Source organism: Gordonibacter faecis, from assembly GCF_030077735.1.
Lineage (GTDB): Bacteria > Actinomycetota > Coriobacteriia > Coriobacteriales > Eggerthellaceae > Gordonibacter > Gordonibacter faecis.
In genome coordinates this window covers 1-57,060 of record NZ_JASJEU010000006.1, presented here as the reverse complement: position 1 = coordinate 57,060, position 57,060 = coordinate 1, and the positions used below count along the sequence as shown (strand labels likewise).

The following is a 57,060-nucleotide window of genomic DNA, read 5'->3' as shown; positions in this document are numbered from 1 at the left end:
GTCGCCGCCGTACGCCCCGGAAAATCCAACAACGTAAGCTTCTGCAACCCCGCTAATTTCATGTGATGCTTCCTCACAGACGAATGGGAGCCCGACTTGAACCGGGCTCCCATTCATCATAGTTCGGATGCTGTGTTATCGCAAACAATCCCGCTAGACCACTTCTTCTATGGTGTAAAGCACGGGGCGGTCGGGAGCAGCTGTGCCTTCACCGTCAAAACGTGTGTCAAGGTAGGCGCGATACGCTGTTTCGAAATCGTCCACAGGGGCAATGCGATACGTCTTTGTCTGCGTGGTGCCGTCGGAGAAGGTTGCAGTGAGGACAAGCCTCGCGTTTGCCATGATTTCGGCATCATGCTGGGCGAGCGCCAGGTCAAGCCTATCGGACGCTTCTCGAATAGGCGCGAGTTCGGCTTCACTCAGGGAATCTCGGGGAGTCTTGTTCTGTGGGTGGGCTGCATTCAGCTTATCCCAAAGTGCTTTCTGGGCGTCGTCGAGCAGATAGTTCAGGTAAATCTCATGGTGCACGGCTTCAGCGGTGTCGATGTCCTGTTCGGAGTAGTCAACGGTGAACGAATTGTTGTTGTCGCCCTTTGCTCCTGTGATAGTTGGGCCGTCGGAAGTTGCGCCACTGCCCTCGTAAGTAAGCTCCCAGTTGAAGAACTTCACACCCTCGCCTTGCAACTCGTATGTCATCGACGTCACGTTGTCGCCGGTGCACGTAAGGTCAAGGTTGTAGGAGCGCGACGCTTTCGCCTGGTTCAAATCGGTTTCGCCCGTATCGGAATGGAAGACGTATCCCACGCTTGAGCGCATGATTAAGAAGTCTTCGGCGGAAAGTGTAACCGGGCCGTTTGTCTGATCAGTCCCTTCGTCGGCAAAAGCGGTCATCTGGAAAAAGTTATCTGTAGGAGCGCTCACAATTCCGCCTCCTTGGCCAAGTGCGGCGCTTATCGGTCCTGCAGCCAGCAGTCCAACGCCTATCAGGAGAGCAGCGCAAGCGGCTACGGCAAGCTTGCGGTACCGGAAACGCTTGACAGAAAAGGTGGGCGCGTTGGTGGATGTATCTGTAGAAGTTACAGGGGTGGCCGTCTGTTGGTTGCGGGCTTGTTCAAGAACCTTATCGGGAAGATGAGCAGGCGCTTTGACGTCCTTCATCATCTCGCCGAAGCGGTTCAGGGGGTCGTTGGTCATGGTCAGCCTCCTCTCTGAAGGGGATAATAGGGCAGGGTTGGTGTGTGGTGCTGCTCGGCGATGGCCGAGGTCTGGTTGCGGCAGTCGGGCTGGGTTTGGCGTTTCCGCGTTCGCCCAGCAACTCTCTTACGCGGGCTCGGGCTCGGTGGAGCCAGGTGCGGGCGGTGGCGGGCTGGCAACCGAGAAGTTCGGCCACCTCGTCGGTTGAGTATCCCTCCACGTAATGCAGGTGCACGGCAAAGCGTTGGCTGTCGGGCAGCTGGCCTACGGCATCCCACACGTCCGCATCTTCGGCGTTGTGCGCTGGAACCGCCGGCGAGTCGCGCTCGGGGTCCAGCTCCACGGTGCGCTGCTTCCACCCAGATTTTGCCAGGTCATGACACCTATTCACCGTCACCCGCAAAAGCCACGCCTTCACGTGCTCGGCGCTTTCAAACACCGTCGCATCGTTGTATAGACGCAGAAACACGTCCTGATACACGTCCTCGGCATCGGCGCGCGACCGCGTGTGGCTCAGCGCCAGCCGATACACCGCGTCACCCCAATCAGCCATGGCCTGCGTGAGAAACGCCTCGGTGCGGGGCCCCGCACCCTGTTGGTTAGGCATGTTCTCACCTCCTCGACCAAGCATACGATCAAGCAACCCCAATTGTTTCAGAGGATAGCGAAATGGCCGAAAAGAAGCGCCGCGCCACCGTCAAGCGCGTCACACTATACTGAAGCCCCGGCCGAGTGGGTCGACCGGGGCCAAGTGCACATCGCGGTAATTACTGAAGCGCACCCACTTGGATGGCTTTTCCCTCGGGTTCGCCGGCCAGGCCAGCATAGACGAAAACGAGGCTCGGGTTGTTTAGCGTTTCGTTCGGTACCACGTTGAGAACGGAGAACTGGTGTGTTTCGCCAGGAGCCATGGTATGGAAGTAGTAGTCTGACCTCCATGTTTCTCCAACGTGGTCGCTGCGCCAAAGGGGGCCGTGCATGTTGATATGGTTGGCGCGGTAGCCATCCCCCTCTTTCTCAAGCGTCGCGAAAACGCCGTTGCCCAGGAATTTCCCACTTTCTTCACCGCTCGTATTTGTAAGCGTCATGGTAAATAACACGTATGAATAGCCATCCGAAAGCTTGCCGTCTGAAGCGATGGTGTAGCCGTCAGATACAACGATGGTATTCGTATCGGCATCGTATTGTCCGCCGCTTCCCTCATAGTACACAATGAGGTCGGCTATCCCCATGCCTTCGGGCAATGTTTCCAAGCGCTCAACGCTATCGAACGTGGTCACAGTGCCGTTGCCATCGTCATAGCTTGTGCCGAACTCGGACAAGTTTTCACGCGGGATGAACGGCCCCGGTGGCAGAGAGGACGCTGCTGCTCGCTGCTCGTTGGTGGGTTCTGGCGGCGGATCAAGTTGGCGCGGCTGCGTGAGCGGTGTGTCCAAGTAGGGATACGACGCCTCACCACAGGGGAAGGGCTCTTCGTTCGTTTCGTTCACCAGGCCATACAGTGTGTGAATGGAGGCAAAGCCGTTGTTGCGGTCTTCTATGACCTGATTTAGGGTTCGTTCAGGAACCTCAATAATCTCAGGCACCAGTTCTTCCACGTGGTTAATGCCATCGGCTGTGGTAATGATGTTTGCCTTAAAGTCGGCTGCGTGCAAGTCAATCACCTGCGTGGCGCACGTGCCGTCCGCAAACGTCACCGTGACGGTGAGCTGTGCGCCGTCAAGCGTGTCAAGCGCCCGATTGATATTAGCATCAGGATAATAATTGTCAGGATTATCGGGATCGTAGGCCATCATGTCGAACGGCTCGTTCGTCCACAAACCAAAGGCATAGTTGCTCATGTCCGTTTCGGGTTCGCTCACAACGTCGGTATCGATAGTTGCACCCAAGCGTTGGTAAAGGTTCACCTTGCTTGTGCGGCTGGGGTCGTTGCGGTCTTTCCCCACGTTCTCTTCGCCTTCATGAATAGTGCCATAATAGGGCACGCCCGCCACATAGTCATATTTTTTCAGGTAGTCACCCTGGCCAATCTTGTACCATTTCCACCCGTTTGCTTCTCGCGCAAATTCGGGGTCGCTTTCGCGGCTGAATACCTTGCTGGTCACGCGGTAAAGCTCACCCTTCGACACATTCGCCTGAATGCGTGTGATTTCCTTCTCGGAACTTTCCACGCTGAATACGCAGCCCGAGTAGAAGCCCTCGTTAGCGTATTCGTCGGCTTGGACGGGAATCATGCGCTGCGTTTCGGTTTCGCAGTTGAAGAAGAGCGCCCCTTGGGAGCCCGAGGGCAACAGCGTGTCATCCATTGCCCCATAGGCCTGCACGGCGAAGGGGGAGGTGCCTCCCTTTCCTACAAAGGTAGAGTTCGGGCCGGAAAGTACTGGCATCGCAAGGGAGATGCCCACGATGCCGACTAACAGCACGAGACAAGCAGCAAGAGCGAACTTGAACGAGGGGGATCGTTTGGCGCGCGGCTGGTTGAAGCCGCGGCTGGACGCGCTTTCTGGCTCTGTGTCATTTGCGGTGGGGTGATGTATGTCGTCTTCGTCGGCGGCCGCCCGTTCATCGTCGGCTTGTTGCAGCACGGCGTCAAGCAATTGGTTGGACGCTTTCACCTCCCTCATCTTCGAAGCGTAGAGAGTTAGAGGATCGATGCTCATAGTGGGCCTCCTTTCCAAAAGGCGACGGTTGGGCTGTTGAAATGGAAGATTCCAGATGATCCAGGGTTTCTCGCAAGCAGGCGCGGGCACGATGGAGGCGCGTGCGCACCGTGCTGGGGTTAGCGTTGGTTATGCGGGCAATTTCGTCGGTGGTGTAACCTTCAACGTAGAACAGGTGCACGACCGTACGCAGGTCAAAGGGCAACTCACCCACGGCCGCCCACACGTCGGTTTTCATGAGGTCAACGGGTTCTGCAATAAGCGAGTGACGTTCTTCAAGCGGTACATTGCGTTTCTTCCATCCTGTGCGTCCCAGGTCAAGGCACCGGTTGATGGTGACGCGGAGCAGCCATGCCTTCAAATGCTCATCGTCGTTGAATACGGTGTCGTTCTTGAGCAGTCGTAAAAACACATCTTGGAACACATCTTCAGCATCGCTGACGCTGCGCGTATGACTCAAGGCCAGCCGCAACACCGTATCGCCCCAACGTCGCATAGCGTTTTCAATAAACTCGTTCGAGCGTATATGTTCAGACACAAATTTTCACCTCCCTGACCATAACACGGATAGGGCAAGGCAATTGTTCGCGGGAAAGTTGAAGGGGTGATAAAAGGGGGCGCTGTCTTGGTGTGGGGCGTGAGGGCGAACGTGCGGTCGCCCCGCGCTTCGTCCTTTTGCCGGTGGCGGGGAGGGGGTGGGCGCGTGGGGGTGTTCGTCGTGACAGCGGCGGTGGATTGTGGGACAATGGAAGGCGACACAAACACTTCTCGCATGTTAGGTATGAGTATCCATGTCTGCCCAGTTCAACATTAAAGCGGCCGATCCGGCCGCCGTCGCGCGCATCCAACAGGGGCTGGGGCTTCCGCGCTTTGTGGCCGCCACCTTGGTGGCGCGCGGCATCAGCGAACCCGCCGACGTGCGGCGCTTCCTGGAACCCTCGCTCGATCGCGATTGGCTTGACCCCTACACCATCCCCGGGCTGTCGGAGGTGGCCGACGCGCTGGAGGCCGTCATGCGCGCGGACGGCCGCATTCTCGTGTTCGGCGACTTCGACCTCGACGGCATCTCCGCCACTTCCGTGCTCACGCGCGGGTTGCGGGCGCTGGGCGCACATGCTACGCCGTTTATTCCCCGGCGCTTCGAGGAAGGCTACGGCTTGACCGAGGCCGCGTTCAAGCGCGCGCGTGAGCAGCGGCCGGACTTCATTGTGACCGTGGACTGCGGCATCGCTTGCAAGGTGGAGGCTGCGGCCATTGTGGAAGCGGGCGTGGGGCTGGCCATCACCGACCACCACGAGCCCGTCGACCTCGTACCCGAGGGCGTGCCCGTGGCCGATCCCAAGTGCGACGCCACCTGCGAAAGTTCCATCTTGGCCGGTGTGGGCGTGGCGCTGAAACTGGTGCAGGTGCTGGGCGGGCGCTTCGGCTATCCGCATTTGTGGCGCAGCTACACCGACCTGGCCACGCTGGGAACGGTGGCCGACCTTATGCCCATGCGCGGCGAAAACCGCGCGCTCGTGGCCGACGGCATCTGCCGCATGAACGACGGCCCGCGCCCCTGTATCGCGGCGCTTCTGGGTTCGAGCGGCGCGGGCGACAAGCCGGTCAGTGCCACGAACCTCAGCTTCTCGCTCATTCCGCGCTTGAACGCCGCCGGTCGTATGGGCGACGCGCAGCTGGCGCTCGACCTGCTGATGACCGACGACTTCGACGAAGCGTGCCGCTTGGCCTCGCAACTGGAAGCGGTGAACGACCAGCGTCGCACCATAGAAGCCGAGCTGTCCGAGATCGCGAAAGCCCAGGCTGCGGACATCTACCACGGCCAGCGAGCGCTCGTGGTGTCGGGCGAAGGCTGGCATGAAGGCGTGAAGGGCATTGTGGCCAGCCGCCTGGTGAATACCTACGGCGTGCCCAGCATGCTGTTCACTATTGATGGTGACGAAGCGCGCGGGTCGGGCCGCAGCGTGGGTCAGGTGAACCTGTTCAAGGCGGTGGAAAACGCTTCTGATCTGCTCACACGCTTTGGCGGACACGACGCTGCCGTAGGCGTAACGCTGCCGGCCGACAAGCTGCCCGAGTTCTCGCAACGCCTGTGCGCCTACATGGACGAGCTGCCCGAAGGCGCCTTCCACCCGCTCATTGAAATTGACACGTGCGTGGCGCTGGACGAACTCTCCCTGGAAAACGTGGAGAAACTGGACGCGCTTGCGCCGTTTGGCCAGGAAAACCCCGTGCCGTGCTTCCTCGCGCGCGACGTGACGCTGACGAACTGCCGCGCCGTGGGTGCCGAGAAGAACCACTTCTCGTGCGCGCTGTCCGACGGAAGCGCCACGGTGGCGGGCATCATGTTTCATTGCACGGACATTGAGGCGCTTATGTGCACCGACAGCGTGGTGAACGCCGCGTTCGAGGTGCAGATTGATGAATGGCGTGGCCGCCGCACGGTGAAGGCTATGCTGCAATCGCTCGCGCCCGCGCGCACGTGCGGTGCGCTGGAGGCGTGCCTGAACCCGGAGAACCTTTCCTTTGTGGCCGATCTCTACGCTACGAGCGATGCCGAACTGTGCGCCGACGCCGTGCACTGCCCCGAAGACGTGGAGGCCTACGAGGCCGCCCTTGCCGCCAACCGTTCGGCGTGGGAGCGCAAGGCGCAGGATGACCCGGCGGGCCTTGAGGCCGATGTGGTGCGCGCCATCATCGGGGACGGCGCTTTGCATGAGTCGCAGCGCGTCGTGCTTGATCATTTGGACGCCGGCCGCTCGGTGCTGGCCGTTATGGCTACGGGTCGCGGCAAGTCGCTCACGTTCCAGGTGCACGCCGCGTGCCGCGCCCTGCGCGACGGCGCGGCCAGCCTCTTTATCTACCCGCTGCGCGCGCTGATTGCTGACCAGGCATTTCACCTAAATGAGGCGCTGCATTCGTTCGGCATTGCCGTGGCGGTGCTCACGGGCGAAAGTGCGCCGGAGGAACGCCGCCAAACGTTTGCGGGTCTGGCCGACGGCTCGGTGGATATCGTGCTTACCACGCCGGAGTTTCTGGGCTTCCATGCCAGTGAGTTTGCCGCATCCGGGCGCATCGGGTTTGTGGTGGTGGACGAGGCGCACCACATTGGCCTGGCGAAAGCGGGTCAGCGCCCGGCGTATTCTGCCATCGGCCGCTCCATCGCGCAGCTGGGCAGCCCCACGGTGCTGGCGCTTACCGCCACGGCCGACGACAACATCGCGCGCGACATTCGCGCCGCCCTGCCCATCGACGAGCTGGTGCTGGACGAAACCGTGCGCGCCAACCTGGGGCTGGACGACCGCCGTAACCTCAAGAACCGCGACGACTACCTGGCGAATCTCATCGCCTCGGGCGAAAAAACCGTCGTGTACGTGAACTCGCGCGAACAGTCGGTGTCGGTGGCGCGTGCGCTGCGCAAGCGCGTGCCGCAAATGGCGCCGCTCATCGGCTTCTACAACGCCGGCCTCACGCGCGCTGAACGCACACGTGTGGAAGAGTTGTTCCGCACCGACGCGCTGAAGGTGCTCATAGCCACCTCGGCCTTCGGCGAAGGCGTGAACATCCCAAACATTCGGCATGTGGTGCTGTACCATTTGCCGTACAACGAGGTGGAGTTTAACCAGATGAGTGGCCGTGCGGGCCGCGACGGCAGCCCAGCGCAGATTCACCTGCTGTTCGGCCGCAATGATGCGGGCATCAACGAACAGGTGCTGCGCGACATGACACCCGACCACGATTGCCTGGCACAGGTGTATCGTCGCCTGCGCGCCGTTCAGCGCCAGCATGGCAACGAGTTTTTCTGTCTGAGCAACGCCGATTTGGCGCAGCTGGCCAGCGAGGGCGGCCACGTGGTGAGCGCCGCATCTGCCGCGTGTGGCGTGGCCGTGTTTCGCGAACTGGGGCTGGTGGAAACGCACACGGCCTACGCATCCGGCGAGGTCACACGCTCAATTCGCGTGGTTGATACCAACAGCAAGGTGGAGCTCACCGACAGCGTGCGCTACCGCGAGGGCCTGGGCGAGCGCGCCACGTTCGACGCGTTCCGCGACTGGGCGATGGGCACCGACACGGCAAGCCTGCACGTGCGCGTGTCGCGGCCCATTTTGCCAGGCTGCTAGGGAAAAGAAAGGAGGCGCACGCTATGGGCAAGGCCGACCGCAAACGCGAAGAACTGCTGGGAGAGCCACTTGAGCAGTCGTCGCGCCGTCAAACGGTGGAAGACGAGCTGCTGGGCCGTCCGCATGTGGCCGAGAAGGCGTTCGCTTCCGAAGCGCGCACCGATGGTTCGGCACGGCGCACCAACACGCCGGAAGAGCGGTTCCTGGAACTGCAAAAGCTCACGTCAGCGTATCTTTCTGAGCCCGATCAGGCACTGCTTGCGAAGGCGTTCCAGTTCGCCAGCGAGGCGCACGAGGGCCAGTGTCGCAAGAGTGGCGAGCCCTTTGTGGCGCACCCCGTTGAGGTGGCGCTCATTCTGGCCGACCTCCGCATGGACGTGGAAACGCTCTGCGCGGCGCTTTTGCACGACACCGTGGAGGACACTGCTACCACCACCGACGAGGTAGCAGCCCAGTTCAATGAGCAGGTAGCGCAGCTGGTGGAAGGCGTTACGAAAATCACGCGCATCGAGGTGGAAAGCCTCTCCGACGAGCAGGCCGCCACCATTCGCAAAATGTTCGTGGCCATGAGCAAGGACATTCGCGTCATTGTTATCAAGCTGGCCGACCGCCTGCACAACATGCGCACGCTGGCCGCCCTGCGCGAGGATCGTCGCATCTTCAAAGCGCGCGAAACGCTGGAAATCTACGCGCCCATCGCGCACCGCCTGGGCATCAACAACATCAAGTGGGAACTGGAAGACCTGTCGTTTTACTACCTTGAACCGAACAAGTACAAGCAGGTCAGCCGCATGGTTACGGAAAGCCGCTCCGAGCGCGAGGGCTACCTGGACCAAATCATCAACATCCTGCACGACGAGATGGAAAAGGTAAGCATCACCGCCCAAATCATGGGCCGCCCGAAGCACCTCTATTCCATCTACCAAAAAATGACGAAAAAGGGCAAAGGTTTCTCCGAAATCTACGACCTCATTGCGGTGCGCATCATTGTGAAGTCGGTGAAGGACTGCTACTCGGCACTCGGCGCGGTGCACACGCTCTGGCACCCGATGCCCGGCCGCTTCAAAGACTACATTGCCATGCCGAAGTTCAACATGTATCAGAGCTTGCACACCACGGTCATCGGCCCGGCTGGGCGGCCGCTTGAAGTGCAGATTCGCACCGAGGACATGCACCGCCAAAGCGAGTACGGCGTGGCGGCGCACTGGCGCTACAAGGAGAAGGGCGGCAAGGGCGGCGACGCGCTTGACCAGCAGCTGGCGTGGCTGCGCCAGATGGTGGACTGGCAGGATGAAACGCAGGATTCGCGCGAGTTTCTGAAGGACCTCAAGGTGGATCTCGCGCCCACCGAGGTGTTCGTGTTTACGCCAAAAGGCGAGGCCATGAGCCTGCGCGCTGGCTCCACGCCGGTGGACTTCGCCTACGCCATCCACACCGAGGTGGGCAACCACTGCGTGGGTGCGAAGGTGAACGGCGCCATTGTGCCTTTGACCTACGAGCTGCAGCTGGGCGACCGCGTGGAGGTGCTCACGCAGAAGAGCGCCACGCCGTCGCGCGACTGGCTGAGTATCGTGAAAACGCCGAGCGCGCGCAGCAAGATTCGCTCGTACTTTAGCCGGGTCAGCCGCAGCGACGACTTGCAGAACGGCCGCGACAAACTCACGCGTGAAATGCGCAAACACGGCCTGGGCATCTCCAGCGCCCAGTCGATGCGCGCCATCAAAACGGTGGCCGAGCACCTGGGCTACAAGGACGCCGACGACATGCTGGTGAACATCGGCACGGGCAAAGAAAGCTCGCAGCACGTGGCGAACCGCCTGTTGAAGATCCTGGTGGACAAGGGTAACGAGGCTGACGAGTCCCCCGGTTTCGGCGCGTCGGACATGTCCACGGGCAAGTTGCCCCCCATGCTCACCAGCGTCAAGCGTCCGAAGAAGCACGAGACGCACAGCTCCAACGGCGTGGTGGTGAAGGGTATCGACGACGTGCTCGTGCGCCTGTCGCGCTGTTGCAACCCCGTGCCGGGAGACCAAATTCTCGGCTTCGTGACGCGCGGCCGCGGCGTGTCGGTGCACCGCGCCGACTGTCCGAATGCGCAAGACCTCATGACCGAGCCCGAGCGCATCATAGAGGTGTCGTGGGAAAACGAGCCGTCGAAGAGCACGTCGTACCAGGTGGAAGTGTTCATTGAGGCGCTCGACCGCATGAACTTGTTGCGCGACGTGGCCATCCTGCTGTCCGAAATTGGAGCGAACGTGCTGTCATCGTCCACCACCTCGCACCGCGACGGCATGGTGGAGATGCGCTTCTTGTTCCAGGTGTCGGATGTTGGCCACATCGATCTCGTGCTGAACAAACTCCGCGGCATAGAAGGAGTCTTTGATGCCCGCCGCATGCTCCCCGGCGAGAGCGCCAAAAAGAAGAAATGATTGTTCCGCTGGCTTGTCAGCCAGCGGAACGGGCCGACGCTGCGGCTTTTCGTGGCACCCGATCTTGGCGCTTTTTCGCTTACCCTCTCGTGCGAAGCACGCTCGGCCGCGAAACACGCCAATATCGGGCACCACGAAAACCCTCGCTGACGTTGGTGGACCAGTACTTCGATTTTTAACTGAAAGGAACTTTATGTCTCATACTATTCCTGGAACGTGCGTGTCTGTTGAGTACTTGGTGCTTGGCATGCTGGAGAACAATGTGTATATCATTTCCGACGGGTCGTCCGTTTTTGTGGTGGATCCGTCGTGCGAGCCTGATCGTATCATGAAGGCGCTCAACGGGCGCGTGCCCGAGGCTATCGTGCTGACGCATCGTCATTTCGATCACGTGGGTGCTGCGGAAGCGTTGCGCGAGCGCACGGGCGCTCCGGTGGTTGCCTCTGTGGTGGACGCACCGATGATCTGCGGCGACGAGCCCACGCCGCTGTCCGACCGCCCCTTCACCCCCTGTCCGGTTGACCGGGTGCTGAAAGACGGCGAGACGTTCCAGGTAGGCAGCATGCCCTGGAAGGTCATTGCCACGCCCGGACACACCCCCGGCGGCATGTGCCTGTACCTTGACGCGCGCGATGGCTCCAACCCGAAAGGTGCGCCCGTGCTTGTGTCGGGCGACACCCTGTTCGCCGGCTCCATCGGCCGCACCGACTTCGCCGGCGGCAGCCTGAAGCAGATGCGCGCCTCCCTGAAACGCCTCGCCACCCTGCCCAACAACACGAAAGTCCTCCCCGGTCACGGCCCCACCACCACGATAGGAGCCGAACGAGGCCCCGTCTTCGCCCGCTTTGCGTAGAAAAGTGTGTGCCAGAAGTAAGGTGGCCTAAGCGATAGGTTTTGTCAGAATTTCCCAGAAGTAAGTAGGCTCGGGCGATAGGTTGGGCGAGATTTCGCGAAGTGTTCTCGCACAGCCTATCGCCCGAGCCTGTCGCAGGTTGAACTCAGGTTGAACTCAGGTTGATCAGCTCAAACTACTCGCCAGACAGGTTCTTCCTTCTCATCACCAGCGCTCCCACCAAGCACACCAGAGACAGCAGTCCAAATCCCGCAAGCCCCACCACATTCGATCCAAAAGCCGCCATAGATGCCGCCAGCACGAGAGGCGGGAAGAAGCCGCCCAGCCCTCCCCACATGGACACGAGACCGTTGGCCGGCCCCGCCTGTTCCATAAAGTAGGTGGGCACCAGCTTAAACACCACGCCGTTGCCGATGCCGCAGGCCACGCTCACCAGGTAGATGCCCGCCAGATACACCGGCAGCCCCGGTGCCACCGCCAAAACCACGGCTCCCGCCGCCAGCGTACCAAACACAAAGGCTAGCAGCCGCAGGCAGTCCATGCGGTCGGCCAGCCATCCGCCAAGGATGCGCACCGATGCTGCCGCCACAATAAACACGCTGGTCAGCATGCCGGCCGTCACGCCATCAAGCCCGTAGTGCGAGGTTAAGAAGTTCGGCAAATACACCGTCAGCGCCACAAACGCACCAAACGTCACAAAGTAAAACAAGGAAAGCAGCCACAGCCGCGCATCTTTTGCCACGGTGCGCATCTGCTGCAGCAAAGGTGTTTTCACGCGCGGTTCGTCGCGGTCGCCCAGCGCAAGGTTCACCACAAATGCGCAGGCTAAAAGCACGATATACAGCTTCACTGCTACGCGCCAGTCCCACGCGACGGCCGCCAGCGGCGCCAGCCAGGTGGTGAGTGCCGTACCCATGTTGCCGAACCCGTACACGCCGTTCACAAACCCATGCCGCTCGCGCGGATAGTACTTCGGCAGCGAAGTCACACCCACGGAAAACACGGCTCCGCCCACGCCAAGTAGCACACCGCCCGCGATAAGTTCCTGCCAGCTGGTCGCTTCACTGATAAGCCACACGGGAACTAAGAGCACGGCAAAGCTGGCCAAGAACACCGTTCGCGCGCCCACAAGGTTCGTCAGATACCCCAGCGGCACGCGCAACACCGAACCCAAAATCACCGGCACCGCGGTAACCAGCGCCACCTGATCTGTGGGAATGGCAATATCCTGCTTGATGAACGGCAGCAGCGACGACAGAATAACCCACACCATGAAGCCAACAATAAGATCGGCCGTCTGCAACGGCAACTGAATGCGCTTCTTCATGCGTGGCCTTTCCCCCTCATCTCGCCCAACGCTGATTTTCCGATGCCCGCATCGCTCGCCCGGTAATCCTACCGGCATCCTCAAGTTTTAGCAACCCGCAATCTGAACCCAGGTTCGGAAAGGTGGCTTTACCGGAATTTTACCTAATGGTGTGTCCGTCGACGTAAAAAGCGGGTGACGTCCCCTCCTCCGTGTCAGATTTACGTTAAACTGATGCCCGCTGGGCTTTTTTGCGGTTTTGTCGAAAGAGGAACCTGTGACCATCGAGTGGGCTACGTTTATCGCCGAGCTGGCCTCCAATCCCATGCTGGTGGCGGTGACCTTGCTCAATATCGGCGTTATCGTCGTCAACGGCGCAACCGATGCGCCGAACGCCATCGCTACGGTGGTCTCTACGCGGGCCATGAAGCCCAAGTGGGCTATCGTGATGGCCGCCATCTGCAACTTTGCAGGTCTGCTTTTGGTGTCCCTGGTAACATCTGCAGTTGCGCACACCATCTTTAGTATGGTCGATTTCGGCGGGGATGCGCAGCAATCCCTTATTGCCCTGACGGCGGCCATGATTGCCATCATCGTGTGGGGTGTGGCTGCGTGGTACTTCGGCATTCCCACGTCGCAGAGCCATTCGCTCATTGCCGGCCTCACGGGCGCAGCCATTGCGCTACAGGGTGGCTTCGGTGCCATCAACGGCGCGGAGTGGATGAAAGTGGTGTACGGCATTCTGCTGTCCACGCTGCTGGGATTCTTTTTGGGCTGGCTCAACTACAAAATACTCGGGCGCGTCTGCCGCGACATGAACCGTCGCAGCACGGCGCGCTTTTTCCGTTGGGCGCAGGTGGCCTCCGGTGCCGGTGTGGCGTTCATGCACGGCGCGCAGGACGGCCAGAAGTTCATGAGCATTTTCGTGCTTGCTATCACGCTGGCCACGGGCGTGGGTCAGGCCGATCAAATGGTGCTTCCTATCTGGCTGATGTTCCTGTGTGCGCTGAACATGGGCCTCGGCACGGCGGTGGGCGGCGAGCGCATCATCAAAAGTGTCGGCGTCAACATGGTGAAGCTGGAGCCGTTCCAAGGGTTTGCGGCCAGCTTCTCCACGTTTTTCTGCCTGATGTTGTCCACGTTTGCGGGTTTGCCCGTGTCCACCACACATACGAACACGACGGCCATCATGGGTGTCGGCGCTGCTAAAAACGCGAAGTCGGTCAAGTGGGGCATTGCGGTTGACATGGTGAAGACGTGGGTTTTGACGTTTCCCGGGTGCGGCCTTTTGGGGTTCGCGTTCGCCCATCTGTTCTTATTCTTCGTATAGGAGGTTCAACGAACAATGAGCAAAAAGGTAAAGTTTGATTACTTCGACGCATTTGAGAAGCAGACCGAGGTGGCGGTTAAAGAAGCCGAGCTGCTGATCAAAGCCATCGAAGGCTTCACGACGGCCGAGAACACACTCGACGTCATGAGGCGCGCGCACGCGCTGGAGCACGAGGGTGACGAGATCAACCATGCCATCTTCAAAACGGTGGCCACCGATTTCATCACGCCCATCGATCGCGAGGACATCATTGAGCTCGCGCAGTTTTTGGACAACATCATCGACTACGTGGAAGACGTCATGCAGCGCTTCTACATGTACGACGTCCACTTCATGCACAAAGACGCGCACGAGTTTGCCCTGCTCATCAAGAAGAGTTGCGAGGCCCTGCACCGCGCCATGGAGGACTTCCGCAACTTCAAGAAGTCGAAGAAGTTCAAGCAGCTCATCATTGACGTGAACACCTATGAGGAAGAGGCCGACGAGCTGTTCCTCCACGTCATCCGTAGCCTGCACACCGAGGACTGCGACAACCCCATGCGCGTGCTCGTGTGGACGCAGATCTTCGACCGCATGGAAAAATGCTGCGACGCCTGCGAACACACCGCCGACATCATGAATACTATTCTCTTGAAAAACGTTTAGTGTTGGGGCGGTAACAAAGGCTACGTTCCTGCCAGGTTGATCGTAGGGCAAGGGCTCTGCCCTTGCCGTCAACTACGTTTGACCTGGCAGGTTTTGTCTTTGCTGAGCGGCAAGGGTAGAACCCTTGCCCTACGATCAACCTGTTACGCCAACCGGTGACATTTAAGAACGTGGCTCGAAGGGGTCGCGGGGCTTTTCTTCTTCGGGGGTGCCCAGCAGGCGGTGCAACTCTTCTCGGTCGATGACTATGCGGTCGCTGGGGTCGCTGGCCTGGGGTTCAGTGTCTTGTGCGGGCGCCTCGGGTGGCACTTCAGCGGTGCGGCGTTTGCGCGGGGGAGGAATCTCGCCGTTCATACGCTTCCAGAAGTAGGACAGTTTCGCGTAGGCCTTGCTGCGTTCCTTGTCGCGCTGCACCTTGCCTTTCGGCGGGCGCACGCGGCGGGCGACTGACTTCACGGGGCGCGCCACGGCGTTGGTTACCACATCGGAGTAGTCCTTCGGCGGCTTGGTGCTCCAGCCAAAGAAGAGCGAAGCGTAGCGAAGCCCCAGTACAATGGCCACACACGCGAACGGCGCGTAGCTGTCGAGGATGTGGTTTTGCTTCATGAGTGCATACACCGTGGAGCCGATGAGTGCGGCCGAACCGTACAGCGCGCCGGCCTGGAATGCCTCGGGCTCGCGGTTCATGAACACGTCGCGCAAAATGCCGCCGCCCACAGCGGTGACCGTGCCCAAAATGATGGACGGCACAATGTCCAACTGGGCCGAAAGTCCCTTGCCCACGCTGATCACGGCCCAGAGCGCTACCGAAAGGTTGTCCAGCAGCGCCACCACGGGGTCGAGGTAGGTGGCCAGCTTGCCAAAGTAGAACACCACCACACCCGCCGCCGCGCACGCCAGCAGCAATTCGGGCTTCTGAAAGGCGTAAATGCCGTAGTTCTGCATGAGCAGGTCGCGCATGATGCCGCCGGCGAGACCGGCGGTCAGCGCGATGCATACCACGCCGAAAATGTCGTAGCGCGCCCGCACCGCGCTCATGGCACCGGACAAACCGCCGGTCAGCGCAGCGGCCAGCTCCAGCCAAAACGGGACGGCGAGGACAACTTCCAGCATTGGTTAGGCGCCGGTCGAAGGTCCGGGGACCGCCGCGCCCGGTTGCGCATCCTGCGCGTCCTGCGCAGCGGCGCTAACACCGCCGCCCGCAGCCGCGCCAGCCGCCGCGCCGTCCACCACCGACACAATGGAAGCCGTCACTGGCTGCCCGGAAAAGTCCTTGTCGTCCGTAATACGACGGGCTGCCGCCTCGTCAAAGTCCTCCGCGTCGAACGCGGCGAGGTTCGCCTCCGCCTTCTCCAGCGCCTCCTCGAACAAATCCCAGAACGATGCCGTGCTCACCTCGCCCGTAAAGGGGTTCTCCCACTTCTCGTGCGTGCGGTTGTCGAACACGCTTTCCTCCAGCTCAACAGGCCGATGGCTCATGGAACGCACGAACGAGTGGGGCCGCACCAATTCCTCAATGCGTCCCAGCGCCGCACGCTTAAGACCGGTGGGGGAGTGGAATATCTTTTGCGCACGCCGGAAACTGCGCACCGACTGGGCAAACATCCGAGGCGGCACAATGCGCCCGTACACGGTCAGCGCCACGTACGCGTACATTTTCGACACGGTATCCAGCACAAAGTCGCTCGCCTGCAGAATCTCGCGCCACGGCTCAAATGTGGCCACCGTTTCGCCGCGCTTCGCCGTGAGCACCAACTCGTCCAGTTCGCTCTCAATAACCGCGTGCACCTCGGTGCCGTCGTCGCGCGTGAGACCAGGCTCGCCGGCATCACACAGCTGGTACTCGTGGAAAAACACGAACGGATGCATGGTGGAATCCAGCGTGTAGTGGCAGAGGAACCCCAGTGCATAGGCCCGCCCAACAGGGAATTCTTCCTCATTCAAAATGCCGAGCGAGTCCTTGAACGCGCGCACAAGCTCCGTCGGCTTCTCGTTGTGCATGACGTTGCCCAGGCGGTTGTGTTCGCGCAGGCGCGGGTTCAACACGGAGTAGAACAGGGCGTCAGGCCCCTGGTTGCCCAACAGGAAAGCCTCCGCCTCGTCGCGGGTTCCCCCGATGGTGCGGAAGAGGCGGTCGTAGACGTCCTGGCCGAAGAAGTCGTGCGTGATGAGAGCCGGCATGGAAGTGCACTCCGTTTCTGACGTTAATTTTACCGATGACGCTTGGCGCTATCATATACAATGAGGCCGGAGTTGTTAACCGAAGGTTGCCCAGATGTGAAGATGAGCGGCGCTTCGGCGGCCGCAAGCAGAAGGGGGCGCCGCATGAAACTGACCAAGCAAGAGAAGAGCTGGGTGCTCTACGACGTGGGCAACTCGGCCTTCATTATGCTGGCCACGGCGCTGATACCCGTGTACTTCAAGTCGCTGGCCGAGCCAGGCTCGTCGGTGGTGGTGGCGTGGGGCTACGCTGAAACGGTGGCGTCGCTTCTGTTGGCCCTGCTCATGCCCGTGCTGGGAAGTCTTGCCGACCTTAAAGGCAACAAGAAGAAGTTCTTCATCGGCACTGTGGGCACGGGTGCCATTGCGCTTGCGGCGCTTGGCATTCCGTCAGCGGCGCTGGCGTTTCTCGTGGTGTACGTGATTGCGTCCATCATGCTGAACGGCTCCATCGTGTTCTACGACGCATTTTTGGTGGATGCCACCGAAGAGAGCCGCTACGACGAAGTGTCCTCGCAGGGCTATGCGTGGGGCTACATTGGCTCGTGCATCCCGTTCATTCTTAGCCTGATTGTGGTGTTGGGTGGGCCCTCGGTGGGCATTCCCATGGATGTGGGCATGAAGGTGGCGTTCCTCATCACGGCCGTGTGGTGGGTATTGTTTAGCATTCCGCTTATCAAAAACGTGCACCAGACACACTACAAGGAGCGCGCCGAGCACCTGCTGCGCGACACGTTCGCGGGCTTGTGGCGCACGCTCAAGCGCATCTGGAAGGACAAGCGGCTGCGCCTGTTTATGCTGGCGTTCTTTTGCTACATCGACGGCGTGCACACTATTATAAAGATGTCCACCAGCTATGGCACCGACCTGGGTATCGATTCGACGCAGCTGGTGTTGGCGCTGCTCATGACCCAGTTTGTGGCGTTTCCGTCGGCCATCGCCTACGGGCGGCTGTCGTCGAAGTTTGGCACGAAGCGCATGCTGCTGGTGGCTGTGTTCGCGTACTTCTGCATTACGCTGTTCGCGGCGTTCTTCCTGCGGGAAGCCTTGGAATTCTGGATTCTCGCGTTTTTCGTGGGGCTCTTCCAGGGCGGCATCCAGGCGCTTTCGCGCAGCGAGTTCGGCAAGCTCATTCCCAAGGAACACGCGAACGAGTACTACGGCTTCTTCGACATCTTTGGCAAGTATGCCGCGGTCATGGGCACGTTTTTGGTAAGCGTGTTCACGCAGCTTACGGGCAATTCGTCCATTGGCGTGCTGTCCATTGCCACGCTGTTCATCATCGGATTTGTGCTGTTGTGGAAGATGCCCGAGAAGGCGTAAGGCCCCGCGCTGCCGAATTCCCCGTGGAAAAGCGCCTGTTGGCGGGCTTTCTGTCGGCGGTGTGGTAGGCGTTTTGGTATAGTGATTACCCATTGGGTAACTCCTGAGACGAGAAAGAACGCCATGTCGCTAATCGTATGCAAGTTCGGGGGCACGTCCGTCGCTTCCCCCGAGCGCATCCAGATGGTCGCGAAGAAACTTATCGCGAAAAAGCAGCAGGGCCATGACGTGGTGGCCGTTGTGTCTGCCATGGGTAAAACCACCGATGAACTGGTGGGATTGGCCGCTTCGCTGAACGATAATCCACCGGCGCGTGAGATGGATCGCCTGCTGTCTACGGGCGAGCAGGTGTCCATGACGCTGCTGGCTATGGCCATTGAGGCGCGCGGCTACAAGGCCATGAGCTTCACGGGTCGTCAAGCTGGCATTGAAACGGACGGCTCGCACGCCAAGGCCAAAATTGTGAAGGTGCACAACGAGCGCATCATGGAAGCGTTGCACTCGGGCGCAATTCCGGTGGTGGCGGGCTTCCAGGGCATCGACGCGAACGGCGACATAACCACGCTTGGTCGCGGCGGCTCCGACACCACGGCCGTGGCCGTGGCCTGGGGTATTGGTGCCGATGTGTGCGAAATTTACTCGGACGTGGACGGCGTATACACGGCCGACCCGCGCGTGTGCCCGCGCGCCAAGAAACTGGACGCCGTGTCCTACGACGACATGCTGGAGCTGTCCGGCTCCGGAGCAGGCGTTCTGCAGATGCGCGCCGTGGAATTCGCGCGCAAATACGACGTGGTCATCCATTCGCGCTCGGCGTTTTCCGACGCCGAGGGCACCTACATCAAGGAGGAAACCGACATGATGGAGGAAGCCGTCATCACCGGCATCGCTCACGATACGTCCGAGGTGAAGGTCACCATTCGCGGCGTTCCCGACATGACGGGCGTAGCGGCGAAGGTGTTCTCCGCGCTGGCCGGCCGCAACGTGCGTGTGGACATGATCATCCAGAACATCTCCGAGGACGGGTTCACCGACATCAGCTTCACGTGTGCCGGGGCCGACCTGTCCATGGCGCGCGAAACCATCGAGCGCATCCTGCCCGACATCAACGCGCGCGAGTTCGACGTGGACGAGGACATTGCGAAGGTGAGCCTTGTGGGTACCGGCATGAAGTCGTCGCCCGGCGTGGCCGCGCGCGCCTTCACCACGCTTGGCGAGAACCAGATCAACATCCTAGCTATTTCCACGTCGCCCATTCGCCTGTCGGTGGTGGTGGACGGCTCTCAAGCCGCCGAGGCCGTACGCTGCCTGCACACCGCGTTCGACCTGGACAGCGACAGCGTATTCGAAGAAACCCAACTCTCGGCGGAAGAGATTGCCGCCAAGATGAATAAGGGCCGTTGACGTTCCGCCGGTCTGCCGACCGGCGGAACTGCTCGACGCTGCGAGGGGCTGGTGCACACCGCCTTCGCGCGATCCCAGAGGCTCGCGTACCGAAGTACGCTTCGCCTCTTGGATCCCACGAATTCGGCGCACCCCAGCCCCTCTCGCTGACTGACTACGCCAACCTATTGGGATGAGGAGAACGATCATGACGTGGACGAAGACGATTCCGGCGCATCCGGTGGTGGCTATTGCGGGGGCGACCGGTGCTGTGGGTACGGAGTTTCTGCAGGTGCTGCACGACCTTGACTTCCCGGCGAGCGAGGTGCGGGCGCTCGCATCGGCGCGCTCGGCGGGCAAGAAGGTGCCGTTCGCGGGCTGCGGGCAGGTGCCGGCGGGCGAGCTCACGGTGCAGGAAATGACACCGGAGTCCTTCGCGGGCGTGGACATTGCGCTGTTTAGCTGCGGTGCCAGCGTGTCGAAGGAGATGCGCCAGGCCGTGGTTGATGCCGGTGCGGTCATGATTGACAACTCGAGCGCATTTCGCATGGATGCGGACGTGCCGCTGGTGGTGCCCGAGGTGAACCCGGGCGACGTGGCGTGGCATGAAGGTGTCATTGCGAACCCGAACTGCTCTACCATCCAGATGGTGGTGGCCTTGAAGCCGCTCTACGATCTGTCGCCCATCACGCGCGTGGTGGTGTCCACCTACCAGGCAGCCAGTGGCGGTGGCGCGCCAGCCATGGCCGAACTCTACGACCAGACGCGCGCGTTCCTGAGCGGCACGCCGGAAGACGAACTCACCGTTGAGGTGTTTCAACATCGCATCGCGTTCAACTGCATCCCGCACATCGACAAGTTCCTTGAGGACGATTCCACTAAAGAAGAGTGGAAGATGGTTGTCGAAACGAAGAAGATCATGGGTGATGAAGGCATCAAGGTGGCTGCCACCTGCGTGCGTGTGCCCGTGCTGCGCTGCCACGCCGAGGCCGTGTACGTGGAATTCCAAGACGAGGTCAGCGTGGAGGCCGCGCGCGCCGCGATGGAAGCGTTCCCGGGTATTACGGTGATGGACGATGTTGCGAACAACACCTACCCCATGCCGGGTTTGCTTGCGGGTACGAACGACACCTACGTTGGCCGCCTGCGCAAGGACGATACGGTGGATCACGGGCTGGCGTTCTGGGTGGTGGCCGATCAGATTCGCAAGGGTGCCGCGCTCAATGCCGTGCAAATTGCCCAGCTGCTGCTGCCGTAAAACGGCGCGCATACCGGCTTCTTCAAACGCCCGCCGCTCACCCGGTGGGCGTTTTTTCGTTGAGAGGAAAAGTCCAGGTTAAAGCATGGGTTTAATCGTTGGTAAAGCCTGTGAATCACTCGATCCTCCGTGCGCTCATTGCCCGATTGCGCTATTATGTGGACGGTTATCGGAGGTCTGGCGCGCTTTGGGGCATAGCCGCACGTGAGCCGCCGACAGAGGGTGGGAAACATGGCAGACGCACAGCATCGCGCGAAGCGCGTTCACACGGTCCGGGCATGCGGACTGCGCCCTGCCACGCCTTGTGAGGGGTGGCCCGCGCTTACACGCCGCAGCTTCTTGGCGGCTTCGGCCGTTGGTGCGGCATCGTTGTTCGGCGTGCTGGCCTTGCCAGGGTGTTCGCCCAGCCGCAATATCGTGGTGGAAGCGCCGCCCGACGAGGCCACCATCGATACAAAACTCACGTTCTTCGGGTTCAAGTATGAGCCCCTCAACGTCACCGCCATTGAGACTATCTTGCGCACGTACATGGACGAGCATCCGAACGTCTCCATTTCTTACGAGGGCATCAAAAGCCGCCCGTATTATGCAGCGCTCGACAAGCGTCTGAGCACGGGGAATGGCGATGACGTCTTCATGGTCGATCACGACACGTCGCTGGTGTACGCCGAAAAGGGCTACCTGTCCGACCTATCCGACCTGCCCACCATCAGCACGTTTGGCGAACTGGCGCTCAGTCAGATGAGGGCAAGCGGCGCGGTGAGGTATGTGCCCACCTCCATCTCGGCGTTCGGATTGTACTGCAATCTGGCGCTGCTGAAGGAGCGCGGCTTGACGGTGCCGCGAACGCTGTCTGAGTTCGAACGTGCCTGCGATGTGTTCGTCGAAGAGGGCATCGTGCCCGTGGTGGCGAACAACGATATCTCGCTGAAAACGCTGGTCATTGCCCGGGGTATGGCGCCGATATATCAGGCGGAAGATATCGGCGAGGCCGTGCACCCGTTCGTGGACGATCCCGCTGCGCTGGCCACTCAACTGAGGCCCGGCCTGGACGTGGTGGAGCGCCTTATTGCGCGTGGTTACGTGGATGCTGCCGAAGCCCTTCAAACCGAAAAGACCGCCGACGATTTGGATTTGTTCGCGGCGGGGGATCGCCCGTTCATGCTCACCGGTGCGTGGGCTGCAGTGCGCGTGCGTGACATGGCGCCTGACCTGGACTTCGAGGTGCATCCCTACCCAATACTTGACGAAGGCCCCCTGCTGGTGGTGAACGTGGACACCCGCGTCAGCGTGAATGCGAATGGCCCGGATGTTGCGGCGGCGAAGGAGTTTGTGGCCGCGTTCACGCGTCCTGAGGCCATTGAGTTGTTCGCGAACAGCCAGTGCTCGTTCAGTCCGCTGGCTGCCAGCTTCCAGCCCGAAGAGCAGTCGGTTGCACCTTTGGCCGACGCTTTTAAGGAGCGCGCCGTCATCGGCTCTGACGACAACATTAACCTTCCCGTGTGGGGTGCCACGCGCGCAAGTGTGGTGGCGCTTCTTGAGGGCGCGACGGCTGAGGAGGCTGAAGCGCAGCTGTTCAAGCACCTGTCCGGTGAAGAAGATGGTGCCTAATGAAGGCTAAGAAACTTGTTCCGGTGCTGGTGCTGCTGGTGGCCGTGGCCGTGGTTGCGGGCTCGGGGCTCTTCTCGCGCTTCGTGCAAGAGTCGCTGTGGGAGAAATCGGTCACGGACGTGTTGGAGGTGACCACGCAAGGCGAGCACGCCCTTGAGACGTACCTCGAAAAAGATGCTGAAGCGCTTGAGTTGTTCGTGGGCGAACTTGCGATGCAGGACGCAGACGACTTCGCGCGCTTGGACGAGAAGTTCGCGCTCTTTGACCGCGACGATGAGGGCGCCACGTACGTGTGCGTTAACCTGGACGAACGGCTTGCGTATCGCATGGGCACCGATGAGGCGGTTGCGGTGTCCGAAGAGCAGCTGGCCCCGCTTGCCACGAAGCCCGAGCGCGGCATCATGAAGCCGTTTCTGGATGAAAAGACCGGCACGAACATGCTGGGTGTGTACGAGCGTTTTGAGTTCGCGGATGGCACCAAGGGTATTGCACGCAAGGCGCGCCCGCTTGAGGATGTGGCCGAACGCTTCTCGCTGTCGTTTTACAACAACAGCGGCTTTTCTTACGTGGTTGACGATACGGGCAACGTGATCATTCGCTCGCCGCACCCCAACAGCAACCGCACGTTCACCAACCTGCATGACATCGTGGGGTTTGAGGGCAATGACCCCGCAGCGGTTGACGCGTTCCGCGCGGCGCTGGAGGGGGATCGCCGCGGGGTGGCGCTGTTCACCTACCTGGGCGAAGAGTACGTGTTCTGCTATACGCCGCTTGCGGGGACCGAAGGCTGGGATGTGGTGTCCATCATCCCGAACTCCGTGGTCATGGAGCAGGCGAACGCCATTATTCAAGCCACGCTTTTGCTGTGTGCACTCATTGTGGTTGGGCTGGGGCTGGTGCTTCTGGTGTACTGGCGTGGCAGTCGCGCACACCGACGCCAGATTGAGCGCATGGCGTACTTCGATAGCCTGACTGGGTTGCATAGTGTCGATAAGTTTACGATGGATGGCGATGCGCGCCTGGCCTCGCTGTCCCGCGCGGGCGGAAGCGGGGCGGCGGGTCTTGCGGTAGCCTGTGTTGACATCGACAACTTCAAGCTGATCAACGACGTGGACGGTTACGGACGCGGCGACGAAATACTCAAGGAGCTGGCGGGCGTTATCAGGGATGTTATGGGTCCGCAGGGCATTGCGGCGCGCCAGTCGGCCGACTACTTCCTGCTGCTGTTCCCCTATCAGACGCGCGAGGACGCGCTTTCCGTGTGCGAAAAGTTGGTCGAACGCGCCCATGGGATTTTGGGGAACGGCAAGCCGCTGTCGCTTCACCTGGGACTGTGCTGCTCCGAGGACGCGCCGGACGCGCGCGACATCACCGAACTTACCGACCGTGCGCGCATCGCGCAGCGAGAGTCGCGCAAGCGCTCCGTTGCGCCCTGCGTGTTCAGCCAGCCCATGCGCGATGCGCTTTTGCGCCGCGCCGATCTGGAGCGCAGTATGGAGGCGGCGCTTGAGAACGGCGAGTTCTTCCACGTCATTCAGCCGAAGTACGATCCGTCGGGTACGCAGGTGCTGGGCGGCGAGGCGCTGGTACGCTGGCGGCGGCCGGATGAGGGGACGGTGGGCCCCAACGAGTTTGTGCCGCTGTTCGAGCAGAACGGCTTCATCCTGCGTCTGGACGAGTTTGTGTTCGAAAAGGTGTGCCACGACCTGCGCGAACGGCTAGATGCGGGCTTGCCGGTGGTGCCGCTGTCGGTGAATGTGTCGCGGTTGCATCTGCATCGCCCCGACTTCGTGTCAACGTACGTGCGCATCAAGGAGGCCTACTGCATTCCGGATGGCCTGTGCGAGCTGGAGTTGACCGAAAGCATTGTGGTGGAGGACCTGGATGGTACCTTCGCCATTATGGAAGAGTTGCGCCGCTCGGGCTTTTTGTGCTCGATCGACGACTTTGGGTCGGGTCAGTCCTCGCTGAACGTGTTGAAGGATCTGCCGGCCGACGTGCTGAAACTCGATCGCGACTTCCTGCTGGAAAGCACGCTTCCCGGCAAGGAGGAAACGGTGGTGCGCTCCGTCATTGCCATGGCGAAGGAACTGAGCATGACCACGGTCATGGAAGGTGTGGAAACGCCGCGTCAGCTGGAGTTTTTGCGGACTACGCCGTGCGATATGGTGCAGGGTTTCGTGTTCTCGCGCCCGGTGCCGTCCGACGAATTCTATCGCTTGGTGGACGACGCCGCCGAGTAAGGCTGCGGCGGCGGGGCCGGCCGGGGTCGTGGCTGCGCTATACTGTTCTTCATGAAGAAAATCCGACTTGATACCCTGCTGGTTGAGCAGGGCTATTTCCCGGACGCGGACGCGGCCTTGCGGGCGGTGCTCGCGCACGAGGTGAAGGTGGACGACGTGTACGCCACGGGTGCCGCCGTGCGCGTGGCGCCTGACGCCGCGGTGGTGGTGAAGGGCTGCAAGCGTTTTGTGTCGCGTGGCGGTCACAAGCTGCAGGGCGCACTTGATGCGTTTGCGCAAGACGTGCGCGGGCTGCGATGCTTGGATATTGGGTCGTCAACCGGCGGTTTCACCGATTGTCTGCTACAGGCGGGCGCGGCCAGCGTGGCGTGCGTGGACGTGAACTACGGCCAACTGGCGTGGAAGCTGCGGCAGGACGCGCGCGTGAGTGTGTTCGAGCGCACGAACGTGAAGCTGGCCGACCCTGCGGAGTTGGGCGCGCCGTTTGATGTGCTGGTGGCTGATCTCAGCTTCATTGGCCTGGCGGCGCTCGCTCCCGTGTTCGCGCGGTTTTCGCAGGTGGGAAGTGTGTTTATTGGGCTTGTGAAACCGCAGTTCGAGTCGCGACCCAACGAGACGGAGCGCGGTGTGGTGCGCGATGAGGCGGTGCGACAACGCACGGTGGAAGAAGTGCGCGCGGCGCTTGAGGCGGCTGGCTTCGAGCCAACGGGGGTTGTGGAGTCGCCCATCACCGGGCCCGAGGGTAACGTGGAATACCTCGTGCGCGCGGTGTACCAAGGAGGCGGGAGCGAAGCGTGAACTACCTTTTCCAAATATGCTGCGCGCTATCGGTAGGATTGTTCATTGGTTTTTTGGGCGGCGCGGTTAAGGTGGGCGTGCGCCGCCGGTCGGGGAAAGCACGGCCGTATTCCGCCGATCAGGTGGAACGGACGGCGCGGCTTCTGCGCGCCGTCAGCGCGGTTCTCAAGTTCGTGACGGTTTTGTTCCTTGCGCTGGGGCTTATCTGGTGCGCGTATTATTTGATTCTCGGCGTAGTTGAGCCCGAGCAAGCAGAGTACGCCACCGCCATGTCGCAACTCATCGTCTCGGTACTCACCATCGTCTCCATCGGTTTCGCCTTCTTCGAATTCGTCCAGTCGTCACGACGGCGGGAGGATGCGAAGACGACGGCGACTGCGCCTGCGGAAGCGGCGGAAGTGGAAGGTGAGAAGCGTTCATAAGTGTGCCTGTTTATGCTATACTTTACCAAGCACCAAGCGCTTGGTAAGGAGGCAGTATGGGCGTGGCAGCAATGGCGGAACCGCTTACTCTCAAAATATCCAGTAAGCGTCAGATCACGATTCCAGCGAAAGTGTACGAGAGCGCTGGATTTAAGGACTATGCGCTGTGTACCTGGACTGACAAGGGTATGTTTCTGCAGCCTCTTGATGTCGATGATGAGGATGTGACTGTTGATATATTGCGCTATCTCATCAAAGAAGGGTACGACGGCGAAGAACTCATTTCTCACTATAAGGAGATGAAGAAAAAAGTTGTTTCGGTAAAAGACAAACTCAATGAGGCTGAGCGCGACATTGCTGAAGGCAGAGTGGGCGCTGTTGATGAGATGCAGGAGCGAATAAGGGCCAAGTATGGGTTATGAGGTTCTGCGCACCGAGGCTTTTGAGGACGACTATGACCATGCCGTGCAGTATCTCATTTTCAAACAGGGTTCTCTTGAAGCTGCGAGACAACTTGCAGATGAAATTGACGAAGCGAGAGAAGTACTCAAGGCGAATCCGTTCGTGCGTGCGATATCGACAAAAGAGTATTTTCAAAATCGCCCGTATCGCGAGTATCCGCTCTCACACTACCTTATTGTTTACGTTGTTGAAGAGGAAGCTGTTATATGGCTGCGATTCTTTCATCAACGCCAATCGCCAGCTCGACAGGTAATTGATTGGCGTTGATGGTGAGCATAAAGGGTTGTGTGTCGCGTCTTAATTCTTGAGCGAGTTTAACGGGGCGGGCATGCGGCCGCCGCGGTGGGCGAAGGTGGTACCGGCGTGGCTGTTCACGGGCATGACGGGGGCGTAGCCCAGAAGGCCGCCGAAGTCGAGCTGGTCGCCCACGGTTTTGCCGATGGCGGGGATCAGGCGCACGGCGGTGGTCTTGTTGTTGATCATGCCGATAGCGCACTCATCAGCGATAATGCCGAAGATGGTTTCCACGGAGGTGTCGCCCGGCACGGCAATCATGTCCAGGCCCACGGAGCACACGCAGGTCATGGCTTCCAGCTTCTCCAGCGACAGTGCGCCGTCTTCGGCTGCGCGAATCATTCCGGCGTCCTCGGACACGGGGATGAATGCGCCGGACAGGCCGCCGACTGACGACGACGCCATGACGCCGCCCTTTTTCACGGCGTCGTTCAGCATGGCGAGCGCCGCCGTGGTGCCGGGGCCGCCGCACTGGCCCACGCCGATGGCTTCCAGAATCTCGGCCACGGAATCGCCCTCGGCGGGCGTCGGTGCGAGCGACAGGTCCAAGATACCCTGCTGCACACCCAGGCGCTGCGATGCCTCGCGTGCCATGAGTTCGCCCGCGCGCGTGATCTTGAACGCGGTGGCCTTAATAGCCTCGGCCACCGACGTGATGTCGGCATCTTTCGGCAGGTCGGCCAGCACGGCGCGCACGACGCCAGGGCCGGATACGCCCACGTTCACCACTTCGTCGGCCTCGCCCGAGCCGTGGAAGGCGCCGGCCATGAAAGGGTTATCCTCCACGGCGTTGCAGAAAACTACCAGTTTACCTGCGCCGATGCACTGGCGGTCGGCCGTGGCTTCGGCCGTGGCCTTGATGATACCCGCCATTTTCAGCACGGCGTCCATGTTAATGCCCGCGCGCGTGGAGCCCACGTTCACCGACGAGCATACGTTGTCGGTGACGGACAGCGCGTGGGGGATAGAGTCCATGAGTTTGTGGTCGGCCTTTGATGCACCCTTGTGAACGAGCGCGGAAAAGCCGCCCACGAAGTCGACGCCCACTTCTTTACCCGCGCGGTCCATGGCTACGGCGATGGGCGTGAGATCGGTCGCGTTGGTGGCGGCGCAGATCTCAGCGATGGGTGTGACGGAGATGCGCTTGTTCACAATAGGGATGCCGAATTCGCGTTCCAGCTGTTCAGCGGTGGGCACGAGGCGCTCGGCGGCGCTTGTCATGCGGTCGTACACCTTGCGCGCCATCACGTCGATGTCCGCGTCCGTGCAGCCGCGCAGGTTCAGTCCCAGCGTGATAGTGCGGATGTCGAGGTGCTGCTTGCTTACCATCGCAAGCGTTTCGGCAATTTCGGCCGGCGTGATCTGCATGGTGCCCCGTCCTTCTCTCTGATTCAGGTGTGTTGTCCCAGTCTAGCAAACCCGGTGCGCCGCGGGTGGACGGTTCAGCTGTTTTCGGCGTTTCTCCCCAGGGCGGCGGGCGGAAGGGGGCGCGTGCTTACCTCGCCGTAGGGAAGTTCCAGCCGCGTTTTGTTGGGGAGTTCCACCACCAGCTTGAAGTCGTGGGTGAGGTCGACGGCGCGGGCGCGCACGCGGGAGTTGTTGCGCGTTACCACCACGTTTTGGCCGATGAGGAAGCAGCGTTTGCGGTATTCTTCGTAGAAGGGTTGGCTGTCTTTTTGCTGGTAGAGGCTCCAGAAGTGCTGGAGCACGGCGGCGGCCAGCTCGCTGCGGATTGCACCCACCTGTTCGTCGCACACGGTGCCTGCCGTGTCGTCGAGAGTGGTGGGGAAGCCTTCGTGTGGCGGCTTCACGTTTATGCCGATGCCGAGCACCGCGTGATCAAGGAGCCCCGACTCCATGTCGACGACGCCTTCCGTGAGAATGCCGGCGACTTTTCGGCCGTCGCAGTAGAGGTCGTTCACCCACTTGATGAGCACAGCGCGGCCGGTGACGTGCTCGATGGCCCTCGCGCCTGCGACGGCGGCGGCGCACGTGAGGTAGTGTGCCTGATCAGCGGCCAGCGAGGGGCGCAGAAGCACGCTTAAGTACAACCCGGTTTCCGCTGGCGAGAAAAACGATTTGCCACGGCGACCGCGGCCGGCCGTTTGCTCTTCGGCCACCACGACGGTGCCCTCGGGCGCGCCTTCAAGCGCGCGACGGCGTGCTTCGGCGTTCGTCGAGTCCACGCGCTTGCGCACGGATATGGTGAAGGGGTGTTCTTCGGGTAAGAAGTGTTCGATGCTTTGCGGCGACAGCACGTCGTTTTCCTGCGCCAGCCGATACCCACGGTTGGTGACCGCTTCAACTGCGTATCCCTCGGCTCGCAACAATCCTACGGCTTTCCACACTGCGTTGCGGCTTACGCCCAGTTCACGCGCCAGCACCTCGCCCGACACGAACCGCTCCCGCCGATTCTCCAAAAGCCGTAACAACCGATCTTTCGTTGCCATCTTTGCCCTTTCTCGCCGACTTCCCTAGCGTAGAAGCCCCCGTCCCTCATTGTCAACGAAAGAATAAATTAAAGGTGACAATTAACTTTTTCGCCACTCATTTTTTGATCAACGATTTTTTCGTTATTCCTTTTTTAGTCATCGGTCATCCGTTTTTTAGTCACGCGTTATTTTGTTAATCACTTTTTCGTGCGTGAAAAAAATGAGAGCGAATGGAAGAGGCGTATTTTCAGCAATGAATTATTCATAACGAATGTTTCTTAACGAATTATTTGCGATGAATGTTTCACGAACGCATGTTTCACGTGAAACATTTTGGCGCAGGGGGAGGGAGTATTATTGCGGCGACAGTTGGGGGGCTTCACTAACTAGATGTTGACCAGGCTTGTTTCGAAAGTTAACTGCTTCGGCCGTTGGTTGCTGCGATCGTTAAGTGTTTGAAACGTTGCTTTTTTAAGCATTGGAAGTTTAATCATTCAATCAACTAATGGATTAAAAATTGATTGTTTTGAAGAGGGTTGTTGCTATCACTCGTTGTTTCGTTGTTTGGTTCTGCGTTGCTCTTTGGGGGTTTAGCAGCTATAATGGTCATTATTAGACAGGTTGTTCATTATTGGTCCGGGTGTTCAATTGGGGGACTATGGCTGTTTCACTTGCCTCGCGTACGACGATGGCGCCCTCTGCGGTGAAGTGCGCGCCTGAGCGGGCGCGGCACGTGGGGGAGCCGTGTAGCGAAGATCGCCGTATTACGCGTTCGAAGCGAGCCCTGCGCGATGCGCTCATCGAGCTTATGGAAGAGCGCGGCTTTGACGGCTTCAGCGTGAACGATCTCTGTGCCCGCGCGGACCTTAACCGCGGCACGTTCTACAACCACTTCCACGACAAGGAATCCCTGCTCGCAGCGCTTGAAGACGAGGTCATGGACGACCTTGAGCGCTTCCAAGAACAGATGCAGGAACTCACCGTGCGTCGCCTTTTGACGTACCGCGCGCGCAAAAAGCCGCTGCCGTTCCTTGTGGAACTGTTCGACTACCTGCGCGAACAGGGCGACTTTTTGCACGCGGTCCTCGGCCCCGGCGGCGACGTGCGTTTCGGGCCGCGGCTGCGCGATTCCATCTGCACGAACCTCGTCCAGTCCATCTTGCATGAGCGTTACCGCAACGACCCCTCGCCGTTCGTGGGCTACTACGTGGCGTTTTTCGCCTCGGCCTACCTCGGCGTCATCGAGCGCTGGATAGAAACGGGCATGCAAGAAAGCTCGGAGGAAATGGCCCTGGTGGCCATGCGGCTGTTCTTCATCAAGCCGGGCGAATCAATCACCCTATAACGTCGACGGCGAAGGGGCTGTCGGCGAGTCACACGAGAGCACGTGAAGGAGAAGGTCATGGCGAACGAGCCCATGAACGAAAGCGAACAGAAGAACTCGCAGGTCACAAAGGCGAAGGTGCCCGAGACGGCGACGGCTGCCCCGGCCGTTGCGCCTGCGGCTGCACCCGCCGCGGAAGGTTCGCTGCATATCGGCATTGACGTCGGCTCCACCACGGTGAAGCTGGCCATCTTGGACGACGCACACAACGTGAAGTTCTCCGTCTACCGCCGCCACCACGCCGACGTGCGTGCCACCATCGTGGAGGTGCTGGAAGAAGCCGCCGTCGATTTCGGTGGCGAGCGTATGACCATTGCCATCACGGGTTCGGGCGGCCTTCTGCTGGCCCAGTGGCTTGGCGTGGAATTCGTGCAGGAAGTCATCGCCTCCAAAACCGCCGTGGAAACGTTCATCCCTGCCACCGACGTGGCCATTGAGCTGGGCGGCGAGGACGCGAAGATCATCTACTTCGATCAGGGCATCGAGCAGCGCATGAACGGCACGTGCGCCGGCGGCACGGGCGCGTTCATCGACCAGATGGCGTCACTGCTGAACACCGATGCGGGCGGCCTCAACGTGCTGGCCCAGGGCGCGACCACTATTTATCCCATCGCCAGCCGCTGTGGCGTGTTCGCCAAAACCGACGTGCAACCGCTGCTCAACGAAGGCGCGCGCAAGGAGGACATCGCGGCCTCCATCTTCCAGTCGGTTGTGACGCAAACCATCAGCGGCCTCGCGTGTGGCCGCCCCATCCGCGGCCATGTGGCCTTCCTCGGCGGCCCCTTGCAATATCTCCCTGAACTGCGCAAACGCTTCTACGAAACGCTCAACCTGGACGATGAGCACATCATCGTGCCCGACAACGCCCACCTGTTCGTGGCCAGCGGCTGCGCCATGGCGGGCGCAACCAGCGACACGGTGAAGTCTGAGCGTTTGGCTGACGTGCTTGACCGCCTGAAGAACCTCGGCGACATTCAGGGCTCCGAGGTGGTGCGCCTGGCCCCGCTGTTCGCGAACGAAGCCGAATACAACGAGTTCAAGCAGCGCCACGACGGCGAATGCGTGCGTCGCAGCAACCTCATGGACTACACGGGTGTGGCCTACCTGGGCATTGACGCGGGTTCCACCACGTTCAAGGCTGCGCTCATCGGCGAGGACGGCGCGCTTCTGTGGTCGCACTACGCCAGCAACAAGGGCGACGTGCTGGGCTGCGCCCGCGCTGCGCTGTCCAACCTGTACAACGCCATGCCGGTGGATGCCGAAACGGGCGAGCCGCTGGTCACCATCGGTCACGCCACGGTAACGGGCTACGGCGAGCACCTGCTGCTGGAAGCCCTGCGCGTGGACTCAGGCGAAATCGAAACGGTGGCTCACCTGCGCGGCGCGCAGGAAATGCTGCCGGGCGTGGAGTTCATCCTGGACATTGGCGGCCAAGACATGAAGTGCCTGCGCGTGAAGGACGGCGTGATCGACCACATCATGCTAAACGAGGCGTGCTCGTCGGGCTGTGGCAGTTTCATCGAAAGCTTCGCCACGGGTCTGAACCTGGACGTGGCTGAGTTCGCCCAGACCGCCATTGAGGCTGAGCGCCCCGTTGACCTGGGCAGTCGCTGCACCGTGTTCATGAACTCCCGCGTGAAGCAGGCGCAGAAGGAAGGCGCCACCGTGGGCGATATCGCCGCGGGCCTGGCCATCTCCGTTATCAAGAACGCGCTCTTCAAAGTTATCAAGATTCGTGACCCGCACGATGTGGGCACGAAGGTCATCGTGCAGGGCGGCACGTTCTTAAACGACGCTGTGCTGCGCGCGTTCGAGCAGTTGTCCGAGGTCAACGCCGTGCGCCCGGACATTGCCGGCAACATGGGTGCCTTCGGCGCCGCCCTGCTCGCGCGCGACCGCTACCACGATGAAGTTCGCAGGTTGACCCCCCTCACCCAGCAGCAAGCTGCTCGTGCTGATACAGACACACAGGTTGACTCAACAACGAACCAGGGCGGCATCCTGCGGGGTGGAGCGAAGGCTGCGGAGCTTCTGAGCGAAGCCCCGGAGGATGCCGCCCGTCCCACAGGTAAAGTCACCTCCAATCTGCTCTCGCTCGAGCAACTTGCAGCTCTCTCACCTACCCATAAGACGGTGCGCTGCAAGGCGTGCGAAAACCATTGCCTGCTCACCGTGAATGATTTCGGCAAAGATGACGTTACCGGCAAGCACCGCCGCTTCATCACGGGCAATCGCTGCGAAAAGGGCGCGGGCACGTTCGACGAGAACAAGAGCACAGTGCCCAACCTCTTCGAATACAAGAGCCAGCGCCTGTTCGACGTGTACGAGCCGCTGCCCGCCGAGGCCGCCCCGCGCGGAACCGTGGGTATCCCGCGCGCGCTCAACCTGTACGAAAACTACCCGTTCTGGTTCACATTCTTCACGAAGCTGGGGTGGCGCGTGGTGTTGTCCGATCCGTCCACGAAGAAAACCTACGAGGCGGGCATCGAGTCTATGCCGAGCGAATCGGTGTGCTACCCGGCCAAACTCAGCCACGGCCACATTATGAACCTGCTGGACAAGCACCCGGATTTCATCTGGTTCCCGTGCAGCAAGTGGGAGCGCCAGGAAGACGAAGGCGCCGGCAACCACTTCAACTGCCCCATTGTGGCCAGCTACCCCGAGGCGCTGCGCCTGAACATCGACGAGCTGCGCGATTCGCCGACGCAGTTCCTCAACCCCTGGCTGCCCTACGACCAAAAGGATCACCTGAAGAAGCGCCTGTATGTGGAACTGATTGAGGCGCATCCCGAACTCATGGGCGCGGCTGGTGCGCCGACGCAGGCCGAAGTGGACGCCGCCGTGGAGGCCGCCTGGGCCGAAGACGAGGCCTTCAAGCGCGACATCCGCGCGAAGGGCGAGGAAACGCTCGCCTGGATGGAGGCCACCGGCACGCACGGCATTGTGCTGGCGGGCCGCCCGTACCACAACGACCCCGAGATCAACCACGCCATCCCCGAGCTTTTGACCAGCTTCGGTCTGGCCGTGCTCACGGAAGATTCGGTCGCTCACCTGGGCACGCTTGAGCGCCCCATTCGCCTCGTGGACCAGTGGATGTACCACACACGCCTCTACGCCGCCGCCAAGGTGGCCACCGAGCGCGCCGACCTCGATCTCATTCAGCTCAACAGCTTCGGCTGCGGCTTGGATGCGCTCACCACCGACCAGGTGCAGGAAATTCTCGAAGCGGCGGGGAAGGTGTACACCGTCCTCAAGATTGACGAGGTGTCGAACCTCGGTGCGGCGCGCATTCGCGTGCGTAGCCTGTTGGCCGCGCTCAAGGATCAGGCCGATGACCGGGCCGAATCCGAACTCATGCCACGCGGCTGCCCGGCGATGACATTCGACCCCGCAACGTTTGAAGCCACGCCCGAGGCCGCCGTTGACGTGCGCACGGGCGACACCGAGGCCTCCATCGCCGAAAAAGTGGCGGGTGCCACGCCCGAAACGTTCACGGAAAAGGCCGCGCCCGAGGTGATTGAGCGCTTCCGCCAGCGCGAAGGTGCCACCACCGAATTCCCGCGCGCCGTGTTCACGCAGGAGATGAAGGATGCGGGCTACACCATTCTCTGTCCGCAGATGGCACCGATCCACTTCGAGCTGCTTATCGACATTTTCGCGCGCAACGGCTACAACTTGGAGCTGTTGCCGTCGGTGGACCACGGCGCGGTGGACGCGGGCCTCAAGTACGTGAACAACGACATTTGCTACCCGTCTATCCTGGTCACAGGCCAAATTATGGAAGCGGTCATGAGCGGTCGCTACGACACCGACAAGCTGGCCGTCATCATCACCCAAACGGGCGGCGGCTGCCGCGCCACCAACTATATCTCGCTCATCCGCAAGGCGCTGGCCGCGGTGGGGCTGTCGCACATCCCCGTGATCGCGCTGTCGTTCAAGGACCTCGGCGAGAGCAACCCCGGCTTCAAGGTGACGCCTGCCATGCTGCTGCAGGCGGCCTACGCCATCTTCTACGGCGACCTGCTCATGATGGCGCTCTACCGCACGCGCCCCTATGAACTGGAGCCAGGCAGCGCTAACCGCCTGTTCGATCACTGGATGGCCGTGTGCAAGGGTCAACTACGCCAGGGCCTCAAACGCCGCATATTCAAAGACACGGCGCGCCGCATCGTGGAAGACTTCGACACGCTGCCGCTGCAAGGTGAAGGCACGAAGCCGCGCGTGGGTGTGGTGGGTGAGATCCTCGTGAAGTTCCACCCGACGGCGAACAACCAGATTGTTGACGTGATCGAGCGCGAAGGCTGCGAGGCCGTGGTGCCCGGCCTGGCCGAGTTCTTTCTGTTCGGCATTGCGGGCGGCATTTTCCAGAAAGACCCGCTCGGGCGTTCGGCGAAGGGCGCCATCGGCAGCCGCATAGGGCTTTGGGCCATTGCGAAACTGCGTGCACCGGTGACGAAGGCGCTTGCCACGTCGAGCCGCTTTGAGCCGCCGGCGGATATCTACGAGTTGGCCGAATACGCGAGTGAAATCCTGTCCTTGTGCAACTCGATGGGCGAGGGCTGGCTGCTCACGGCCGAGATGGTGGAACTTATTCGCACCGGCGCGCCGAACGTGGTGTGCACGCAGCCCTTCGCGTGCCTGCCGAACCACGTGGTGGGCAAGGCCGTCATCAAGGAGCTGCGCCGCCGCTATCCGGATAGCAACATTGTGGCCGTGGACTACGACCCCGGCGCGTCCGAGGTGAACCAGCTCAACCGCATCAAACTGATGATTAGTGTGGCGAAGGCGAACCTCGCCGACAAGGAGGCCGAGGCGAAAGCCGAGCGCGACCGCTTCGTCGACGCCGGGCGACCTCACGCCCGCCAAGACAAGCTTGGTAAACTGGAGATAGAGACCAAAGAGGCGTAAACACGAAAAAGAAGGAGGCCGCCGGGCCTCCTTCTTTTTCGCCCACTTCTTCCGCCCGTTCTTGCCGGTTTCCGTAAATCGCTCGCATACGGTGCCCGCTGCCGGATAGCCGCTTATAGCGGGTCAACTTATATCGGTGCATCGTAAATCATGGGTGGGCGAAAGGAGGCCTCGTGCGCACCTATGACATCCGATGCAAGATTGGCCTGCGCATCAAAGAGCTGCGCATGGACCAAGGGCTGAGCCAAGAGGCGTTCGCGAACCTCATTGGCATGTCCCGTTCCTATTTCGGCGAAGTAGAAACGGGAAGACGAAACGTGGCAGCCATCAACCTTGAGAAAATCGTCAAAGGCCTCGGCATAACCCTGGAAGAATTCTTCCACTCCGACCTGTTCATCGACTGACAGAGAAGAGTCGCCACGCGCCTATTGAGCAAATTTGCTCAATAGGCGTGCATTTTCACGTAAGAGACAAGCAAGAGACTCCCGTCACCCTATTTCCGCCTTGAAGGATTAAGGCTTCGGCAAGTATCGTGATTGCGGGAGTCGTTTCATTTTGTAAATCAAACGCGACAAAATACGTTTCTCATGCCATGATTGGTTGGTGGTGTGGGGCTGGTTGGCGGGGTACTATGGGTTTGTTGGGAGTATGAAAAACATGATTGGTCAGAACATTCAGAGTAGGCGCAAGATGCTGGGCCTTACGCAGGAGCAGTTGGCGGAGCGGCTGGGTGTGTCGCGGCAGACGGTGACGAAGTGGGAGACCGGCGAAACGTCGCCCGACCTGGCAAACGCGGGTGCGCTGGCTGCGGCGCTCGACGTGTCGCTTGACGCGCTGGTGGCCTACGATGCGCGCGGCACGGGGCTGCCCATGCCACCACGGGGAAAGCACCTGTTCGGCACTGTGACGGTGGGTGAGCGCGGGCAGATTGTTATCCCGAAGCAGGCGCGCGAGCTGTTCGGCATCATGCCGGGCGACGCGCTGCTGGTGCTGGGCGACGAAGATCAAGGCCTCGCCCTGATGAAGGCTGACGACTTCATGGAGCGCATCGAAGCGATGCGTGCACATTTGAACGGCTGACCCCGCCCCTCCCGGCGGGCGGAAGGGGGCTCGCAATGGGCAAAGGCAAGGGGAGCGGCAGGGGAAAGAAGGTTGCCATGGCAGTGGGCATCGTAGTTGTGGTGGCGATTGCGGCGGCGGCCATCGCGCTGGCCGTGTACGTAGATGGCAACCGGCACGGAGAGGAGCGCGACCTCGCAAAAGCGCAGGCCGCCGGCTTCATGGAGCACCAGGCTGCGATTGATGGCGCAACTGTGAACTACGCCGAGGGCCCCAACAACGGGCCGGCCGTGCTGCTGGTGCACGGCCAAGGCATGCAGTGGGAAGACTACGCGCGGGTGCTGCCCGATCTGGCAACGCGCTACCACGTGTTTGCCGTCGATTGCTTTGGTCACGGCGAGTCGGCGCATGACCCGGCGCTCTATTCACTCAACGCTCAGGGCGCGGCGCTGAAGGCGTTCGCCACGCAGGTGATAGGCGAGCCCTACGCAGTGTCGGGCCATTCATCGGGTGGCATCATCGCGGCGTGGCTTGCGGCGAACGATGCCGAACGCGTCACAGGGTGCCTGCTTGAGGACCCACCGTTCTTCCACGTGACACCCGAAGAAATGCAGGCGCCTCCCGGCTGCTTTGCGTGGAAAGACGGCTTTGAGGTGACCCACGCGTTCCTCAACCAGGACGAAGTGGACGACTACGCCGTGTACTACGCGCAGCACAGCTACCTGTTTGGCCTGTTCGGAGGCTTGCAGCCAAGGATTGCCGAATGGACGGCGGCCGAGCGCGCCGTGAACCCCACCGGCCACGTGACGCTTTCGTGGGTGCCCCGGGACTGGGTGCGCGGCATGTACTTCTTCGACGCGTTTGACCCGCGCTTCAGCGAGGCGTTCTACACGGGTACGTTTTTCGTGGACGTTGACCAGGTAGATCTGCTTGCTCGCATCGAATGTCCCACGGTGTATCTGAAGGCTGAAACAAACTATGGCGAAGACGGCCTGCTTTACGCCGCAAACACGGACGAAGATGCCGCGCACGTGCAAGAGCTGGTGCGCGACTGCGAAACCGTGCGCATCAAAAGTGGACATGATATCCACTTCGAGCACCCCATGGAGTTCGCAGCCGCGCTTGACCAGGTAACCTCCTAGAACGGGTAGGGGTGGGGGGCGTGTTGGATGCTGGTCCAGTGGGTGCGGGTCATTTCTTCAAGGATCCAGCGGCCGTTGAAACGGCCGAGTCCCGAGTTCTTCTCGCCGCCGAAGGGCACGTGACGCTCGTCGGCCACGGACATGTCGTTCACGTGGGTCATGCCGGCGTCAATCTTCAAGGCGAAGGCGGTCGCGCGCTCCACGTCGCCACCCACCACGGCCGATGACAGCCCGTAGTCGCTCATGTTTGCACACTCGAGCGCTTCGTCCTCTCCGTGTGTCACGATGATGGGTGCCAGCGGGCCGAAGCTTTCTTGTAGGGCGATGTCCCAGATGGGGTCCACGTCGCCAAACACCACGGGCGGCAGCACGAGGCCTTCCGGCTCGCCGTGCAGAAGCACGCGGGCACCTTGCTCTTCGGCGCGCTTTACCTTGTCCAACAGGCCGTTGAGCTGGGATTCGTTGATGATAGGACCAATGTTGGTGGCCGGATCCAGCGGGTCGCCGCACACCAGGTTGCTCGCGCGCTCCACAAAGCGTTCAGTGAAGGCGTTCGCTATCGAGGCGTCCACAATAATGCGGTTCGTGCTCATGCAGATTTGCCCCTGGTGTAAAAAGCGTCCGATGATGGCGATATCTACGGCGCGTTCCACGTCGGCATCGTCAAGCACCACCAAGGGGCAGTTGCCGCCCAGCTCCAGTGCCACGCGCTTGATGCGTGTTCCCGCGACTGTCTTGGCGGCGATGCCGCGACCGACGGCCGTGGAACCCGTGAACGTGATGAGTTTCGGCACGGGGTGCTCCACGAAGTAATCGCCAATGACACTGCCGCGTCCCACCAGCACCGACAGCGCGCCAGCCGGCAAGCCCGCTTCTTCGTAAATCTTTGCCAGAAGCAGGCCGCCCGTGATAGGCGTGTCGCTGGCGGGCTTCAATACCACCGTGTTTCCGCAGCCCAGAGCCGTGGCCACCGAGCGGTTCGACAAATTCATGGGGAAGTTCCACGGGCTGATGACACCCACCACGCCCAGTGGCTGGCGGTAGACGCGGTTTTCCTTGTGCGGTATGTCGGAGCCGAAAATGTCGCCGTCCATGCGGTAGGGGAACGACGCGGCCTCCGCAGTAATATCGCGCGCGGCGCTCACCTCGAACTCGGCTTTTGCGCGGACGCTGCCCGATTCGCGCTGGCACCAGCCAATCAGTTCCTCGCGGCGTTCGTCGAAGATGCGCACGGCGCGGGCCAACACGTTCGCGCGCTCGGCGGGCGCAGCGGCGGCCCACTCGTGTTGGGCGCGTGCGGCGGCTGCGTACGCTTCGTCCAGATCGTGGCGGTCGGCCAGCACGTGCTCAGCCAAGATGTTCTGATTGTAGGGGTTCACGTCGGGGGTGGTTTCACCGCTGCCACCATCGCGCCAGGTGCCGGCAACAAAAAGCTTATCCAGACCGTCGTAGGGGCGCGGTGCGGCAGGTGTGGCAGAGGCGCGGACGGAAGATTCTGAAGTCATGGGCGGGCCTTCCTTTTCCTGAAAGTGTGGGTTAGTTCGTGCGATGATAGGCCCAGAGGAAGGCGCCGCGCGCCGGGACGCGCGGTCGTTAGCGAACGGTTCCGAAACGGTAACGGCCGAGTGTCGGTCTTACGCCTCGCAGAGCGCGCGCAGGGTGGCGGGCACGTCAAGCAATAGCGTGGGTCCCGCTGGCCCCTCGAAGCGCTTGGAAGCACTCAGCGGAAACGGCAGAGGGATTTCCCCTTCCGCAAGGTTGGTCACGGCACCCACGGTGTCCAGGTCAACGACCTGCGGCGCACCAGAAAAACGAAAGCCGCAAGCGCGCTCGTCATGGCTCACGAGGGCGATACTCGTCCGTGCCTGCGGTGCGCCTCCCAGGTTGAGAACCGGATACAGGTCAACTCCCCTGGCTACCGTTCCGCAAAACCACGCCGGAAGAAAGGCGAACGGACGCAGAGAGGAGCCGGGAACGATTTCTTCGATGAAGGCAAAAGGAAGGGCAAGCGGCCCGTGATCAGAGGAAACGGTTACCACGTTTGAGCGCGGCACCAGGTTGGGCCTCGCGCCAATAAGGCTTTCGATCCAGGCGAGGCGGCGTTCATTATCACGCATCTACAACACCACCTTTCAACGCGGCAATCATCAGCACCACGTTGAGCACCAGCCGCGGCGACCCGTCGGCGAGCAGGGCGAACCCCATGCTGTTTACACCTGTCACCTCACGTTCAAGCGTGCGCGGCAGGGGGTGCACCACCACGTGTTCGTACCCGTCGGCTTCGTCGATGAGTAGGGCGGCATGGCCCTCACGGCAACTGAGGAAGCCAACAAGCCGCGGACGCGCGGCGCCCAGAGGCGAATTCTCGGCATTGATAAGAGGGTAGCTCGTACCGTTTTCGCTTTGGTAGCTAAAGCTATTCTCCTTTGGCGTTTTGCTCGTACTGTCTTGCGGCGCGTGGACGTGCTCGGCGCAGAACCGCTCAAAGCGCTCAATCCGAAATGCAGGAATGGCTATCTCGTTGGTACCACATCTCAGAAGCGCCACATCAAGCGCGATAAACGGCACTGGCAAAAACAGCGAGACTTCGACAGTTCCGTGTTCAGTGTTGCGGATGCTGCCATGCCCGCCGCTTTGGTGCAGAATGGAGCTTATTTCCTTCATCTTAAACGCTGTGCCGAAGCGGTCCTCGCTGTCGGCCAGAAAATGGGGCATAAGAACAATCCTGCCGATATCACTTTCGCTGTAGGTTGAAAGGTCGCGCGTGAGCAGGCCTCTTTCTTGGGCAAGCTTGCCGGCCACCTGTGCTTGATAGGCGCGCCCATCATGTTCGCACCGACAGATTACCGTGGCACCGTCGGTTTCTACCGAAACGTGAATGGTGGCTCGTGCTGGCTTACCCGCCGCGCGCCGCTCCTCGGGGCTTTCGATGCTTTCACGTATATAAACCCTGATCAGACGCTTAATTATTTCTTCAAGCGAACCGAGAACGCTCTGGTCAACTTCCAGATCGGTGGCGGTTACCTTAAGCTCCGCTTCCACGTTGAACCGAGTGGCATACGAGGTGGTAAGGGATTGCAGCGAGGCGGTAATTGACTTGAACGGCTGCATACGCGAGCGTGCAACAAGGGTGCGCAATTCGTCGGCAGTCTTTTCCTGTAGAAAGGCCACGTCATCAAGTTCGCGGTCTTCAGGATGTCGTAAGGCGCAGGCGCGCAGCCGACGTCGCACGTCATCGAAGTGAAGCAACTGGCGTACCAACTCGCTGTTGCGCTTGTCGTCACCGCTTTGGAACGCCGGCGAGGGCCGCGTAGCATCGTGCGTCCAGTGCTCGTCCGCCGTTGACAACAGCGCCTCGTACACCGGAATATCGTCCGCGTCGTGTACGAGGGTGCACGTTTCCACGTAGAACGAACTGCGGATGGTCAGCAGCACCTGTTCGGGCTGGGTCGAACAAAAGCGCACGTAGAGCCCATGGTCTCGCAGGTAGGAAATGGTTCCCGTGTCGCCGCCAACATTGTTGGGATAGCACGACACCCGCTCGCACAAACGCGCGATACGCCGGATGATAAGCGAGGCGCGGGTGTTTTCCAAATCGCAGTTGGGCTTGAAGGTGACCTGCGCTATGAGCTCGGGATACCTCATACTAGCGTTCCTCTTCGTGGGCGGCGGGGAGCGCTAAGATGCAGCAGTTCTTGCCCGTTTCTTTTCCGCGGTACAGCGCGCGGTCGATGCGGGCGAAATTTTCCGCGAAGGTGTATTGCGAATCGAATGCACCCACGCCAAACGTCAGCGTGCAGGAAAACTCGCCGTAGCCATCGTTGATGCGGTAGGAGGCCACCTGCGCGCGTATTTTCTCGCACAGACGCAGTGCTTCGGAAGTTCCCATGGAGAACAGCACGATGAGCAGCTCTTCGCCTCCCCAACGAATGACCGGCTGATCTGCAGCGAGGTCGTCCAGAATGTCGGCGATGCAGACGATGGTGATGTCACCTGCGCGATGTCCCCGCGCGTCGTTGATGTTTTTGAAGTCGTCGATGTCGCACAACGCCAGCACAACCGATGTTTCGACCGACCGTTCTTCAATTTCTCGCTCCAGGTACTCGGTCAGGTAGCGGCGGCTGTAGAGGCCGGTCAGCTGATCGCGAAAGGCGAGGCCGCGCAAAAAGGTTAGTTCCTCGCGCAGCCGGGCGTTCTCCTTGTGCAGGCGCGCGTTTTCCTCGTGCAGCTGCGCTAAGGAGTTCGCCTGCTCCGCGGGTGCGGGTGTGGGGACGTGTGCGGATGCGGGGAATGAGTGCGTGGCGGTCATCGGGCGTGCTCATCCTCGCCGCGATTGAACCGATCCATAAGGTGTTGCAGCTCTTCAGCCTGGGAAGACAGTTCCTCCGCAATAACGGCGCTCTCTTCGGCGGAGGCCGAGTTCTCCTGCACGACGTCGGAAAGCCTATCCATGCTTTCGCGAATTTGCGCGACGGCTTCCTGCTGCTGCGTGGAGGTTTCGGCGATGCTCGACATCATGGCTTTCACGTTTTCGGTGGCCTCCACCGCGCCCGTCATGTTGCGCACGGCTTCGTCGATCATGGCCGAGCTGGTTTGAATGCCGGAAATGGTGTGGTCGGCGAGCGTGTCGGCTTCCTTGGATGCGTCGCTCACCTGAGCGGCCAGCCGCCTGATTTCCTCGGCCACAATGGAGAACCCGCGCCCGGCTTCTCCTGCGCGCGCCGCCTCAACCGAGGCGTTCAGGGCCAGGATATTGGTTTGGAATGAGATGTCTTCAATGTTGTTGGCCAGCTGGGAAATGTTCTCGGTATTGCGCTTGATCTGGTCGATTATCTGCGCGGTTCGCGTGATATGGTCGTTTCCGTCGGCCACGGCGGCTAGGACGTCGGTGGTGCTGTTGTTGGCCACCAGCACGCTTTCGGTGTTTTCGCTCACCACTTGGTCGATGTTTTGCACGTTCGTGGCCAGCTCTTCAATGGACATGGCCTGTTCCGCCGAGCCCTGGGCGATGGATTGCGCGCCGTCGGACATTTGTGACGACGAGCGCGTCACCTGTTCGACCGCCTCGCCAATCTTGTCCAGAGTGTTGTGCAAAGAGCGTGCAGTTTGGTTGATAGAGGCGGCCACGGCGCCCAGTTCGTTTTCCGACTCGTATTCGACGGAAGCCGTGAGGTCACCTTGAGCGATGCGCTGGGCGGCTGCCTGCATGGCCAGCGTCGGCTTGGTGATAGCGCGTGCGAGCGCGCGCCACATGAGAACCACCAACAAAAGCGTGATCAGGGCTCCAACGCCCACAATGACCACCGTCTTGATTTCCAGTTCCTGAGAGGTCTGCACGAAGGTGGTGGCGACGGAATTCGCGGTGTCCACAATGTCGTCCGCCAAGCCGGACGTCGTTTCCTTTTGGGGGAGGTAATCGTCGGTGTACAGGTTTGAGGCGCGCTCGTAATCGCCCTGCTTAACGGCCGTGAGCACCTTGTCGCGGACGGCGACCAGCTTGTCGTTTGCCTCGGAGAAACGCTCCAGCAGAGCTGGGTCGGCGGTGAACGTGTTGGATATGAAGGCGAACTCCTGGTTGCGCGCTTCGCTGTACTGCTCGATAGCGGCAAGATTTTTGGTCTGCTGCGCGCTGGCGCTCTCATCGACCAGCTGGCCGAGGCAGTTGGCGGTTTGCTCGATGGCGCTGCGCAACTGCATGGACGACTTCGTCACTTGGAAGGGGCGCTGGTAAAACTCGCTGGTCATGGCGGCGTTGGAGTGGATGGCGTAGAACGCGACACCAGCCGACGTGATGAACAGCACCATGACAACGACATAGGACAGCATGATCATAGTGCCGATACTCATATTCTTAAAGCGTTGCTTCATCGGATGGATGCCTCCTGCTTTCGATAGATCGAATTGCCTTCGTAGGTGAACTTTTCGCGATCTCGTGCAATTTCCGCATGGCCGAGCACGAGAAAACCCTGCGGCTCAAGGTGTCGATGGAGCTGATTGAGAGCCCGCTCTTTCGCATCTTGCGTGAAGTAAATAAGTACATTGCGGCACATGATGAGGTCGTAGGATCCTCTGAGTGCGTTGGCGTCGCCCAGCTTCGCGCTTTGGAACGTTATGCGATTGCGTATGCTTTGGACGACGCGGAATTGCTCCCCTTCGCGAGAAAAGTAGAGCGACTTCCAGAGAAGGGGCACCTTGTCAATGTGTGACGCGGAATAGATGCCGCGGCGGGCCGCCTCCAGTGCGGGTTCGGACACGTCAATCGCGCGGATGGTGACTGGGGGTAGGCTGCGGGAGCGGCTGTACTCTTCCACAAGCATGGAAAGTGTGTAGGCTTCTTCGCCCGTAGAGCAGCCGGCGCAGAGGATTTTCCACGGGCGCTCGGGAATGCGCTGTTCCAGCTCGGGAAACGCCACGTGTTCCAGGAACGAGAACTGCGAACTTTCGCGCATGAAGTAGGTGTAGTGGGTGGTAACAAGGTCGACAAATCGCTGGAACGCGCGCGGGTTCGCGCCGCTTTCAATGAGGTTGAGGTAGGCAGTAAATGAGGGCAGCTCAAGGCGCTCGCGCTCGCGGGTGAGGCGGCATTCAAGCAGAACACGTTTAGCCCTCATCTCAAGTCCGAGCACACGGGAGATAAGGGTGCAGGTTCGTTCGAATTCGGTATCACTCATATGCTGCATAGGGTCTCTTGTGTGCTATTACGTAGGGGCTATTCTGCGAGAATCAGGATAGCACACCCCCGGTCACTATCTTATCTGACTCGCTGTGAATGAAGAGGAAAGAGAAGGTTTTCATGTGCCGCTTGTGGGGGTGCGGGGACGAAAGGCGAGGGGCAGGGGCGAGCGGGCGAAAGCGTGAGGGTTTGCCAATGGGAGGGCGATGGCGGACAATGTGAGCATACACTGTTCGGCACGTGAAGATGAGGCGAATATGGAAGGCGTTCAGGGTGGCCTGGCCTGCACGGGGGATAGCCCGGTGCTGTTTCTGGTGGTGGCACTCGTTGCGGTGGCGCTGATTGCGGTAGTTGTGGCAGTTGTGTTCATGCGGCGCGGACGATGAGTGAATACGGGGAGGCAAATGTGCCCGGTAAGCTGGTGATATGCCCCACGCCCTTGGGGAATTTGGGAGACATAACCGAGCGTGCGCTCACGGCGTTGCGCGCGGCTGATGTGGTGTGCGCGGAGGACACGCGCGTGACGGGTCGGCTTCTGGCCGCGTTTGGGATAGGGAAGCGGCTTGAGCGGTTGGATGAGGCGCTCATAGGCGACCGCGCGGCCGGTATTGTGGGGCGCGTGCTTGATGGTGAAGTGGTGGTGTACTGCTCGGATGCGGGTATGCCGGGCGTGTCGGACCCGGGCTTGCGCCTGGTGCGGGCCGCGCGCGAAGCGGGCGCTGCGGTGGAAGTGTTGCCGGGGCCGACTGCGGTGGCCGCGGCATATGTGGCGAGCGGGTGCGACAACCCGCGCTTCTACTTCGGTGGCTTTCTGCCCCGCAAGGATGTTGAGCGGAGGGCGCTTCTGGAAAGTGTGCGCGCACTGGATGCGGCGCTCGTGTTTTATGAGAGTCCGAACCGCCTGGTAAGTGCCCTGGAGGCGCTGGCTGAGGCGTTCCCGCAGCGCGAGGTGGCGGTATGTCGCGAGCTCACGAAGCTGCACGAGGAAGTGGTGCGCGGCGCAGTGGGTGAGGTGCGCGACGAATTTGCGCGGCGCGTGGCCGAAGCGGGTGACGGACGCGGCGTGAAGGGCGAGATTGTGGTGGTAGTAGACGGCCCGAACGCGGCGGAGGATGCTGCTGCGGCCGAGGATGCTGCCGATGCAGCTCGCATGCGTGCGGCTGAGTTGCGCACTGCGGGTGCGTCGAAGAAGGACATCGCGCGCGCGTTGGCTGACGAGTTTGGCATTGCGCGCAATGCGGCCTATGAGCTGGCCCTTCAGGTGTGAGGTGGCTCGGGTGAAGGGTAGCGGAGGCGAACGCGGCGTGGCTGCCGGGCGCGAGGATGCGGCGCGCGTTGAGGTGTTGGCGCGGCGGCGCTCAGCCCGCGGGCGCGGCACGGTGTTGGGTGTGAGCGAGATAGAGGTGGACGGCTTGCCCGTGCGCCTGGTGCACAAGCGCGTGAAGAACCTGAACCTGCGCGTGAAAGCGCCCGACGGCACGGTGGAGGTATCGGCACCGCCGCACGTATCTGCCCAGTCCGCCGCCTCGTTTGTACGCCAAAAGCGCGCGTGGATTGACGCGAAGCGCGCAGATATTGCCACCTCACCGCGTGCCGAAGCGGCCGCTGCCGACCCCGCCCAGGTGGCGGAGTGGCGTGCCGTCGTTGAGGCGTGCGTGCCCGTGCTGGTGAAAGCGTGGGAGCCCATCATGGGCGTGAAGGCGGGTAAGCTGGCGTATCGCAACATGACCAGCCGTTGGGGTAGTTGCCAGCCGGCCACGGGGCGCATCTGTATCAACGTGCGCCTAGCGCTGTATCCGCCTGAATGCTTGGAGTATGTGGTGGTACATGAGCTCTGTCACCTGCGCGAACGCGGGCATGGGCCGCGCTTTCAGGATCTCATGGACACCTATATGCCCGACTGGCGCGAGCGGCGTGCGAAACTGCGCTAAGCCCGCGTGCCGCGTGCCGCTCGTCGCTCGTCGCCTACACGGTGTGCACGAACGACAGTGCCGCAGGATCAAGCGCCTGCATCCAGGCGATATAGGTGTCGGGATAGTGCGCTACCAGGGCCTCGCCCCAGTCGAGGTAGGCAAGTTCGCCCGCCGCTGCAACAATGCCAAGCGGAGATAGGAAACTGTCAGCCGTCGGCAGGCTTTGCGCCGCGCGCTCTTCAAACGAATCGAGGGACGCCAGCGTGTCGACGCTGCACGTATCGAGGTACCCCGTGTTCTCCAAGTACGCCTGCTGCATGGTGGCGAACGAATCGGCGAAGCGCTCGTCGGTTGCGCTCGGCAGTTCCACCGTGGTGCCGTAGCGACCATAACCCCAGGCCGCAAGCGGTAGCTGCGGCACGAGGTCGGCGGGGTTCACCACGTTGAAGATGCCTTTGTAGGCGGCGGCATCGCGCGTTTCGGCGCGGGTTGAGCCCGGCGCGGCAAACGTGTAGGCATACACGCCGTCAGCGGGCGCAAGAGCGAGGGATGTGCTTGAGCGGTCAACCAGTTCGGCGGCCAGCAAGTTGGCAATGGCGCCGCCGCGGCTGTGACCGGTGATAAGAATGCGCGTGTGAGCAGGGTTTGCGCCGATGTCGCTCAGGTAGGCTTGCAGCGCCGTGAGTACTTCCTGCTCGGCCGTGAGGTAGCCTGCGTGATCAATATCTTCCCCCGACGGATCAAGGAAGGAAAAGTTGCTGACCCATTCAGCACCATACGTGCCGCGCACGCCCACGAACACCAGCGTGTCGGCGTTCGCCGCGTCGAGCGGCTTTTGGGCAAACGTGTAGGCCGCTGAGTTGTGTGTGCCGTTCATCAAGGCTCCCACCTGGTCAACCACCGTACTGCGCAGCGCGTACGACTCCGTGCGCACGTGGCTGAAGCCGAGCGCCCCCAGCGCGCGTTCGGCATAGGGGTACTCAGCGCCGTCGCTGCTATAAAAACGCGATTCCGAGTTACAGACGGCGCTGAGTACGGCACAACTGGTGGCCAGGGAGTGGTTGTAGGAATAGGGGCTGGTGTCGAACCAGGCATCGTTCAGCGTGAGGCTGGTTGACGTACGTCCGGTGGGGTTACCGAAGTTGTTAGCGGCAATTGCCTCACTGCAGTATTCGGCCTGCACGGTGTTGCCGTTAGTGCTGGTTGTAAGAGGGTTTTCGGCAGCTTCTGCCGTGGCGTGCGGAAGGGGAAGCAGGTTGAGCGTGCCTGCGATGAAGCGCACCTGAATGAAGAAGAGCGTTACCAGGAGGAACGCCGCGCACGAAGCCGCGACGACGGCGATCGGGCGAGACGGTTTCGTCATCCCATGCTCCTTTTTCCTACGGCCATTGCTGCTGGTTAGTATAGGGGGCGTAGCGCGGTGGCGTCCGTGCGTTGGCGAACCAACATATTCCTTAAGATTAGGTGTCATGAGATGGTGAGAAATGGCACGGGCGGCAAGGCGGCCGTATTCTTACGCCGCCGCAGGAAGGGCGGTGGGGTTCGGGTTTTCGCGCGCGGTGAGGTAGGCGTCGACGATGCTGGCGGTTTTTAGCTGCTGGTCGGTGTGGGTGATGGTGGCCACGCCGTCGCCGCTTTGGGCGCCGTAATCACCGAAGAGGGCGTGGTTGCCACCGGGAATTTCTACCGTGCGCGCGTCGGGGGGAAGGAGGGGTGCGCTGTCCGCCATCTTGCTGCGGTTGAGCACCTGGTCGTTCGAGCCATATACGGAGATGATGCCCAGGTCGGTGGCCGAAAGATCGCTTGCGGTGTACGCGCCCAAAAGCACGAGGCCCGCCAGCGCGGGGTCGCTTGCATGGGTGGCCGCGTACTGCGCCGCCATGGAGCCACCGAGGGAATGGCCGCCCACCCACCAGCTTTTCACCTGGGGATACGCGTCTCGCACGCGGTCGGCCGCGTCAATGCCGAAGAACGCGAAGTTGAAGGGCATCTCCGTGATAACGGTGAAGTAGCCCTGTTTGGCCAGTTCGCGAGCAAGCGGGGCATAGGCGGTGTATTCAACCTTGGCGCCCGGGTACAGCACGATGCCGGCGGAGGCGTCCGGGTCGCCGAATGCCACGAAGCCGTCGCCCTGGGCGACGGGAATTTCTGGTGTGGAAGTGAGCGCGGCCTGTGCGGACGTGCCAGCGTGGTAGTAGTCGCTCGCGTACACGAGAAACGCTGCCGCGCACACGAACAGGAGCACAGCCAAGGTAGTGAGCACGATGGCCACCCGCCGCGGCCACCGCCGCCGCGGCTGCGCGGGGGCGGAAGCGGGGGAAGCAGCGGCGTCGGGTGCCACACCATTGGACGATGCATACTTAGATGCTGCGCTCTTGGATGTTGAGGCTTCGTTCGCTCTGTCGTCGATGTGTTTCATACTCCGATGATACCAGGTTCCCCTTCACCAAGGCTCCCCATGTTCACCCCACACCACCCCGTCGCCATCCCGCACCCCTTGTGTTTCCCGAGAATGCCAAGTATACTTGGCACTATGACAAGAAAACTTGGCACACGAAGGGGGTTGGGTATGGACAAGAATGAGATCCTCGAGAAGAATCGTAAGGACAATCAGGTGGTTGACGAGCGCTTCCGCATTCTTAATCAGCGCCAGAGCACAGTGTTTATCGCTGCGATGCTGGGCATGTGGCTGGTGCTGTTTCTTTGGAATCTCTTTCGCGGCCTCGATACCAGCCAGGGCGGTGCCATCATGCTGTCGGGCGTTGCGGCCATGGGCTTTTGGCAGTTCTACCAGTACCGTATGAAGAGCGGCCTGTTCTTCGGCGCACTGGCCGCGTTTGGTGCCATCACCTTTGCTGTCAACTATATTATGGCAACGATGTAAGGCCGCGCCATGATAAAGATGCCCTCATTTGGCTTCGATAACGTGCACGACAACGATGGCGAGCTTGAGCTGAAGAACCGCCTCAAAGCCGCTCGCGCCGAAGCAGGACTTTCCCAAACAGAACTGGCCCGCCTGGTAGGTGTGTCGCGCCAAACCATCTCATCCATAGAAACAGGCCTGTTCAATCCCACCGCAAAGTTAGCCCTCGTCCTCTGCATAGCCCTCGACAAAAAATTCGAAGACCTTTTTTATTTCGAGTGAAAAATTGAATCACAACGGGACTGTCACAAAAGTCCCGCTTCACAAAAGTGTGACGCGCTTCGCGCTGGCAAATATGCCAAGAGATGGTCGCCCTCCCTACCACTATGACGAGGGCTTTTCCATGTACAATAAACCTAACTAAAAAGGTAACCTTCGTAGGGGCGCTTCACGAAGCGCCCTCTCCGCCGAAGGCGGAGAAATCAACCTTGACCTGCGTTTTGCACTTCGCGCGAAAGGCGCGCTCTGGGGAACGCTCCTACGGAGGTTATACCTCTTGTAAGATCTCGCCTCCAAGTCAGCCCGCGTCGTAAGGTAAGGAATGCGAGAAAACTCATGGCGTATTAGCTAGCGCGAAAGCGCGTCACACTTTTGTTTGCGGAAAGGCAGGTACCTGTAAAGGTAACTTTTTGTTACGGCTTTCAATAGTGTCAGTACAATTCGTCGTGGGTTCCGCTTCGGACGAATACGGCTACGTTTCCCTCTACTTTATAGATGAGGAGCCAGTCGCTTTTGCGGCCTCCCACATGGAGTTCGCGATAGCCCTGCATGTTCCCCGAAAGCGCGTGGTCGTTGAAGCGGCTTGGAATTGCTTGCGTGTCAGACTCCATCACTGCCTTGATTGCTTCGTTGAGCCCGCTCCCATCCCAATGCTTTTTCTTGCATTTCTTTCGGTCTCGGTTGAATGCTGGCGTGAAGTCCGCATCAAGCATTAGTCTTCCTCGTTGTCGAGCGCTGCCATGAGATCTTCGAAGGAAGAATAGTGAGAGCGGTTGGGGTCGGAAATGATTTGTTCTGCATCTGCCATTGCTGCGCGGGTTTCGGCGTTTGGCTCTTTGTGTGCGGCGGGCATGATGACAAGGTAGGGTTTCGAGTGTTTGAATACCGTGACAGGATTTCCGGTCCGGTTGATGGCTTCACCGATTTTCGAAAAGTTGGCACGTGCCTCCGCTACACTCACAGTGTTCATAGTCATGCGTACTCCTTTCTTTCGACCGTAGTGTACCATAAAAGCGCTATAAATATGTACGTTAATAGAGCGTAAGAAATAGCTTTATTGCAAGCGTTCACGAAGCGTCCAGCATGGTGGCAAAGTTCGTGGTGCTGTCACCCGTGGAACATTCGCGGACGGGGGTGGTGGGGGGTTTGTGGGGGTGGGGGAGTGGTAGAATGGGCGGGTTACTGTTGCGCGCCGTATCATCCGCGAGTCGCGCCCCATTGGTCGACGGCGCACCATTCGCTCCGCGGCCCCGAGCAAAGGAAAGCACCATGTCAAAGGGAACTTACTCGTTCACCACGCCCATCTACTACGTCAATGCGGCCCCGCACCTGGGTACCGCCTACACCACCATCGCGGCCGACACCGTGGCGCGCTACCAGCGCATGAACGGTTACGACGTCGCGTTCGTCACGGGCATGGACGAGCACGGCCAGAAGGTGGCCGACACGGCGGCCGACAAAGGCATGACGCCGCAGGACTGGTGCGACTCCATGGAGCCGGCGTTCCGCGAAGCGTGGGACATGCTCGGCATCACCTATACCGATTTCGTGCGCACCACCGAGCCGCGCCACGCGCGCTCCGTGCGGAAGTTCTGGCAGGACCTGTACGACAAGGGCTGGTGCTACAAGGGCAGCTACGAAGGCTGGTACTGCGTGCATGAGGAAACTTACTACGCCGAAAGCGACCTCGAAAAGAATGACGAGGGCGAACTCGTGTGCCCCGACTGCAAGCGCCCTGTTCAGAAGGCCGGCGGCGAAGAAAACTGGTTCTTCAAACTGTCCGAGTTCCAGGAGCCACTGCTGAAGTTCTACGAGGAGAACCCTGAGTTCATCCGCCCCGAGACGCGCAAGAACGAAATCGTCTCGTTCGTAAAAAGCGGCCTGAAGGACCTCTCCATCAGCCGCTCCACCTTCGACTGGGGCGTGCCGCTGCCGTTTGACGAGGGCCATGTGGCCTACGTGTGGGCCGACGCACTGTTGGCCTACCTCACGGGCATCGGCTACGCTGACGAGGGCGAACGCGCCGGCGAGTTCGACCGCCGTTGGCCCATGCAGTACCACTTTGTGGGCAAGGACATCACACGCTTCCACTGCGTCATCTGGCCGGCCATGCTCATGGCGGCGGGGATGCCCATCACGCACACTGTGTTCGGCCACGGCTTCTTGCTCACCAAGGGCGAGAAAATGTCGAAGTCGAAGGGCAATGCGCTCAAGCCCGCCGACCTCGTGCGCGTGTTCGGTGTGGACGCGTATCGGTACTACTTTATGAGCGACGTGCAGTTTGGCGCGGACGGCTCCATCTCGCTGGAGCGCATGGTGCAGGTGTACAATGCCGACTTGGCCAACACCTGGGGAAACCTGTGCAGCCGCGTGTTCAACATGACGAAGAAGTACTTCGACTCGCAGGTGCCGGAGGTGCCCGCCGACGTGCTGGCGAAGGAGAACCCGCTGCGCGCCATTTCCGACGAGCTGTATGCGGAATACGATGCCGCCCTGAGTGCCGCCGACTTCACGCGCGCGGCCGCTGCGGTGCAGAAGTTGGCCAGTCGCGTGAACCTGTACGTTGAGGAAAGCGCCCCGTGGAACCTCGCGAAGAGCGAGGAAACGGCAGGGGAACTGGCCGAAGTTATCTATAACGCGCTTGAGGCCATCCGCATTATCGCGCTGTATATGGCACCGCTCATGCCCAACACGTCGGCCGAGGTGTTCCGCCGTCTGAGCCTGGGTGCGGTGACGGACGTGGCCGACATCGAGGCTGCTACCGCTTGGGGCCAGCTGCCCTCCGGCAACCAGGTGGAAATTGGCGACCCCCTGTTCCCGCGCCTGGACATGGACGCGGTGGACCTCAGCATGGAATAGAGAGGTAGCCTGTCATGCCCTCATTCGACGAGCCGGTTTTTCGCGACACCCTATTCCACCGCAAGCGCAAGCACGACAAGTGGGACATCGTGGACGCGCCCACGTTGGAGGCGCCCGTGGCTGACACGCACACGCACCTGCAGCTTTTGCCCGATCCGGCGCTGTCGCTGGCTCGAGCGGCGGCGAATGGCGTGGTGTTCGTGTGCACCATTTCGGATGTGTACGAAGATGGCGCGGTCACGTTTGACCAGCTAGGGGAGTGGGAACACGCGGCCGGAGTGAACATCGGTCAGCTTGTTCATCGGTGTTGAGGAACGCCCTGCCCGCGCGTGCCGCGGGTTCGCATTGCAACGGGGTGTCACCCGCATAACGCCAAGCACTACGACGACGCGCTTGAAGCTACGCTGCGCGAGCGGCTGGCCGACTCGCGCGTGGCAGCGGTGGGTGAGATTGGGCTGGACTTTCATTACGACTTCTCGCCGCGTGACGATCAGCGTCGGGCGTTTCGCCGTCAGCTGCAGGTGGCAAAAGAGTGTGGGATGCCGGTGATTCTGCATGTGCGTGAGGCGCATGACGAGGCGCTGGCCATTATGCGCGAAGAGGGATGGCCGGAGGCGGGTACGCTGCTGCACTGCTTCAACCTGGATTGGGAGACGCTGGAGCCGTGGGTGGAGGCTGGTTGCTACGTGGCATTTGGCGGGCCGCTCACCTTTAAGAAAGCCGATGAGACGCGCGAGGCGGCTAGGCAGGTGCCGCTGAATCGCCTGCTCACCGAGACGGATGCGCCCTACATGACGCCTGAGCCGTTGCGGGGAATGATGTGCGGGCCCGAGCACGTGGTGTTCACGGCTGAGCGGCTGGCCGAGGTGCGCGGGTGTGCTCCGGGTGTGGAACGCGCCGACTTCCTGCGTACGATCAGGGGGAACGCGCGTGATTTGCTGGATCGCGAGCCGACGGCCTGGCAGCGCGAGGCCGCTGCGTCGTTTTACGCGGCGGCGTTTGATGCCGTTCAGGGTGACGAGTCACCGTGCGGTGCTGCTGATGCGGTTCCTGACGCGGCCACCGACGAACTATAAGGAGTAGTAACCGATATGAATCGCCTGATCATTGTGGGATCCCCGCGCCCAAACGGCCGAAGTGCAGCTCTGGCTGATATGCTGTTTGAGGCCTGCATCGAAGAGTATCCCGCTGATGAGGTGGCGCTTGCGCCGGTGTCCATGCTGGAGGTGCAGCCCTGTTCGGGTTGCGATTCCTGTCGTTATAGCGAGGCGCCGGCGGAGGGCGAACCCGGCCGCTGTGCCATTGATGACGATATGGCGGACGTGTACGAACTGATTGACGCTGCGGATGAGCTGGTAGTGGTGTCGCCGGTGTACTTCGCCGGGCCTCCGGCGCAGCTGAAAGCCCTCCTCGATCGTCTGCAGCCGTATTTTTGGACGCCAGCGCGCACGCGTCCCAAGCGCCCAGCCACGCTGCACGTGGTGGGCGAAGGCGGCGATCCGCACGGCTTCGACCCCCTGGTAGGCATCGTGCGCTCGGCGCTGGCCGGCGCGGGCTTTCAACTTGAACGCGTGCTGGACTGGGTCGGCAAGATTGACGAAGACGGCGAGATCGTGGCCGAGGCTGAGGAACACCTGTTGGGGGAAGCAGATAGCCGCGATGCGGGCAGTAGCGAGACGCCAGCGCGTTCGCGCGATGAGGTTCCTGAGCAGGCATCGGCCGCTTCGTCGCGCCCTGTGCTGAGCGTGTCTCCCGGGGGCAAAGCCGCGAAGGGACACAAGACAAACAAGCCGTCTTCGTCTCCGGCGAAGGGGGAGAGTCGTCCCCGACAGGGAGGCACGCAGCAGGGCGGCAGCTCCAAGCAGGGGCGCTCCAACAAAAATTCTGGTGCGAGCGGCGCGAAGCGGAACGGCAAGCGCCGTGGATAAGCTTTCGCCTCTCGCAAGCCCCACTGCCACACGCGCAGTGCTGGAGGCGCATGGCCTCACGACGAAGTATTCGCTCGGGCAAAACTTCCTGATCAACGATGCCATTCTGCAAAAGATTGTTGCGCTGGCGGAAGCGGGTCCCACCGACCGTGTGCTGGAAGTGGGTCCGGGTATTGGCACGCTCACCGTTGCGCTGCTTAAGCATGTGAGCCAGGTGACCTCGGTTGAGCGCGACCCCGATCTGCCCGCCGTGCTTGCTGAAACGCTTACGCCATGGGCCGACCGCTTCACGCTCGTTGAAAAAGATGCGCTTGATTTGACGACCGCTGACCTTCCGTATGAGCCTACTAAGTTGGTGGCCAACCTGCCCTACGCCGTGGCTGCCACCGTGGTGCTCGATTACTTCGAACACTTCCCCAGTATTACCAGCGCGACGGTCATGGTGCAAAAAGAGGTGGCCGATCGCATGGCGGCAACGCCCGGTTCCAAGAACTACGGCGCCTATACGGTGAAGTTGCGCCTGTTTGCTGAACCTGCTGGTCGTTTCGCCGTGGGTCCCGGCAACTTCTTCCCGCCGCCGCGTGTGGAAAGTGCCGTGTTGCGCCTCAACAGGCGTGCTGCCTGGGACGATGCGGGTACGCCGCTTTCTCCCGAAGAGATGCAAGCCACCTGTCGTATGGCCGAGGCAGGTTTCGCGAACCGCCGCAAGACGCTGTCGAATTCCTGCAAGACGTACTTTGCCGCTCGCGGCGCAGAGGGCGCGCGCATTGCCGCTGAACTGCCCCGGCTCTTCGAACAAGCAGGCATCGACCCCACACGTCGGGGGGAAACGCTCAACCTCGAGGAATTCATTTGCCTTGGCCGTGCCCTGAGCGCATTCGAAAGCTAGGAAACCCGCCGCGTTCTCTTCGCCACGCTCTACCTCAAACACACGCCGAATAACCTGCCACCGACTTATGGTTAGCGAAAAGTAACATATCCGTGCAGATTCTGTAGAGACTTGACCGAGGTGGTATAATGCCGCTTTGTGATTTCTGTATAACGGCACACGCGAGAAAGAGTGAGCATGGATTTAGCGAAACAAGCAAAAATCGTCGACTCCATCCATGATACGTTAGACGACTTCGTCGGTCAACGCCTGAAAGTGCGCGCCAACATGGGACGCTCGAAAATTGTCGAGAGCGAAGGCGTTCTCATGCAGGTGCACCCCCAGCTGTTCATCATGGAGGTCGACCGCAAGCGCGGACGCACCGCCCGTCAGTCCTACCAGTACGTCGATGTTCTCACGGGCATGGTTGAGCTGTCGCAGAACGGCGAGCCCCTGTTCGAGCCCTTCGTCCCCGAGAACCCCCTGGCCGACCAGGCCCCCCTCGAGGAAAGCCTCGAAGAGGAAACGGTGCTTTCTTAAACCGAAAGGCCATAGCGCTAAACGAACGGGCACCGCACATCACGCGGTGCCCGTTTTGTTTGTTTGAATGGGTCGGTGGCTAGATACAATAAAGATAAACGGGCCCGTTATGTCTCGTGAACCGTGCCTTCGTTGTCGACGAAGTAGGCCGCGAGGATGGCTGGGTGCTTTCGTGCGAAGGCGATGCCGCGTTCGATGCCGAGCGCAAGGAGGGTGGTGGAATAGCCCTCTGCGTCGAGGGAGCGCTGCGCAACCACGGTGGCGCCGGCGGCATCGGTGTCTGCGGGGTAGCCCGTTTGCGGGTTGAGAATGTGGTGGTAGCGCTGCCCGTTGTGTGTGAAGTAGCGCTCGTAGATACCGCTGGTCACGGCAGAGGCGTTGCGCACAGCCACGGAGCCAACAACGCCCTCTTTGTTGTGCGGGTCTTGCAGTCCAATGCGCCACGGGGAGCCGTCTGGCTTTTGGCCGTGGGCTGCCACATTGCCGCCCAAATTCACGATGAACGCGTCCAACCTGTGCGCCGCTAGCAGTTCGGTGAGCCTATCGGCAATCCACCCTTTCGCGATGCCGCCGACATCGACGGCGGCCTCCGGGTCGCTCAGCTGGGCAAACGCCTGCATAGGTGCACCTTCATGCCCACCTTCGCGCAGGTTCGCACCCAGCGGCTCTTCCCATACGCGCAGCGCGCGCCAGTCCACATGCGCGAGTGCCTCGTCGATGCGCGCCTGCGTGGGCACAATGCCCTCGTGGAAATCCCAGAGGCGAACGAGCGGTCCCACCGTAATGTCAAAGCACCCCTCGCTGTCGGCGCAGTAGCCTTGAGCCGCACGCAACAGCTCAGCGGTGTCGCGCGCAATGGCGACAGGCGCACCGCCTGCCGCGTTGATCCGTGCGATGTCTGAGTGAGGAAGCGTGCGCGAGTAGCGGCGCTCAAACGTGCGGCAGGCACCGCGCGCTTCGGCAAACGCGGCGCGGCACACAGCTTCGTCGCCAAACGCCTGCAGCGTGACAACGGTGTTGAACGCGTAGAAAAGTTCCGTCACCATGCCACGCTCATCCGGCCCAAGGGTTTGGACCGTGTCTTCAAGCGGAATGACATCTTCGATTCCGTAATTTTCTCCGGCGGTTTTCATGGCTCCACAGTATACGGCACCACACATCCGAACGCGCACGTGATGCGTGAAGCAGCGCGCAGCAGCAAAATAGACGCCCGAAGCGGAAAGCGCGCCCTGCCGATGTGTCGGCAGGGCGCGCGCTGCTATGGGGGAGATTCAGCCCTTAGGGAAGGGGTGGCGAAGAAGGGCTTTCGGCATGTTCCGAAGGAGACGCCTGGTTGGAGTTTGAAGCCAGGGCTTGCCGGGCGGCTGCTGCACTTTCAGCAACAGCGTGCAAAAGCTCGTCGCGCAGGCATACCGTCTCTTCGGGTGTGGTAGTCAGCGAGAAGAGGGAGCCTATGGTGTCGCTCAAATACGCATGCTCGAAACGTTCGTGCTCGGGTGTGATCTGGACGGACATGTCGATAGAGTCGCTTTCCCTTTGATGAGGTTTCGGTTTACCGGATCGATGAATGACACGACACGGTCCCGACCTGCTGCGGGGGGGGGTGGCGTCTTCGTCTTCTTCACCGCTCTCGTCATCGTCGTCCGCTTCGTCGTCGGCG

Annotated in this window: 52 protein-coding genes (1 of these 52 only partly in view); 30 read left to right on the top strand and 22 right to left on the bottom strand. The window is 60.9% G+C overall.

Annotated features, from left to right (window positions below; all coding sequences use genetic code 11):
* From QNJ86_RS03280 to QNJ86_RS03260, 5 genes are all read right to left on the bottom strand, one after another.
* Positions 1-62, bottom strand: partial view of an anaerobic ribonucleoside-triphosphate reductase activating protein gene (locus tag QNJ86_RS03280; protein WP_283831157.1) — the 5' end (the start) only. Its footprint begins 643 nt before the window's first position; the window shows 62 of its 705 coding nt (coding positions 1-62); its start codon is at positions 60-62; its stop codon lies off the left edge, out of view.
* Between the two features lie 91 nt (positions 63-153).
* Positions 154-1,194: a hypothetical protein gene (locus QNJ86_RS03275; protein WP_283831156.1), complete on the bottom strand. Its 1,041-nt coding sequence runs from the start codon at positions 1,192-1,194 to the stop codon at positions 154-156.
* A complete protein-coding gene (locus tag QNJ86_RS03270) occupies positions 1,121-1,801 on the bottom strand; it encodes an RNA polymerase sigma factor (RefSeq protein WP_283831155.1) in 681 nt (226 codons plus the stop codon). Before QNJ86_RS03270 ends, QNJ86_RS03275 begins: the two co-directional genes overlap by 74 nt.
* A gap of 160 nt (positions 1,802-1,961) precedes the next feature.
* A complete protein-coding gene (locus QNJ86_RS03265; protein ID WP_283831153.1) occupies positions 1,962-3,854 on the bottom strand; it encodes a hypothetical protein in 1,893 nt (630 codons plus the stop codon).
* Positions 3,784-4,392 carry an RNA polymerase sigma factor gene (locus tag QNJ86_RS03260; RefSeq protein ID WP_283831152.1) on the bottom strand — a complete coding sequence of 203 codons (609 nt, stop codon included), beginning with the start codon at positions 4,390-4,392 and terminating at the stop codon, positions 3,784-3,786. Before QNJ86_RS03260 ends, QNJ86_RS03265 begins: the two co-directional genes overlap by 71 nt.
* 253 nt (positions 4,393-4,645) lie before the next feature.
* On the opposite strand from QNJ86_RS03260, the gene recJ reads away from it, so the two are divergent.
* From recJ to QNJ86_RS03245, 3 genes are all read left to right on the top strand, one after another.
* Positions 4,646-7,975, top strand: a complete 3,330-nt coding sequence (gene recJ / locus QNJ86_RS03255) for a single-stranded-DNA-specific exonuclease RecJ (protein ID WP_283831151.1) — start codon at positions 4,646-4,648, stop codon at positions 7,973-7,975.
* 23 nt (positions 7,976-7,998) lie between these two features.
* On the top strand, positions 7,999-10,404 hold the full coding sequence (locus QNJ86_RS03250; protein ID WP_283831150.1) for a RelA/SpoT family protein: 2,406 nt from the start codon (positions 7,999-8,001) through the stop codon (positions 10,402-10,404).
* 193 nt (positions 10,405-10,597) lie between these two features.
* Positions 10,598-11,257 carry an MBL fold metallo-hydrolase gene (locus tag QNJ86_RS03245; RefSeq protein ID WP_283831149.1) on the top strand — a complete coding sequence of 220 codons (660 nt, stop codon included), beginning with the start codon at positions 10,598-10,600 and terminating at the stop codon, positions 11,255-11,257.
* Positions 11,258-11,432: 175 nt separating this feature from the next.
* Here the strand turns inward: QNJ86_RS03245 and QNJ86_RS03240 are convergent, their stop codons facing one another.
* Positions 11,433-12,584 (bottom strand): nitrate/nitrite transporter, encoded by a 1,152-nt coding sequence (locus QNJ86_RS03240; RefSeq protein WP_283831148.1) that lies wholly within the window; start codon positions 12,582-12,584, stop codon positions 11,433-11,435.
* A 256-nt stretch (positions 12,585-12,840) separates the two neighbouring features.
* Here QNJ86_RS03240 and QNJ86_RS03235 point away from each other — a divergent pair, with 256 nt between their 5' ends.
* A complete protein-coding gene (locus QNJ86_RS03235; protein WP_283831147.1) occupies positions 12,841-13,893 on the top strand; it encodes an inorganic phosphate transporter in 1,053 nt (350 codons plus the stop codon).
* A gap of 15 nt (positions 13,894-13,908) precedes the next feature.
* A complete protein-coding gene (locus QNJ86_RS03230; protein ID WP_283831146.1) occupies positions 13,909-14,538 on the top strand; it encodes a DUF47 domain-containing protein in 630 nt (209 codons plus the stop codon).
* A gap of 162 nt (positions 14,539-14,700) precedes the next feature.
* On the opposite strand, the gene QNJ86_RS03225 is transcribed toward QNJ86_RS03230, so the two are convergent.
* Together QNJ86_RS03225 and QNJ86_RS03220 are read right to left on the bottom strand one after the other, a co-directional pair.
* Positions 14,701-15,651: a trimeric intracellular cation channel family protein gene (locus tag QNJ86_RS03225; protein ID WP_283831145.1), complete on the bottom strand. Its 951-nt coding sequence runs from the start codon at positions 15,649-15,651 to the stop codon at positions 14,701-14,703.
* Positions 15,652-15,654: 3 nt separating this feature from the next.
* Complete coding sequence (locus QNJ86_RS03220) at positions 15,655-16,719, bottom strand: zinc dependent phospholipase C family protein (RefSeq protein ID WP_283831144.1); 1,065 nt, start codon at positions 16,717-16,719, stop codon at positions 15,655-15,657.
* A 144-nt stretch (positions 16,720-16,863) separates the two neighbouring features.
* Here QNJ86_RS03220 and QNJ86_RS03215 point away from each other — a divergent pair, with 144 nt between their 5' ends.
* From QNJ86_RS03215 to QNJ86_RS03175, 9 genes are all read left to right on the top strand, one after another.
* Positions 16,864-18,081 (top strand): MFS transporter, encoded by a 1,218-nt coding sequence (locus QNJ86_RS03215; protein WP_283831143.1) that lies wholly within the window; start codon positions 16,864-16,866, stop codon positions 18,079-18,081.
* A 123-nt stretch (positions 18,082-18,204) separates the two neighbouring features.
* A complete protein-coding gene (locus QNJ86_RS03210; RefSeq protein ID WP_283831142.1) occupies positions 18,205-19,485 on the top strand; it encodes an aspartate kinase in 1,281 nt (426 codons plus the stop codon).
* A 187-nt stretch (positions 19,486-19,672) separates the two neighbouring features.
* Positions 19,673-20,722: an aspartate-semialdehyde dehydrogenase gene (locus tag QNJ86_RS03205; protein ID WP_283831141.1), complete on the top strand. Its 1,050-nt coding sequence runs from the start codon at positions 19,673-19,675 to the stop codon at positions 20,720-20,722.
* A gap of 231 nt (positions 20,723-20,953) precedes the next feature.
* Positions 20,954-22,333, top strand: a complete 1,380-nt coding sequence (locus tag QNJ86_RS03200) for an ABC transporter substrate-binding protein (protein WP_283831140.1) — start codon at positions 20,954-20,956, stop codon at positions 22,331-22,333.
* Positions 22,333-24,576: a putative bifunctional diguanylate cyclase/phosphodiesterase gene (locus QNJ86_RS03195; RefSeq protein WP_283831139.1), complete on the top strand. Its 2,244-nt coding sequence runs from the start codon at positions 22,333-22,335 to the stop codon at positions 24,574-24,576. The genes QNJ86_RS03200 and QNJ86_RS03195 overlap by 1 nt, the downstream gene beginning before the upstream one ends.
* Positions 24,577-24,627: 51 nt before the next feature.
* Positions 24,628-25,374 carry a TlyA family RNA methyltransferase gene (locus QNJ86_RS03190; protein ID WP_283831138.1) on the top strand — a complete coding sequence of 249 codons (747 nt, stop codon included), beginning with the start codon at positions 24,628-24,630 and terminating at the stop codon, positions 25,372-25,374.
* On the top strand, positions 25,371-25,796 hold the full coding sequence (locus QNJ86_RS03185; RefSeq protein WP_283831137.1) for a hypothetical protein: 426 nt from the start codon (positions 25,371-25,373) through the stop codon (positions 25,794-25,796). Before QNJ86_RS03190 ends, QNJ86_RS03185 begins: the two co-directional genes overlap by 4 nt.
* Before the next feature lie 56 nt (positions 25,797-25,852).
* Entirely contained in the window at positions 25,853-26,218 is a 366-nt protein-coding gene (locus QNJ86_RS03180) for a delta-aminolevulinic acid dehydratase (protein ID WP_283831136.1), read from the top strand.
* Complete coding sequence (locus QNJ86_RS03175) at positions 26,208-26,525, top strand: type II toxin-antitoxin system RelE/ParE family toxin (protein ID WP_283831135.1); 318 nt, start codon at positions 26,208-26,210, stop codon at positions 26,523-26,525. The genes QNJ86_RS03180 and QNJ86_RS03175 overlap by 11 nt, the downstream gene beginning before the upstream one ends.
* Positions 26,526-26,555: 30 nt before the next feature.
* Here QNJ86_RS03175 and QNJ86_RS03170 read toward each other — a convergent pair whose 3' ends face one another.
* Positions 26,556-27,920: a PFL family protein gene (locus QNJ86_RS03170; RefSeq protein WP_283831134.1), complete on the bottom strand. Its 1,365-nt coding sequence runs from the start codon at positions 27,918-27,920 to the stop codon at positions 26,556-26,558.
* A gap of 74 nt (positions 27,921-27,994) precedes the next feature.
* Positions 27,995-29,002, bottom strand: coding sequence for a biotin--[acetyl-CoA-carboxylase] ligase (locus QNJ86_RS03165; RefSeq protein ID WP_283831133.1), 1,008 nt, complete (start codon positions 29,000-29,002; stop codon positions 27,995-27,997).
* 640 nt (positions 29,003-29,642) lie between these two features.
* On the opposite strand from QNJ86_RS03165, the gene QNJ86_RS03160 reads away from it, so the two are divergent.
* The 5 genes from QNJ86_RS03160 to QNJ86_RS03140 all read left to right on the top strand — a co-directional run bounded on the left by QNJ86_RS03160 (position 29,643) and on the right by QNJ86_RS03140 (position 37,477).
* Positions 29,643-30,329: a TetR/AcrR family transcriptional regulator gene (locus QNJ86_RS03160; RefSeq protein WP_420052779.1), complete on the top strand. Its 687-nt coding sequence runs from the start codon at positions 29,643-29,645 to the stop codon at positions 30,327-30,329.
* Positions 30,330-30,386: 57 nt separating this feature from the next.
* Positions 30,387-35,276, top strand: a complete 4,890-nt coding sequence (locus QNJ86_RS03155) for a 2-hydroxyacyl-CoA dehydratase (RefSeq protein WP_283831132.1) — start codon at positions 30,387-30,389, stop codon at positions 35,274-35,276.
* Positions 35,277-35,449: 173 nt separating this feature from the next.
* The gene (locus tag QNJ86_RS03150) at positions 35,450-35,680 is read left to right on the top strand and encodes a helix-turn-helix domain-containing protein (RefSeq protein ID WP_283831131.1); all 231 of its coding nucleotides are present in this window, start codon (positions 35,450-35,452) and stop codon (positions 35,678-35,680) included.
* 253 nt (positions 35,681-35,933) lie between these two features.
* Positions 35,934-36,356 (top strand): helix-turn-helix domain-containing protein, encoded by a 423-nt coding sequence (locus QNJ86_RS03145; protein WP_283831130.1) that lies wholly within the window; start codon positions 35,934-35,936, stop codon positions 36,354-36,356.
* Positions 36,357-36,391: 35 nt separating this feature from the next.
* Positions 36,392-37,477, top strand: coding sequence for an alpha/beta fold hydrolase (locus QNJ86_RS03140; RefSeq protein WP_347278111.1), 1,086 nt, complete (start codon positions 36,392-36,394; stop codon positions 37,475-37,477).
* On the opposite strand, the gene QNJ86_RS03135 is transcribed toward QNJ86_RS03140, so the two are convergent.
* From QNJ86_RS03135 to QNJ86_RS03110, 6 genes are all read right to left on the bottom strand, one after another.
* On the bottom strand, positions 37,474-38,982 hold the full coding sequence (locus QNJ86_RS03135; protein WP_283831129.1) for an aldehyde dehydrogenase family protein: 1,509 nt from the start codon (positions 38,980-38,982) through the stop codon (positions 37,474-37,476). The two genes, QNJ86_RS03140 and QNJ86_RS03135, sit on opposite strands and share 4 nt — an antisense overlap.
* Positions 38,983-39,111: 129 nt before the next feature.
* Entirely contained in the window at positions 39,112-39,594 is a 483-nt protein-coding gene (locus QNJ86_RS03130; protein ID WP_283831128.1) for a CheW domain-containing protein, read from the bottom strand.
* Positions 39,587-41,122, bottom strand: a complete 1,536-nt coding sequence (locus QNJ86_RS03125) for a hypothetical protein (protein ID WP_283831127.1) — start codon at positions 41,120-41,122, stop codon at positions 39,587-39,589. The genes QNJ86_RS03130 and QNJ86_RS03125 overlap by 8 nt, the downstream gene beginning before the upstream one ends.
* 1 nt (position 41,123) lies before the next feature.
* Complete coding sequence (locus QNJ86_RS03120; protein ID WP_283831126.1) at positions 41,124-41,786, bottom strand: GGDEF domain-containing protein; 663 nt, start codon at positions 41,784-41,786, stop codon at positions 41,124-41,126.
* On the bottom strand, positions 41,783-43,345 hold the full coding sequence (locus QNJ86_RS03115) for a methyl-accepting chemotaxis protein (protein ID WP_283831125.1): 1,563 nt from the start codon (positions 43,343-43,345) through the stop codon (positions 41,783-41,785). Before QNJ86_RS03115 ends, QNJ86_RS03120 begins: the two co-directional genes overlap by 4 nt.
* Positions 43,342-44,157, bottom strand: a complete 816-nt coding sequence (locus QNJ86_RS03110; RefSeq protein ID WP_283831124.1) for a CheR family methyltransferase — start codon at positions 44,155-44,157, stop codon at positions 43,342-43,344. The genes QNJ86_RS03115 and QNJ86_RS03110 overlap by 4 nt, the downstream gene beginning before the upstream one ends.
* Positions 44,158-44,407: 250 nt before the next feature.
* Between QNJ86_RS03110 and QNJ86_RS03105 the strand changes: the two genes are divergently transcribed.
* Genes QNJ86_RS03105 through QNJ86_RS03095 form a run of 3 tightly spaced genes read left to right on the top strand, consistent with a single transcriptional unit; the run spans position 44,408 to position 46,081 of the window.
* Positions 44,408-44,536, top strand: a complete 129-nt coding sequence (locus QNJ86_RS03105; RefSeq protein ID WP_283831123.1) for a hypothetical protein — start codon at positions 44,408-44,410, stop codon at positions 44,534-44,536.
* A 20-nt stretch (positions 44,537-44,556) separates the two neighbouring features.
* Positions 44,557-45,417: a 16S rRNA (cytidine(1402)-2'-O)-methyltransferase gene (gene rsmI / locus QNJ86_RS03100; protein WP_283831199.1), complete on the top strand. Its 861-nt coding sequence runs from the start codon at positions 44,557-44,559 to the stop codon at positions 45,415-45,417.
* A 10-nt stretch (positions 45,418-45,427) separates the two neighbouring features.
* Positions 45,428-46,081 carry a M48 family metallopeptidase gene (locus QNJ86_RS03095; RefSeq protein WP_283831122.1) on the top strand — a complete coding sequence of 218 codons (654 nt, stop codon included), beginning with the start codon at positions 45,428-45,430 and terminating at the stop codon, positions 46,079-46,081.
* A gap of 34 nt (positions 46,082-46,115) precedes the next feature.
* Here QNJ86_RS03095 and QNJ86_RS03090 read toward each other — a convergent pair whose 3' ends face one another.
* Both QNJ86_RS03090 and QNJ86_RS03085 read right to left on the bottom strand, forming a co-directional pair.
* Complete coding sequence (locus QNJ86_RS03090) at positions 46,116-47,426, bottom strand: lipase family protein (RefSeq protein ID WP_283831121.1); 1,311 nt, start codon at positions 47,424-47,426, stop codon at positions 46,116-46,118.
* Positions 47,427-47,576: 150 nt separating this feature from the next.
* Positions 47,577-48,482, bottom strand: coding sequence for an alpha/beta fold hydrolase (locus QNJ86_RS03085; RefSeq protein WP_283831120.1), 906 nt, complete (start codon positions 48,480-48,482; stop codon positions 47,577-47,579).
* A 150-nt stretch (positions 48,483-48,632) separates the two neighbouring features.
* Here QNJ86_RS03085 and QNJ86_RS03080 point away from each other — a divergent pair, with 150 nt between their 5' ends.
* Positions 48,633-48,947, top strand: a complete 315-nt coding sequence (locus tag QNJ86_RS03080; protein ID WP_283831119.1) for a DUF6442 family protein — start codon at positions 48,633-48,635, stop codon at positions 48,945-48,947.
* 9 nt (positions 48,948-48,956) lie between these two features.
* Positions 48,957-49,208: a helix-turn-helix transcriptional regulator gene (locus QNJ86_RS03075; RefSeq protein WP_283831118.1), complete on the top strand. Its 252-nt coding sequence runs from the start codon at positions 48,957-48,959 to the stop codon at positions 49,206-49,208.
* A gap of 428 nt (positions 49,209-49,636) precedes the next feature.
* On the opposite strand, the gene QNJ86_RS03070 is transcribed toward QNJ86_RS03075, so the two are convergent.
* Both QNJ86_RS03070 and QNJ86_RS03065 read right to left on the bottom strand, forming a co-directional pair.
* Positions 49,637-49,918 (bottom strand): type II toxin-antitoxin system RelE/ParE family toxin, encoded by a 282-nt coding sequence (locus tag QNJ86_RS03070; protein WP_283831117.1) that lies wholly within the window; start codon positions 49,916-49,918, stop codon positions 49,637-49,639.
* Positions 49,918-50,181 (bottom strand): type II toxin-antitoxin system prevent-host-death family antitoxin, encoded by a 264-nt coding sequence (locus QNJ86_RS03065; protein ID WP_283831115.1) that lies wholly within the window; start codon positions 50,179-50,181, stop codon positions 49,918-49,920. The genes QNJ86_RS03070 and QNJ86_RS03065 overlap by 1 nt, the downstream gene beginning before the upstream one ends.
* A 293-nt stretch (positions 50,182-50,474) precedes the next feature.
* Between QNJ86_RS03065 and metG the strand changes: the two genes are divergently transcribed.
* The 6 genes from metG (at position 50,475) to QNJ86_RS03035 (ending at position 55,400) form a co-directional block, all read left to right on the top strand.
* Entirely contained in the window at positions 50,475-52,064 is a 1,590-nt protein-coding gene (gene metG, locus QNJ86_RS03060; protein WP_283831114.1) for a methionine--tRNA ligase, read from the top strand.
* Between the two features lie 14 nt (positions 52,065-52,078).
* Positions 52,079-52,375, top strand: a complete 297-nt coding sequence (locus QNJ86_RS03055) for a nitrate ABC transporter substrate-binding protein (protein ID WP_283831113.1) — start codon at positions 52,079-52,081, stop codon at positions 52,373-52,375.
* A gap of 18 nt (positions 52,376-52,393) precedes the next feature.
* A complete protein-coding gene (locus QNJ86_RS03050; protein ID WP_283831111.1) occupies positions 52,394-53,140 on the top strand; it encodes a TatD family hydrolase in 747 nt (248 codons plus the stop codon).
* A 15-nt stretch (positions 53,141-53,155) separates the two neighbouring features.
* Positions 53,156-53,992: a flavodoxin family protein gene (locus QNJ86_RS03045; protein WP_283831110.1), complete on the top strand. Its 837-nt coding sequence runs from the start codon at positions 53,156-53,158 to the stop codon at positions 53,990-53,992.
* On the top strand, positions 53,985-54,881 hold the full coding sequence (rsmA, locus tag QNJ86_RS03040) for a 16S rRNA (adenine(1518)-N(6)/adenine(1519)-N(6))-dimethyltransferase RsmA (protein ID WP_283831109.1): 897 nt from the start codon (positions 53,985-53,987) through the stop codon (positions 54,879-54,881). Before QNJ86_RS03045 ends, rsmA begins: the two co-directional genes overlap by 8 nt.
* Before the next feature lie 177 nt (positions 54,882-55,058).
* Positions 55,059-55,400, top strand: coding sequence for a Veg family protein (locus QNJ86_RS03035; protein ID WP_283831108.1), 342 nt, complete (start codon positions 55,059-55,061; stop codon positions 55,398-55,400).
* Between the two features lie 107 nt (positions 55,401-55,507).
* On the opposite strand, the gene QNJ86_RS03030 is transcribed toward QNJ86_RS03035, so the two are convergent.
* Together QNJ86_RS03030 and QNJ86_RS03025 are read right to left on the bottom strand one after the other, a co-directional pair.
* Positions 55,508-56,533, bottom strand: coding sequence for an FAD:protein FMN transferase (locus QNJ86_RS03030; RefSeq protein WP_283831107.1), 1,026 nt, complete (start codon positions 56,531-56,533; stop codon positions 55,508-55,510).
* Positions 56,534-56,678: 145 nt separating this feature from the next.
* Positions 56,679-57,060, bottom strand: a 382-nt coding sequence (locus QNJ86_RS03025) for a hypothetical protein (protein ID WP_283831106.1), incomplete at its 5' end; no start/stop codon positions are given.

Excerpts from the sequence above, each read along its gene's own strand:
- QNJ86_RS03200 (WP_283831140.1), top strand. The coding sequence starts at position 20,954 with ATGGCAGACGCACAGCATCGCGCGAAGCGCGTTCACACGGTCCGGGCA.
- QNJ86_RS03215 (WP_283831143.1), top strand. The coding sequence starts at position 16,864 with ATGAAACTGACCAAGCAAGAGAAGAGCTGGGTGCTCTACGACGTGGGC.
- QNJ86_RS03140 (WP_347278111.1), top strand. The coding sequence starts at position 36,392 with ATGGGCAAAGGCAAGGGGAGCGGCAGGGGAAAGAAGGTTGCCATGGCA.
- QNJ86_RS03130 (WP_283831128.1), bottom strand. The coding sequence starts at position 39,594 with ATGCGTGATAATGAACGCCGCCTCGCCTGGATCGAAAGCCTTATTGGC.
- QNJ86_RS03055 (WP_283831113.1), top strand. The coding sequence starts at position 52,079 with ATGCCCTCATTCGACGAGCCGGTTTTTCGCGACACCCTATTCCACCGC.
- QNJ86_RS03220 (WP_283831144.1), bottom strand. The coding sequence starts at position 16,719 with ATGCCGGCTCTCATCACGCACGACTTCTTCGGCCAGGACGTCTACGAC.
- metG (WP_283831114.1), top strand. The coding sequence starts at position 50,475 with ATGTCAAAGGGAACTTACTCGTTCACCACGCCCATCTACTACGTCAAT.
- QNJ86_RS03180 (WP_283831136.1), top strand. The coding sequence starts at position 25,853 with ATGGGCGTGGCAGCAATGGCGGAACCGCTTACTCTCAAAATATCCAGT.
- QNJ86_RS03135 (WP_283831129.1), bottom strand. The coding sequence starts at position 38,982 with ATGACTTCAGAATCTTCCGTCCGCGCCTCTGCCACACCTGCCGCACCG.
- QNJ86_RS03045 (WP_283831110.1), top strand. The coding sequence starts at position 53,156 with ATGAATCGCCTGATCATTGTGGGATCCCCGCGCCCAAACGGCCGAAGT.
- QNJ86_RS03195 (WP_283831139.1), top strand. The coding sequence starts at position 22,333 with ATGAAGGCTAAGAAACTTGTTCCGGTGCTGGTGCTGCTGGTGGCCGTG.
- QNJ86_RS03125 (WP_283831127.1), bottom strand. The coding sequence starts at position 41,122 with ATGAGGTATCCCGAGCTCATAGCGCAGGTCACCTTCAAGCCCAACTGC.
- QNJ86_RS03120 (WP_283831126.1), bottom strand. The coding sequence starts at position 41,786 with ATGACCGCCACGCACTCATTCCCCGCATCCGCACACGTCCCCACACCC.
- QNJ86_RS03030 (WP_283831107.1), bottom strand. The coding sequence starts at position 56,533 with ATGAAAACCGCCGGAGAAAATTACGGAATCGAAGATGTCATTCCGCTT.
- QNJ86_RS03075 (WP_283831118.1), top strand. The coding sequence starts at position 48,957 with ATGATAAAGATGCCCTCATTTGGCTTCGATAACGTGCACGACAACGAT.
- QNJ86_RS03175 (WP_283831135.1), top strand. The coding sequence starts at position 26,208 with ATGGGTTATGAGGTTCTGCGCACCGAGGCTTTTGAGGACGACTATGAC.
- QNJ86_RS03205 (WP_283831141.1), top strand. The coding sequence starts at position 19,673 with ATGACGTGGACGAAGACGATTCCGGCGCATCCGGTGGTGGCTATTGCG.
- QNJ86_RS03035 (WP_283831108.1), top strand. The coding sequence starts at position 55,059 with ATGGATTTAGCGAAACAAGCAAAAATCGTCGACTCCATCCATGATACG.
- QNJ86_RS03190 (WP_283831138.1), top strand. The coding sequence starts at position 24,628 with ATGAAGAAAATCCGACTTGATACCCTGCTGGTTGAGCAGGGCTATTTC.
- QNJ86_RS03170 (WP_283831134.1), bottom strand. The coding sequence starts at position 27,920 with ATGCAGATCACGCCGGCCGAAATTGCCGAAACGCTTGCGATGGTAAGC.
- QNJ86_RS03085 (WP_283831120.1), bottom strand. The coding sequence starts at position 48,482 with ATGAAACACATCGACGACAGAGCGAACGAAGCCTCAACATCCAAGAGC.
- QNJ86_RS03250 (WP_283831150.1), top strand. The coding sequence starts at position 7,999 with ATGGGCAAGGCCGACCGCAAACGCGAAGAACTGCTGGGAGAGCCACTT.
- QNJ86_RS03210 (WP_283831142.1), top strand. The coding sequence starts at position 18,205 with ATGTCGCTAATCGTATGCAAGTTCGGGGGCACGTCCGTCGCTTCCCCC.
- QNJ86_RS03270 (WP_283831155.1), bottom strand. The coding sequence starts at position 1,801 with ATGCCTAACCAACAGGGTGCGGGGCCCCGCACCGAGGCGTTTCTCACG.
- QNJ86_RS03275 (WP_283831156.1), bottom strand. The coding sequence starts at position 1,194 with ATGACCAACGACCCCCTGAACCGCTTCGGCGAGATGATGAAGGACGTC.
- QNJ86_RS03160 (WP_420052779.1), top strand. The coding sequence starts at position 29,643 with ATGGCTGTTTCACTTGCCTCGCGTACGACGATGGCGCCCTCTGCGGTG.
- QNJ86_RS03110 (WP_283831124.1), bottom strand. The coding sequence starts at position 44,157 with ATGCAGCATATGAGTGATACCGAATTCGAACGAACCTGCACCCTTATC.
- QNJ86_RS03105 (WP_283831123.1), top strand. The coding sequence starts at position 44,408 with ATGGAAGGCGTTCAGGGTGGCCTGGCCTGCACGGGGGATAGCCCGGTG.
- QNJ86_RS03240 (WP_283831148.1), bottom strand. The coding sequence starts at position 12,584 with ATGAAGAAGCGCATTCAGTTGCCGTTGCAGACGGCCGATCTTATTGTT.
- QNJ86_RS03080 (WP_283831119.1), top strand. The coding sequence starts at position 48,633 with ATGGACAAGAATGAGATCCTCGAGAAGAATCGTAAGGACAATCAGGTG.
- QNJ86_RS03090 (WP_283831121.1), bottom strand. The coding sequence starts at position 47,426 with ATGACGAAACCGTCTCGCCCGATCGCCGTCGTCGCGGCTTCGTGCGCG.
- QNJ86_RS03155 (WP_283831132.1), top strand. The coding sequence starts at position 30,387 with ATGGCGAACGAGCCCATGAACGAAAGCGAACAGAAGAACTCGCAGGTC.
- QNJ86_RS03225 (WP_283831145.1), bottom strand. The coding sequence starts at position 15,651 with ATGCTGGAAGTTGTCCTCGCCGTCCCGTTTTGGCTGGAGCTGGCCGCT.
- QNJ86_RS03065 (WP_283831115.1), bottom strand. The coding sequence starts at position 50,181 with ATGACTATGAACACTGTGAGTGTAGCGGAGGCACGTGCCAACTTTTCG.
- QNJ86_RS03265 (WP_283831153.1), bottom strand. The coding sequence starts at position 3,854 with ATGAGCATCGATCCTCTAACTCTCTACGCTTCGAAGATGAGGGAGGTG.
- recJ (WP_283831151.1), top strand. The coding sequence starts at position 4,646 with ATGTCTGCCCAGTTCAACATTAAAGCGGCCGATCCGGCCGCCGTCGCG.
- QNJ86_RS03070 (WP_283831117.1), bottom strand. The coding sequence starts at position 49,918 with ATGCTTGATGCGGACTTCACGCCAGCATTCAACCGAGACCGAAAGAAA.
- QNJ86_RS03145 (WP_283831130.1), top strand. The coding sequence starts at position 35,934 with ATGATTGGTCAGAACATTCAGAGTAGGCGCAAGATGCTGGGCCTTACG.
- QNJ86_RS03245 (WP_283831149.1), top strand. The coding sequence starts at position 10,598 with ATGTCTCATACTATTCCTGGAACGTGCGTGTCTGTTGAGTACTTGGTG.
- QNJ86_RS03115 (WP_283831125.1), bottom strand. The coding sequence starts at position 43,345 with ATGAAGCAACGCTTTAAGAATATGAGTATCGGCACTATGATCATGCTG.
- QNJ86_RS03230 (WP_283831146.1), top strand. The coding sequence starts at position 13,909 with ATGAGCAAAAAGGTAAAGTTTGATTACTTCGACGCATTTGAGAAGCAG.
- QNJ86_RS03165 (WP_283831133.1), bottom strand. The coding sequence starts at position 29,002 with ATGGCAACGAAAGATCGGTTGTTACGGCTTTTGGAGAATCGGCGGGAG.